Below are 57,671 nucleotides of genomic sequence, written 5' to 3'. Positions count from 1 at the left end.
TGGCCGACCAGCAGCACGTGCTCGCCGTCGGCGTGCGTCGCGGCGATCGTCGGCGTGAACAGGCTCTTCAGGTCGTAGTCGTATTGCTGCGGGCACAGTCCGTATGCGAAGTACGGGCCGACCGTCTGCGAAGGGGTTTGCTTCAGCGTCGTCATGGTTCAGCGCTCCATCGGGGTAGCGTCGCGGCCGCGCAGCACGATGTCGAATTCGTAGCCGAGCGCATAGCCTTCTTCGGTGATGTCCATCGAGAAGCGCGAGATCAGGCGATCGCGCGCGGCCTCGGGCGTGCCCTGGAAGATCGGGTCGTACGCGAGCAGCGGGTCGCCGGGGAAGTACATCTGCGTGACGAGACGCGAGCCGAAGTAATCGCCGAACAGCGAGAAGTGGATGTGATTCGGGCGCCACGCGTTCGGATGGTTGCCCCACGGATACGCGCCGGGCTTGATCGTCAGGAAGCGGTAGCGGCCTTCGTTGTCGGTCAGGCAGCGGCCCGCGCCGAGAAAGTTCGGGTCGAGCGGCGCGTCGTGCTGGTCGACCTTGTGCACGTAGCGGCCGGCCGCGTTCGCCTGCCACACCTCGACGAGCGTGTTGCGCACGGGCTTGCCGCCTTCGTCGAGCACGCGGCCCGTGACGACCATGCGCTCGCCGAGCGGCTCGCCGTTCTTCACGGCGTTCTTCGTCAGGTCGTGGTCGAGTGCGCCGAGATCTTCGGCGCCGTAGACGGGCGCGTACTGGTCGCGCAGCTTGTCCTTCAGCGGGATCAGCGGGCGCGTCGGGCCGCGTTTCACGGACGAGCGGTACTCGGGGTGGACATAGGCCGGATGCGACGGCCAGTCGCGCGGCGTGAGGATCGTGGGGGAATCCATCGGGCGTCTCCTGATAGGTATTTCGCGAAGTGGATGGCAGGACTTTAGCCAATCCGGAAAGTTATGCAAAATGACCTTTTTTCGCGAGACGCATAACCGTTCGTTATGTCAGTCGAGCCAATGAAAAATCCGCCGGACAGGATGCCTGTCCGGCGGATGAAAGCGATCGGGCTTCGCGTCGTCGGTGACGACCCCGTGCACGGCCCTCCAGCCAGCCCGTCGCTATTTTTTGTCTTTTGTTCTTGTTGTTATCCGGCCTCCCCGAGCCTGCCCGTCGTTATTGGCGGCCGGGATCGAACACGATCCCGTCGAATTCGAGCGACAGCGTGCCGCTGCGCAGCAGTGCGGCCAGCGTCGCGGCCCGATCGGCGCCGAGCACATCGCTCACGTACTGCGCGCAGAACCCGCGCCGCACCCGCAGGTTGAAGCGGTTGCCGAGCAATGCGTCGATCCGCTGTTCGGCCGTCGCGTGCGACCGGCGCTGCTCGTCGGCGGTCGATGCCGCGACGCGGCGCGCCAGCGCGATGCGTCCGCCGTCGGCATGGGCGACGAAGCGCGACAGCGGCGTGAGCTTCGTCCACGCAAACGCGGGCTCGGCGATCACGGGTTCGTCGCCCGACGTATCGACGACGATGCCGAAACGATTGGCCCATGCGCCCGTCGTGCCTGCCGCGTTGCGCGGCGAGCCGGCCGGCACACGGATGAACACGAGATCGCCGACATGCGCGCCGGCGGCCAGCGTGCGGACGGTGGCGAGCGGCATCGTGCGATCCGTGTCGCGTGCATCGCGCGGTGCGGTGTGATGCGGTTCGTAAGCGGCGGTTTCGGTTCGGGTGGCCATTTCGGCTCCGTCGTTGCGTGACAGGACGGAGCGGATTATGCAGACAAGTATCCAAAAGTGTTCGTCTGCATGCGCAGGTAGCCTAATATCCGACCTTGAGCATCGTTTTTCGATACCAAAATGACCGAAACCGCCCAACTCATCGAAACGCTGAAGCGCCAGTTGAAGGCGCAGGGAATGACCTACCGCGACGTCGCGCGTGCGCTCGACGTTTCCGAGACGAGCGTGAAGCGGCTGTTCGCGAGCGGCCGCTTCACGCTGGAGCGCGTCGCGGAGATCGCGCAGTTGCTCGGCTATACGCTGGCCGAGCTCGTGCAGGAGGCATCGGCGTCGGCGCCGAGGCTGCACGTGCTGACCGAGCAGCAGGAGGCGCTGCTCGTGTCGGACGAGAAGCTGCTGCTCGTCGCCGTCTGCGCGATCAACTACTGGACCGTGCAGGACATCGTGACGGCCTATCGCGTGACGAAGGCCGAGTGCGTGAAATACCTGTTGATGCTCGACCGGATGAACGTCGTCGCGCTGCTGCCGGGCGACCGGATTCGCGTGCGCGTCGCGCGCGATTTCGACTGGCTGCCGGGCGGGCCGATCCGCCGGTATTTCCATGCGCACGCGCTCGGGGATTTCCTCGACAGCCGCTTCGACGGCGCGGGCGAGACGATGACGTTCTCGCAAGGGATGCTGACGGAAGCGGCCGCCGCGGAACTCGAACTGGAATTGCGCCGGCTGCGCAGCAAGGCGGCCGCGCTGCATGCGGAATCGTCGTCCGCACCGCTCGGGCAGAAGCACGGGACGGGCTTGCTGATCGCGAAGCGGGTCTGGGAGCCGACTGGTTTCCACGCGCTGCGGCGTAGCGCATGACGTTTCACCGAATGCTTGGGCTTATCCGGAAAGTTATGCAAAATGGCATTTCATCGTCATTCGCATAACCACCCGTTATGAATAACCGTATCGCCGACGGCCGCGTCAAGTTTCGGCACCTGCAGTGCTTTCTCGCGGTCGCGCAGCTGGGCGGCGTGCAGAAGGCGGCCGAAAGCCTGTCGATCACGCAGCCGGCCGTGTCGAAGACGATCGCCGAACTGGAAGCGATCCTCGGCGTGAAGCTGTTCGAGCGCGGGCGGCAGGGCGCGCAGCCGACCCGCGAAGCGCAGTTGTTCATGCCGCACGCGAATGCGTGCGTGCTGGCGCTGCGGCAGGGCGTCGGGCTGCTCGCGCGCGAGGGCGGGGCCGCCGCCGCGACGCTGGAAATCGGCATGCTGCCGACTGTGGCGGCATCGCTCGCGCCCGCGTTGATGAAGGCGCTGGCCGAGCGCTGGCCGCGCGTCGTCGTGCGGATCGCGACGGCCGCGAACGCCGATCTGCTCGAGCGCCTGAAGTCCGGTGCGATCGAATGCGCGATCGGGCGACTGTCGGAGCCGGAGCGGATGATCGGGCTCGCGTTCGAGCAGTTGTACAACGAGCCGCTCGTCGCGGTCGTGCGCGCCGGGCACCCGCTGCTGTCGAGCGCGGCGCCGGCCACCGAGCTCGCGCGCTATCCGGTCGTGCTGCCGCCGTACGGCACGCTGATCCGGCAGTCCGCCGAGCAACTGCTCGGCGCATGCGGCGCGCCGCCGCTGGATTCGTTCATCGAGGTGCTGTCGGTATCGGTCGCGCGCGCGCTGGCGCTCGAGAACGACGCGGTGTGGTTCGTGCCGCTCTATGCGGCCGAATACGATCTGTCGGCCGGTGCGCTGGCGCGCCTGCCGCTGCCGTCCGCGGGTACCGACGAGCCGGTTGGGCTCATTCTGCGCACCGATGCGCAGCCGTCGCCGGTCGCACGGACGCTGATCGATGCCGTGCGCGACATCGCGCGGTCGCGGTTCGGCGACAAGCGCCCGCACCGGACGCCGCGCGCCGCACGCAAGCCGGTTCGCGGCGATCGCTGATCCTTCGGGCCGCGCGACAAGCCCGGCTCAATCCCTTTCCCCGCTTCCGGATCGGCCATCCGGCCAGTAGCCGCCCTCGTGGTGCTTGGCATATCGTATCGTTTTTGGTACGATCGGTGACAAGACGATGGCGAGACAGCAGATCCAGGTCACGCTCGGCGTGCGGTTCTTTCGCACGGCCCGAGGCAACGAGCCGGTGCGCGAATGGCTCAAGGCGCTCGGGCAAGTGGAGCGAAGGGTGATCGGCGAAGAGATCAAAACCGTTCAATTCGGCTGGCCGCTCGGCATGCCGCTGGTTCGGAAGATGGCGAAGGATCTCTGGGAGATCAGAATCGTGCTGCCCACGCGCAGCGCTCGCATCCTGTTCACGGTCGTCGGCGACACGATGGTCCTGCTGCACGGGTTCATCAAGAAGTCGCCGGCCACGCCGCCGGACGATCTCGACGTTACCGTCGCGCGCCTGAAAGCGCTGACGCACGCCATCTGAATTTCCCGGTTGCGCCGCAACCCACCGTCTCCGACGGTCAGGCAGCCGGCAACGCCATGCACTGGAGTACGACATGACGACCACGAACAACCCGCATATCGGCAGCGACTTCGATGCCTTCCTCGAAGAGGACGGCAATCTCGAAGCGGCCACCGCCACCGCGATCAAGCGCGTGATCGCGTGGCAGATCGGGCAGGAAATGAAGGCGCAGCACATCACGAAAACCGCGATGGCCGCGCGGATGAAAACCAGCCGTGCCGCGCTCAACCGGCTGCTCGACGAAACCGACACGAGCCTCACGCTGGCGACGCTCGCGAGCGCGGCCGCCGCACTCGGCAAACGGCTCAGCTTCGAGCTGGTGCCGGCCTGACCTGCGTGACGAAACGGCGCGCGGTCGGTTTGCGGCGGCCGTTCGCGTGATGTGCGCAGCGAATCGGCCGGTGATCCGGCCTGCGATTCACCGGCGCGTCGCTGTGAGCGGGCAGGCGTCAGCCCATGCGCATACGGCGGGTCAATTGCGCGGCCCGGTCACCTGCAGATAAAGCAGCGCGCCACCCGCGAGCAGCAGCGGGCACAGCAAATACCAGCCCGTCGTCAGGAACAGCCCGGCGACCGCAACCAGCGAAATCCACGCACAGCGGTAAGCGATGCAGCCGCGCGGCAGCAACTTCAGCGCGGCGGCCGCACCGAGCCCATACACCATCACGAAACACCCGGACGTCACGAGCACGAGCGGTTTCGGCCCGACGTCCGAGATCGTCGTCGCGGCCAGCGCGGCTGCCGCGAGCACGGCGATCACGCCGAGGCTGCGGCGCGGGACGCCGCCGACCTGGCTGCCTTGCGCGAGCCACGCGGGCAATGCGCCGTCGCGCCCGAGCGCCGCGCCGAGCTTGGCCGCGCCCGCGAAATACGCGTTCATCGTGCCGAGCGTGAGCAGCAGCGCGGCCGCGGCCGCGAGCACCTGTGCGTGACCGCCGATGCCGCCCGCGATCAGTTCGGCGAGCGGTGCCCCCGATGCGCCTGCAGACGGCCCGAGCACCGTCACGCTCGCGGCGGCGACCGACAGATACAGGAACCCGACGACCACGACCGCGATGCCGGCCGAGCGCGGCATGTCGTGCGCGGGCCGGCGGAATTCGGCCGCGAGATGCGTGATCGCTTCCCAGCCGGCGAAGCTCCACACGAGCAGCGCGGCAGCCTGGCCGACCGCGAGCCAGCCGTGCGGCGCGAACGGCTGCAGGTTCGCGGTGCGCGCATGCGGCGCGGACGCCAGCACCGCGGCGAGCAGCAGCGCGACGAGCAGCGCCGACAGCACGAGCTGCATGCGGCCCGATACGGTGACGCCGAATGCATTCGCGGCCGACACGGCTGCGATCAGCGCGGCAGCCGTGACGATGACCGTCGTGTGCCCGCCGCCCATGACGGCCGCGACGTACGCGCCGCCGAACATCGCGGCGGCCGGTGCGCCGGCCGGCACCGCGAAATAGAAGCACCAGCCGACGATCGCCGCCGCCTTCGGCCCGAATGCGCGCCGTGCGTAGGTCGACACGCCGCCCGCGTCGGGATAACGTGCGCCGAGTGCGGCGAAGGTGGCCGCGAGCGGCCCGGACAGCACGACGAGCGCAGCCCACGCAAGCAGCGACGCCGGGCCGGCGACCTCGGCGGCCAGCGCAGGCAACGCGATCACGCCGGTGCCGAGCACCGCGCCGATATACAGCGCGGCACCCTGGAAAATGGTCAGCGAGCCCGCGTGATGAGCGGCGGGCGAGTCGGCATGCGCAGGCATGAGCGGCAGTCTCCGAAAGTCTTGTTGTGTGTGGGCGCGGGAGCCCGCGCGGTCAATCGCACGATGCTACTCGAACGATGGCGACAGCGCGGCCCGGCGATCAGTAGTCGGTACTGCGCCGTCTGTCAGCCGATGTCAGCAGTGGCGCGCGAGCCGCAGGCGCGCATCCTCGCGCGCAGCGGGCGACAGTTCGGGCGCGTAGTGGAATGAACCCGACACGAGCGATGCGACGGGCACGCCGTCGCGGAACAGCACGCGATTGCCGGCCAGCGCCGGCACCTTGTCGCCGGGCAGCAGCGTGCCTGCGAGATTCAACGGGTCGGCGCCCGTCACGCATATGTACTGCCCGTCACCGGGTTGCCGCCGCAGTTCGCGCAGAATCGGAATCGCCTCGGGCAGCGCGAACTGCTCGCCCGCGAGCCCGGCGACGAAACGTCCGCCGCGAACCTCGCCGCGCGCTTCGAGGCGCTGCAGCACGCGCACGAGTTCGCGCCAGCTCGGCAGCCAATCGGCCTCGCGTTCGAGCAGCCGCCAGAACACGACGCCGTAGCGGCGCAGCAGCGTCCACGCGATGTGTTCGAGCGCGTCGGGATCGGTCGCGGCCGGGCCGCGTTTAGGCGTCGGCGCATCGTCCGGCGGCGCGAGACGCTGCACGAGCGCCCAGCGGCCCGCATCGTCCATCCCGCCTATCAGCGCACCGCCGCGCCGCGTGCGCGGCGCATAGGTCGCGCTGCGCTTGACGGCCGGCTTCAGCAGCGCGCGCAGTCCCGCGTAGCTGTCCGCATTCACGAGGCCGGCCGACACGAGCTCGCCGAGTGCCTGTTCGAGTTCGACGGGCAGCATGTGCAGGTCGTCGAGCAACGCATCGAAGAACATCGCGCCGTGTGCGGCGAGCGCGTCGCGCACCTGCGTGGCCCGCGCGGACAGCGCCGGTTGCGCGTCGGGGTCGCGCAGTGCCTGCCATGCAGCGAGGTGGCGGCGCGGCAGCAGCACGATCGGCGTCGTCTTCACGGGCGTGCCGGCCGTGCGCGCCGGCGCGCCGATGCGGGTCCACACGAGCTTGCCCGAGCGGCACAGCTCGTCGAGGCCGCCCGCCATGTAGTCGGTGAGCCGCGCGGGCAGCAGTGCGTCTTCCCACGCGCTTGCCGCGGCTTCGTAGCCTTCGAGTTGTTCGACCACGGCCGCGAGCGCGTCGCGGCCAGTGCCGCGCGTGTCCGGCGTCAGGTGTTGCCAATGGAACAGGAAGCGCATGAAGTCGGCGCGCTCGACCGGTTCGATCTCGCGGCGCAGCCGCTTCACCGTATAGCGATGAATGCGCGCGAGCAGATGGCGTTCGCACCATTCGTCCGTCGTCGCGCCCGGCGTGAACCGGCCGCGCATCACATAGCCTTCGCGCTCCAGCGCCGCGAGCGCCGTCGCGATCGACGCCGGCGGCAGGCCGAGCGGTGTCGCGATCGCGTCGAGCGCAAGCGGCCCGAAGCCGGTGAGCCGTGCACGGACCACGTCGACGAGTGCGGCATCGGCTTCCCATGGTTGTGCGCAGGCGGTCGGCACCTTGAGCGCCGGTGTCACGCGTGCGTCGGGATGCAGCGTGCGCAGGCACACGAGCCGTTCGACCGGCACCCACAGCGCGGCGCCGCCCGGCGCGACGAGTTTGGTTGCACGGCGGCGCTCCGCGAGTTCCGCGAGCCGGTCGGCCCAGCCTTCGTGTGCCTGTGCTTCGCTGTCGGCGATGCATGCGAGCGTGAGCAGCGCATCGTGCATTTCGTCGGCGTCGCGCACGAGCGGCCATGCTTCGTCGCGTACCGCATCGATCGCGTCGGCGTCGAGTGCGCCGAGATCGTCGGCCGATTCGGGATCGCTCCAGCGGCGCGACTGCACGGCCTGCGTGCGGCGCTCCTCGAGTGGCGCATCGTCGAGGAACGCGTAGGGTTTCGCGTTCAGGATCTCGGCCGCGAGCGGCGACGGCGCGGGCAGGTCGCGCGCGACGAGCTCGATCGCGCCGCTTTCGATCCGGCGCAGCAGCGCGAGCCAGCCGTCGGTGTCCATCGCGTCGTGCAGGCAATCGTCGAGCGTCTGGTCGACGAGCGGGTGATGCGGTATCTCGCGTTCGCCGACGATGTTCTCGAGGCACGCGACCTGATCCGGGAACACGGTCGCGAGCAGATCCTCGCTCTTCATCCGCTGCAGTTGCGGCGCGGTGCGCCGGCCGCCCGTGAAGCGCGGCAGCGCGAGCGCGGTCGTCGCGTTCCAGCGCCAGCGCACGCCGAACATCGGCGCGTCGAGCAGCGCCTGGACCAGCACGTGCTCGGCGCTGGCCGAACGCAGATAGCGCCACACCTCGTCGAGCGCGAAGCTGTGCGCGAGCGACAGCGACAGGATGATCGCGTCGTCGGTCGCGGCAGCCTGCAGCTCGAAGTTGAAACTGCGGCAGAAGCGCTTGCGCAGCGCGAGCCCCCACGCGCGGTTGATGCGGCTGCCGAACGGCGAATGGATCACGAGCTGCGTGCCGCCCGATTCGTCGAAGAAACGCTCGATCACGAGCGTGTCCTGCGTCGGCAGCGCGCCGAGCGCGGCGCGCGTGCGGGCGAGGTAGTCGGCGATCTGGTGCGCGGCGTCGGGCGACAGGTGGAGATCGTCGACGAGCCAGCGCAACGCCGGCGCGAGGCGGCTTTCGGCGGGGGCGATCACGGTGCCTGTTTCGGTTTCCGCGTTGGCTTTCGCGTTGCTCGCGGCTTTACCGCCCGCGCGTTTGCGCTCGCCGGCGTCCGCTTGCCGGTCGCCGTCGGCGAACAACCCGTCGAGCCGTGCACGCAGCCGGCCGACCGCCGCCGACAGCTCGTCGCTGCGCCCCGGCGCCTCGCCGAGCCAGAACGGAATGTTCGGCGACTGGCCCTGCGCGTCCTCGACGCGCACGCGGCCCGTTTCCACGCGAATGATCCGGTACGACTGGTTGCCCAGCTGGAACACGTCGCCGGCCAGGCTCTCGATCGCGAAATCCTCGTTGACGGTGCCGACCTGGATGCCCTGCGGTTCGAGCAGCACCGCGTAGTCGGCCATGTCGGGGATCGTGCCGCCCGAGGTAGTCGCGGTCATCATCGCGTTGCGGCGCCCGCGCACCGTGCCGCCGACCACGTCGCGATGCAGGTATGCGCCGCGCACGCCGCGGCGGCTCGTGAAGCCTTCGGCGAGCATCTTCATCACTTCGTCGAAGCGTTCGCGCGTCAGCCGCGCATACGGCGCCGCGCGCGTGAAGCTCGCATACAGCGCGTCCTCCTGCCATTCCGCGCACGCGACTTCGGCGACGATCTGCTGCGCGAGCACGTCGAGCGGCGCTTCGGGAATTCGCAATGCGTCGAGTTCGCCGCGCTGCACGCAATCGAGCAGCGCCGCGCATTCGACGAGTTCGTCGCGCGACAGCGGGAACAGCCGGCCCTTCGGCACGCCGCCGACGTGGTGCCCCGAGCGGCCGACGCGCTGCAGGAACGGTGCGATGCCGCGCGGCGAGCCGACCTGGCAGACGAGATCGACATCGCCGATGTCGATGCCGAGTTCGAGCGATGCGGTGGCGACGAGCAGTTTCAGTTCGCCGCGCTTCAGGCGCTGCTCGGCATCGAAGCGGTGCTCCTTCGCGAGACTGCCGTGATGCGCGGCGATCGCTTCCTTGCCGAGCCGGTCGGCGAGATGGCGCGCCATGCGCTCGGCGGTGCGCCGCGTGTTGACGAACACCAGCGTCGTGCGATGTGCGGCCGCGAGCCCCGCGATCCGGTCGTATACCTGTTCCCACACGTCGGTCGCCATCACGGGTTCGAGCGGCACGTTCGGCAGTTCGAGCGCGAGGTCGCGCTCGCGCGTGTGGCCGGTGTCGACGATCGTGCAGTCGCGCGGCGCATCGGCCGGGCCGCCGACCAGGAAGCGCGCGACCGCGTCGATCGGCTTTTGCGTCGCCGACAGCCCGATGCGCGGCAGCGCATGGCCGGCCAGCGCATCGAGACGTTCGAGCGACAGCGCGAGATGGCTGCCGCGCTTGGACGATGCGAGCGCGTGGATTTCGTCGACGATGACCGAGCGCACGTTCGACAGCATCTGCCGCCCCGACGTGGACGACAGCAGTACGTACAGCGACTCGGGCGTCGTGACGAGGATATGCGGCGCGCGCTTGCGCAGCGCGGCGCGTTCGGCCTGCGTCGTGTCGCCGGTGCGCACGGCGGTGCGGATCGCCGGCACCGGCAGGCCGAGTTGCGCGAGCGATTCCGCGATGCCGGCGAGCGGCGCGTCGAGGTTCACGTGGATGTCGTTCGACAGCGCCTTCAGCGGCGACACGTAGACGACGAGTGTCGCATCGGGAAGCGTGCCGTCGTGCGACAACGCATCGCGTACCAGATCGTCGAGCGCGCACAGGAACGCGGTGAGCGTCTTGCCGGAGCCGGTCGGCGCGGCGACGAGCGTCGAGCGGCCGGCCTTGATGTGCGGCCATGCGAGCGCCTGCGCGCCGGTCGGCGCGGCGAACGTGCGCCGGAACCACGCGGCGACGGCCGGGTGGAACACGTCGAGCGCACTGGCGGCAGGGCGGGTAGCGGTGACGTCCATCGGAGCGTTGAAATGGGGTGCGAGCGCGCGGACGGATCGCGCGCGAATCGAATCGCCAGTGTGCCAGACGTCGCGCGTGCGTGCCGGGCATCGCGTGCCGCTCGGGCTAGCGTGCCGACGATTCGGATCGAGATGGGGGCCTGCGCCGCACTTTCAATGGACGTAAAGTTGCGTGTGTGCCGGCACGCCGATATCGCGCCGAAGCGACACTTCAAGCGACTACACGCGATGCAGCCAGCCGAGCCAGTGTTCGAGCAGCGGTGCGCGCGTCCACAGCGATTGCGCGAGCCACAGCGTGCCGCCCCATGCGGCGGCCACCACGATCAGGTCGCAATGTCCGCTGTTCCACAGGTTGAGCGAATGGCGCCGCCAGATCCACGGCACGCCGAGCGGGTTCGGCCAGTCGGCGAGCAGGTGCATCACGCCGCCACACGCGAAGCCGAACAGCGGCGCGGCCCACAGCGGATGCGGATGATGGGTGAGCCCGTGCCACCCGAGCGCGAGCAGCGCGATCCAGCCGATGCCCCAGTGCGTGACGGTGCGGTGCGTGATCCACAGCCGCCGCTTGCGGGTCCACCATGCGACTTCGAGCCAGTCGGGCGCGGTGCCGCCCGCGACGCCCATGGCGAACGCGGCGAGCATGCCCGCGTGCCACGGGCCCGTTGTGCCGGTCTGCGCGACGAGGACGGCGGCGGCGACGCCGGCCGCGAAGCCGGACGCATGATGCGCATTGTGTGATGCCATAGGGAATGAGACGAAGAAACGTGAAGCGGCGCGTGAACGAAAGAAAATGATGCGGCGCGAAAGCGGGGCGCTATCTTCTCAGATCGGGCTGGGCAACGGGCGGCTCGTCCGCGGATTTTTTTGTATGCATGTGTTGCATGCAGCGCAGTTCGCAACTTTCCGTTTTGTGCATTGCGTGATGACGCGTACCGCATGCAATTCCGACCGGTTCGTATGCATGCTGCTGCTCTGCCGCGTGACCTGACGCACCCGATCGATGGGCTTTCGCGCCGCGTCGCGCGTTCGACCCTTTTTGTCCCCCTATACTACGAAACCGGCATATGGCCGTCGGCGCGCCAGCGGCTATAAGCGGACAGGGGCTTTTCCTGCCTGAAGGAGATCCACATGGGGGACATGCAATGATTACGCTGAATCGCTTCAAATCATCCGCGGTCGTGCTCGCGACGGTGGCCGGCATCGGTTTCCTGCCGAACGCGCCCGTCTATGCGAAAGGTCCGCAACCGGCGGTGCTGACGAGCTCGGCGGTCGCGGTGGCCGACAAGTACAGCGCGGATGCCGCGGAGCGGATCTTCAAGGAAGGCGGCAACGCGATCGACGCGGCCGTCGCGATCGCATTCACGCTCGCCGTCACGTACCCCGAGGCCGGCAACATCGGCGGCGGCGGCTTCATGACGATCTACAAGGACGGCAAGCCGTACTTCATCGACTACCGCGAGCGCGCGCCGCTCGCCGCGACGAAGGACATGTACCTCGACAAGGACGGTAACGTCGTCAAGGGCATGAGCCTGTACGGCCCGCGCGCGGTCGGCGTGCCGGGCACGGTCGCGGGCATGTGGGAAGCGCAGAAGCGCTTCGGCAAGCTGAAGTGGAAGCAGGTGCTCGCGCCGGCGATCCACTATGCGCGCGACGGCTTCGTCGTCGACGAGCAGCTCGCGCAGCGCGGCGTCGACGCGTCGAAGGAGTTCGGTGGCAAGACCAACTTCGACAAGTACTTCTCCGGGTTGAAGGCCGGCGTGAACTTCAAGCAGCCCGATCTCGCCGACGTGCTTATGCGAATCTCGAACGACGGCGCGGAAGGTTTCTACAAGGGCAAGACGGCCGAGCTGATCGCGGCTTCGATGAAGACCGGCGACGGCAACGGGCTGATCACCACCGAGGATCTCGCGCAATACCGCGCGGTGTGGCGCCAGCCGGTGCAGGCGAAGTGGAACGGCTACGACGTGATCACTGCGCCGCCCCCGAGTTCGGGCGGCATCGGCCTCGTGCAGCTGCTGAAGATGAAGGCCGACCTCAAGCAGGATTTCGAGGGCGTGAAGCTCAACTCGCCGCAGTACATCCACCTCGTCGCGGAAATCGAGAAGCGCGTGTTCGCCGATCGCGCGCAGTATCTCGGCGACCCCGACTTCTACAAGGTACCGATCGCGCAACTGACCGACGACGCGTACATCGCGAAGCGCGCGGGCGAGGTCAACCCGAAGGAGCCGTCGGACACGAAGAGCGTGCAGCCGGGCCTCGGCACGACGATGCCGGAGAAGGCCGAAACGACGCACTTCTCGGTCGTCGACAAGTGGGGCAACGCGGTGTCGAACACGTACACGATCAACGGCTATTTCGGCTCGGGCGTGATCGCCGACGGCACGGGCATCGTGCTGAACGACGAGATGGACGACTTCTCCGCGAAGCCGGGCGTCGCGAACATGTTTGGCGTGGTCGGCAGCGACGCGAACGCGATCGAACCGAAGAAGCGCCCGCTGTCGTCGATGTCGCCGACGATCATGACCAGGAACGGCAAGGTGTCGCTCGTGATCGGCACGCCGGGCGGCTCGCGTATCTTCACGTCGATCTTCCAGGTGATCAACAACATCTACGACTTCAGGATGCCGTTGAAGGAAGCCGTCGGCGCGATGCGCTTCCATCACCAGCTGCTGCCGCCGAACACGATCTTCTGGGAGCCGTACCACCCGATCGAAGGCGAACTCGCGAAGCAGATCGAGGCGCGTGGCTACACGTTGAAGGGGCAGGACTTCAGCGGCGACATCCAGGTGATCAAGATCGACGGCAAGACGCCGGAGGCGATGGCCGACCCGCGCGGGCGCGGGGTGACGCGGATCATCCACTGACGTGAAGCGATGCGTGCGCGTTCGCGACAGCGGGTGCGCATGCCGTTGCGCGGCCGGGTGTCGGGCCCGGTCGCGCAACGCACTCAGCCGGTGGTCCGGATGAATCCGGAGATTCGCGCCGCGATGGCTGCGGGCGCATCCTCGAAACAGTATCCGGTCGGGGGGTACGGTCGTGCCGCCGTCGCCCGGCTGACGCGCGGTGATCGCACCTGCGTTACCGCATCGCGCCAGATCCGACGGGCACGGCAGGCGTTTTTCATCAAATTGACGCGCGACACTGAGATAATGGCCAAGTTAGGCTGCGTCAATGATGGAAGGAGGCCCCATGGGCGATAACGATACCCGCACCGAGACCGACAACCTCACCGATATGGAATCGATCGAGACGCGTCAGCGCCGCTTCGAGGAAGACCTCGTCGATGCTTACGACGAAGAGCTCGAGATGGAGCTTGACGACCGCCGCTTCGACAACGGCGAGGACCTGCTGTTCTCGCTGGAGCGTCGCGAGGCGCGCAAGGAGTATTTCCGCGAGCTGTTCCGGCTGCAGGGCGAACTCGTGAAGCTGCAGGACTGGGTCATGACCACCGGGCACCGGCTCGTCGTCATTTTCGAAGGTCGCGATGCGGCGGGCAAGGGCGGCGTGATCAAGCGCATCACGCAGCGCCTGAACCCGCGCGTCTGCCGGGTCGCCGCGTTGCCCGCGCCGAACAACCGCGAACGCACGCAATGGTACTTCCAGCGCTACGTCGCGCATCTGCCGGCCGGCGGCGAGATCGTGCTGTTCGACCGCAGCTGGTACAACCGGGCGGGCGTCGAGCGCGTGATGAATTTCTGTACCGATGACGAGTACGAGGAGTTTTTCCGTTCGGTGCCCGAGTTCGAGAAGATGCTCGTGCGCAGCGGGATCCAGATCGTCAAGTACTGGTTCTCGATCACGGATCACGAGCAGGAGGTGCGCTTCCAGGCCCGGATCCAGGATCCGCTGAAGCAGTGGAAGCTGAGCCCGATGGACCTCGAAAGCCGCCGCCGCTGGGAGGCCTATACGGCCGCGAAGGAAGAGATGCTGCAGCGCACGCATATTCCCGAGGCGCCGTGGTGGGTCGTGCAGGCGGTCGACAAGAAGCGCGCGCGGCTGAACTGCATCCACCACTTGCTGGGCCAGGTGCCGTATCACGACGTGCCGCGCCCGACGATCGATCTGCCGCAGCGCGAGCATCACGAGGATTACATCCGCCGGCCGGTGCCGGACAACATGATCGTGCCGGATATTTACTGAGCGGCTGCGCGGGTTTGGGCGGCGGCGAGGGTCGAGCCGCGCAAGGCGGCGCGCGTTACTCCCGGATCAGGAAGGCGGCCCGGTCGCGCCCGGCAATCCATGCGGGTGCGCGGCCGCGCCCGCTCCACGTTGCGCCCGTCACCGGGTCGCGATACTTCACGCCGACGGTGAACAGCTTCGCACGGTCGCTGTAACCGTGACCGAAGATTTCACGTGCGGTCAGCGCGTAGCTCGTGACGAGTTCGCGCACCTGCTCCAGCACCACATTGCGTTCGCGGCACCGTGCCGCCTTGATGCGCTGATCGAGTTCTGCAAGCTGGGCTTGCAGTTTTTGGATTTGCTGCATGCGTCCATTATCCCGTGGCTGATTTGATTATTGGCGACGCGTGACGAGCTGCATGGCAGCACGCCCGGCCATGGCGTGCTGCCTTGGCCGGAGGCGCATCTCACGCAGCGTGCTCCGGCCTGCCGGCAGGGCAGTTGCGGAGCGTGTCGCCGGGAACCCGGTGAGATTAGGACTCGGCGCGCCGTTTTTCTATCGGACGTATCTGAATTTTCGGCTAAATTTGCATGAGGCCGTGATGGCGAGGCGGGAGGAGGCGCGTCAGTTCGTTACAGATCTGGAAACCCCGACCGCCCCTGCGTCAGGTCGAACAGCTCGGTTCTCGCATCGGCCTCGGCGGTCTCCGGCAGCTTGATCACGAGCTTCACCGTCATCCCGTACGCGCTGTCCACCAGTTCATACCCGGCCTGTTCGATCCAGCGGCGCACACGCGCTTCCTCGGGATAGCCGATCTCGATCGCGAGTCGCGTCTGGTGGATGCGTTCGACGCGCTCGGCATCGAGCAGCGCCGATGCGATCGCATCCGTGTACGCGCGCACCAGCCCGCCCGCGCCGAGCTTCACGCCGCCGTAGTAGCGCACGACCGCGCCGAGCACGCCGTCGAGATCGTGATGGCGCAGCACTTCGAGGATCGGCCGGCCCGCGGTGCCCGACGGCTCGCCGTCATCCGACATGCCCGACTGGCCACCCGCCAGCAACGCCCAGCAAACGTGGGTGGCGGTCGGATGCTCGTTGCGCAGGCGCTGCAGCACCTGCATCGCGGCGTCGCGGTCGTCGACGGGAATCGCGTGCGCGATGAAGCGGCTCTTGCGGATCTCGAGTTCCCGGGTAGTGGCAGTGGCGAGCGTATAACTCATCGAAGGGAGGGTGTGCGGTCCTGCATCGGGTTCAGCAGTCAATTTTGAGGTGCGGCTGAAATGGCGGGCGTCGGCGGACCGTCAAACGGCCGGCGGATACTCGGTGTGCCCCGCATTTTATCTCACCGTGCAATTTGCTTTCCGGCCTATGCCCGGCCCAACCGGCGCGTGGGCGCGTTGCTTATCACGAACAATATTGGGTGAGGCGAAATTTTGGCCGATTGACCAATCATATTAAATGCCCCGGATTCGCTGCCGTCCGATGTTGATTTTTTGTAACACGTCTGTTACAGTTCCGCCCCACCGGAATGCCGGTGATTAAGTAATGCTGATTGATAATCCGGCTGCTGCGTTGTCCGGCGATTTTCCTTTGTTTTCCCGATGGGCATGCCGCGCTGTCTGTGCGTTTCGGCGAAAATAGCAATCGGCCGTCGGACACCCGATGATGCGGAATACGAAAAACCCCAAAGAAAACAAGTCTAATCGAGAATAATAATGGCTGATTTGCATTGGACCATGCCGATCGCCAGATGGACGTCGATTTCGACCGCGGGGGTGCCGGGCGTCGAAGCCCTCGATCCGATGGTGCGTCGCCGATTGAGCCGATTGTCGCGGCTCGCGCTGCAGGCCGCTTGCGACTGTGCGGACGTGACGGGTGCCTTGCGCGTGGTATTTGCGTCACGCCACGGCGAACTGGCGCGCACGACAACCATTCTCGATGCTATTCAGGCCGGCGAGCCCGTTTCCCCGACGGCCTTCAGCCTGTCGGTACTCAACGCGGTCACGGGCATCTTCGGTATCGCCCGTCGCGACCGATCGCCTGCGACGGCAGTCGCTGCCGGGCACGAAACCCTCGGCTATGCGCTGCTCGAGGCATTTTGCCAATACGAAACCTCTTCCGTGTCGCCGGTGCTGCTCGTTCATGCGCATGAGCCGGCCGACACTGTCTACGGCGATGTCGGGGACGATTCGCAAAGCGGGGGAATCGCGATCCTGGTCGACGCGACTGCGCCGGCCGGCTACTTGACCTGCGACGTCGCGATCGACTGCGCAAACGATTCGCCGGCGGCTGGCAGTGTGGAGGCCGATACGCAGAGCGCGGCGGTCCGGCATTGCCTGGCCGAACGTGTCGCCACGACATGGCGCGGCGGCGACGCGTACTGGCGCTGGAGCTGGCATGATCGCGCGGCTTGATTTCGGCTGGCGGCTCTTCGCGACCGGCGCCAGCCTGGCCTTCTTCGTGCTGTGCGGATCGGTTTTCTCGCTGCTCGCCGCCGCTGCCGGGGCGCTGTGGCCGCATCGACGCTCGCGTCAGCGAGTCGTAACGTTTGTCATCCATTACTTCTTTCGTCTGCTGGTCGCATTGCTGCAACGCATCGGCGTGATGCGGCTGGAAGTGTCCGGCGTATCGCGCCTTGGCGAAGGCGGTCCGGCAATCGTCGTCGCCAATCATCCGACCTGGCTCGACGTGATGGTGCTGTTGTCGTTGACGCCGAAAGCATGCTGCGTGGTCAAGCGCGGGCACTGGGGCAATCCATGCTTCTGGGGTATCGTCCGGGCGGCCGAATACGTGAGCAACGCCGATGCCGTCGAATTGGTCGAGTCCGGCGCGCGGCAACTGGCGGCCGGCTACACGATGATCATCTTTCCCGAGGGCACGCGCAGCCCCGGCGGCGACCGTCTGCACGCGTTTTCGCGTGGCTTCGCGCACATGGCGCTGCAGTCGCGCGCCCGGATTCTGCCGGTCCTGATCGATTGCGATCCACCGGTATTCACCAAGACGCTGCGCTGGTATCACGTGCCGTCGCGCGCGTTCCGCATGCGGATCGACGTGCTCGATCCGATGGATACGGATGGCTTGACTGGCGGCGCCGTGTCGCCGTCGATCGCAGCCCGCACTATCGCGCACGAAGTGGAAACGCACATTACCCAACACCTGTTTCGGCATGGATACTTTAAAACTGCAAATTAAGCAGCTTCTGATCGAGATGCTCGATCTCAACGACATGACCATCGACGATATCGGTGACGACGTGCCGCTTTTCTCGACCGACGGAATCGGACTGGATTCGGTCGACGCGCTGGAAGTCGGGATCATGCTGCGCAAAAAATTTCAACTGTCGATCGCGGCGAACGACGAGCACGCGAAGGCGCATTTTCGTTCGATCAATACGCTGGCCGCGTTCATCGTGAGTCAGCAGGCGCATCACGCGCCGCAGGAAGCCGTGCCGGCAAAAGGGGTGTGACACGTGACCGACGCAGAAATCCTTGAGCGCATCCGCGCCATCTTTCACGAGAACTTCGCGATCGAACCGGAGCGCGTGACTGCCGATACGCATCTGTTCGACGAACTCGATCTCGACAGCATCGATGCAGTCGATCTCGCCATCAAGCTTCAGGAAATGACGGGCCAGCGCATCAAGCCGGAAGAGTTCAAGTCGGTGCGAACCGTCGGCGACGTGATTGCCGCGGTTCACGCGTTGCTTGCACGCGCCGGATGACATCGGTTGCGCATATGCGAGTGACCGGCACTGTCCGGCCGCGTTGGGTCGGTGTTGCAGCGCGAGTGGCGCTGGCGCTCGCGTATCCGCTCGTCATCCTGTTCGCGTGGCAGATGCTGACGCCGCGCTATGTCGGCTGCCTGCTGTTCGTGCTGCTGTGGGTGCAGCGCACGATCGGGAAAGGGGCGTTCGCGATGGCGCTCAAACGGCTCACTGCGCACGACTGGTGCGTGGCAGCTGCATTGACCGTCCTGTCGCTCGCGATCGCCGTGACGGACAGCGAGCGCCTTCTCCGTTTCTATCCGGCGTGCGTGAGCGCCGGCCTGCTGGTTGCATTCGGCGCGACGCTGCAGCGCGGCCCGACGATGATCGAGAAATTCGCGCGGCTGAGGTATCCCGAGCCGAGCCAGACGATCGTTCGCTATACGCGGCGTGTCACGCAGATCTGGTGTGCGTTCTTCATCGTGAATGGCGGGTTTTCCATCTATACGGCGCTGTACTGGAGTCGGTCTGCGTGGGCGCTCTATAACGGCGCGATCGTCTACGTGCTGATCGGAGCGTTGCTCGCCGGCGAATGGCTCTGGCGCCGCGTGTTCATAACGGCACGCTCCGGCGCGGGAGACGTCGCATGATGGCGTTGCGCGACCTTCTGCGCGCCGACGCGGACGTGGCCACGATCGTCTGCCGCGACGGTGACGCATATTTCACGCTGGCCGACTTGCGCGCCCGTACGGAAGCGATCGCGCGAACGATCGAAGCCGCCGGTGCGCGTCGCGTCGCGGTCTGTGTCGACGATCCATACGATTTCGCGTGCGCGTTCTTCGCCGCGATGGCGGCGGCGAACGAAACGGTGATTCCGGCCAGTGCGGCTCCCGGTTACTTGCACGAACTCGCGCACGCGTACGATCTGCTGCTCGACGCGGCGGCGCTGGCGGAATGCGCGCGCGAGTGCGTGGGGGGCATCGAGGCCGCTGGGCGCGCGATCGCACCGGACGCGGCGATCACGCTCTACACATCGGGCAGCAGCGGCGCCGCGAAACCGGTGCGCAAGTCGCTGGCCCAGTTCGATGCGGAGGTGCGGACGCTGCAACGCGAATGGGGCGGGCAGGTCGGCGCGGCGGTCGCGCTGTCGAGCGTTCCGCATCACCATATCTACGGACTGCTGTTCAGGATCCTGTGGCCGTTGGCGGTCGGACGCGCGTTCGACCGCGCGTCGGTGCTCGAACCGCAGCAACTGCAGCAGCGGCTTGCGGCATACGACGACGCCATCGTCATATCGACCCCGTCGCAATTGATGCGCTGGCCGGCATTGCAGGGTTTTCCGATGCAGGATCCCGCGCCGCGCCTGTTCTTCTCGTCGGGCGGCCCGTTGCCTGAGGAAACGGCGTTGGTTTATTCGGCGGCCTTCGGCGCCGCGCCGTTCGAGATATTCGGCAGCACCGAGACGGGCGGCATCGCGTGGCGCCGTCAGGATCTGACGAGCGCGTGGCAGCCGATGGCGGGAATCGATGTGCGTCGCGACGACGACGGCGCGCTGCTCGTGCGCTCCGCGCATCTCGGTCACGACGACTGGCATCGCACCGACGATACCGCACGCTTCGATCGGCAGGGACGTTTCGAATTGACGGGGCGTCGCGATCGCGTGGTGAAGCTCGATGGCAAGCGCGTGTCGCTGCCCGAACTCGAAACGCGGATTCTCCAGCATCCGTATATCGGACAGGCCGCGGCGACGGTTGTCGAAGGCACATCGCGCGCGCACATTGGCGTGGTCGCGGTATTGACCGACACCGGCCGCCAGATATTGAAGACCGACGGCCGCGTGGCACTCGCCGCGGCGTTGCGGCACGACCTCGGCGAGTATTTCGACGCAGCCGCGTTGCCGCGCCACTGGCGGTTCCGCCGCACGATGCCGTTCGATGCGCGCGGCAAGCTGCCGGCGTCGGCGCTCGCGGCCGCGTTCGCACCGACGGCGGCGGGTTTTGAACTGCTGGCCGAGTGGCGCGACGCCGACAGCCTGCATTACGAACTGCGCGTGCCGGCGGCGCTCGCGCATTTCGACGGTCATTTCCCCGGCATGCCGATTCTCCCCGGCGTCGTGCAGATCGATTGGGCCGCCCGGCTTGCCGGCCGCGCGTTCGATACAGCGCTCGCGGTCCGCTCGATCGATCATCTGAAGTTCAAGGCGCCGGTTCCGCCGGGCGCCGTGCTCGCATTGCGCCTCGCGCACGATCCGGCACGCGGATGCGTGCGCTTTGCGTTCCGGCGCGGCGCGCGCGAATGCACGTCGGGTACGCTCGTTTACGGCGAGGCGATGCAATGACCGGCGTCTGTATCGTCATCCCGATCTACAACCATCGCGACGCGATCGGCGATACGCTCGCGCGGCTTGCCGTGCACGGGCTGCCGATCATCGTGGTCGACGATGGCAGCGACGGGCCGACGCAGCAGACACTGGCCGGGCTGGCCGTGCGGTATGCGGACTGCATGACCTTGCTGCGGCTGCCGGTGAATGGCGGCAAAGGGGCGGCGGTGATGGCCGGATTGCGCGCGGCGCGCGACCGCGGTTACCGGCATGCGATCCAGATCGACGCCGACGGTCAGCATGACGCGGCCGATGTGCCGAAGTTCGTCGCGGCCGCGCAAGCGGAACCGGACGCGGTCGTGCTCGGCCGTCCATGTTTCGATGCAAGCGTGCCGAAAGCGCGCCTGTACGGCCGCTATCTGACGCACGTGTGGGTCTGGATCGAGACGCTGTCGCTGGATATTCCCGACGCGATGTGCGGATTCCGCCTCTATCCGGTCGATGCGGTCTGCGCACTGATCGACGCGGTGCCGATGCCGAAGCGGATGGCGTTCGACAGCGAGGTGCTGGTACGGCTTCACTGGCGCGGCCTGACGTTCCGGACGATTCCGACGCGTGTCGTCTATCCGGAAGACGGCGTGTCGCATTTCGATGTATTGCGCGACAACGTGCGCATCAGCGCGAGCCATACGCGACTGGCGCTGGGCATGCTGGCACGCGCACCGTGGTTGATCGCGCGTCGGCTGTGCCGGCGACGCGGCGCGCCGGGCGCGGGCCGGGCGCAGTCGTGGTGGCGCATGCCGGAACGCGGCAGCCGCGTCGGGATGGCGCTGCTGGCGTTGAGCTGCCGCTGGATCGGCACGCGCATCACGTCGATGTGGCTGTATCCGATCGTCGGCTACTTCGTGCTGACCAACCGCGCCGCGCGCGTCGCTTCGAACGCCTATTTCACGCGCCTGTGCGGGGCGGGCGGCGTGGGCGCGGCACCGCGTCCGGGCTGGCGCACCGCGTATCGGCACATGCTCGCGTTCGCGCAATCGGGCTTCGACAAGTTCGTCGCGTGGTCCGGCCGGCTCGATGAATTCGACGTGTGCTTCGACGACGCGTCGGCGTTCGATGCACTGGCCGCCAGCGGGCGCGGCGCGCTCGTGATCGGCGCGCATCTCGGCAATCTGGAGATGACGCGGGCACTTGCATTGCGCGACGCGCATACGAAAGTGACAGCGGTGGTCTATACGGAGCACGCGCAGCGCTTCAACGAGATATTGGCGAAGACGAGCCGGGATTTCGGCAAGCAACTCGTCCAGGTGACGGATTTCGGGCCGGACACGGCGCTCATGATGCAGTCGCGCATCGATGCGGGCGAACTGCTCGTGATCGTCGGCGATCGCGTGCCGCCGCACGATGCGGGCAAGACGGTCGATGCGTGCTTTCTCGATGCCGCCGCGCCGTTTGCACAGGGGCCGTACATCCTTGCGCACGCGCTCGAATGCCCGGTTTACCTGTTCTTCTGTCTGAAAGAGGGGCGAGGTTACCGGCTCTACTTCGAACCGTTCGCCGAACGCATCGAGCTGCCGCGCCGCGACCGCTCGGGACACGTGGCCGCATGGGCGCAGCGCTATGCCGAACGGCTCGAGCATTACTGCCGCAAGGCTCCCTACCAATGGTTCAATTTCTTCGATTTCTGGGCGCGGCCCGATGGAGGTCCGCATGGCTGAACATAACGTGACCGACGAATTGCACGCGCCCGCCGCGGCGCGGTCCGAAACGGCCCATGCGCCGGTCGTGATCGGCGCGCGGCATTTGACCATCGAGGATGTCGTTGCGATCGCCCGCGCCGGCGCACCGGTAAAGCTGAATGCGGATATCGGCTGGCGCGAGCGCATCGAGCGCGGCGCGGCGCGGCTGCGCGACTACCTTGCCGGTGGCGGAATCCTGTATGGCGTGACCACCGGATACGGCGACGCGTGTGTTGTCGACGTGCCGCCGGCGCTCGTCGAGGCGCTGCCGCTGCAGTTGACGCGTTATCACGGATGCGGGATGGGCGACTGGTTCGATGCGCAGCAGACGCTGGCGATCGTCGCCGCGCGGCTCAATTCGCTCGCGTTCGGCTATTCAGGTGTGCGATTCATGTTGCTCGAACGACTGGCCGACCTCGTGAATCATCGGATCCTGCCGCGGATTCCGTCCGAAGGTTCCGTCGGCGCGAGCGGCGACCTGACGCCGTTGTCCTATGTCGCGGCCGCGCTGGCCGGCGAGCGCACCGTCCTGTTCGACGGCGCCGAATGCGAGGCGCGCGATGTCTGGAGCACGATCGGCCACGCGCCGCTGCAACTGGCGCCGAAGGAGGGCCTCGCGCTGATGAACGGCACGGCGGTGATGACGGGGCTCGCTTGCCTCGCATTCGCGCGCGCCGACAACCTGACGCGCATCGCCGCGCGCCTGACCGCGCTGACGACCGTCGCGCTCGACGGTCGCGCCGCGCACTTCGACGCGCGGCTGTTCGACGCGAAGCCGCATGCCGGGCAGGCCGAGGCGGCGGCCTGGATTCGCGCGGACCTGGCCGGTCGCGACGACACGCCGGGGCACCGTCTGCAGGATCGCTATTCGGTGCGCTGCGCGCCGCATGTGATTGGCGTGACGCGCGATGCGCTGACGTGGGTGCGTCGCGATGTCGAGAACGAGTTGAACAGCGCCAACGACAACCCGTTGATCGATCCTGACGACGGCAGCGTGCTGCACGGGGGAAATTTCTACGGCGGTCACATCGCGTTCGCGATGGACGCGCTGAAAACGGCGGTGGCCAATCTCGCGGATCTGATGGACCGCCAGCTCGCGCTGCTCGTCGACGACAAGTTCAGCAACGGCCTGCCGCGCAACCTGACGGGCGCAACGGGCGATCGCGCGGCCATCAATCACGGCTTCAAGGCGGTGCAGATCTCCGCATCCGCATGGACCGCGGAAGCGCTGAAGCACACGATGCCGGCGAGCGTGTTCTCGCGCTCCACGGAGTCGCACAACCAGGACAAGGTGAGCATGGGCACGATCGCGGCGCGCGATTGCCTGCGCGTGCTCGCGCTGACTGAGCAGGTTGCCGCGGCGCATGTGCTCGCGACCGTGCAGGCCGTGCGGCTGCGCCAGCGGGATGCCGCCGGAACGCACCTGTCGCCCGCGCTGCGCGCGTTCGTCGACGACGTGGGCAGCCGTTCGCCGCTGGTGGTGGAGGATCGGCCGCTGGAAGCCGAGCTGCGCGCGTTGACTGCCCGGCTCGCCGCCTGCGACCCGATCGGTGCATCGTCTTGCAGGGAGGCCGCATGAGTGCGCCGGGAGCGCCGCTGACGGCGACGGCCCGTGTCGAAGTCCCGTTTCACGACGTCGACGCGATGAACGTCTGCTGGCACGGCCACTATCTGAAGTATTTCGAAAGCGGGCGCGCGGCGTTGCTGCGGATGATCGGCTACGACTACCCGGCGATGCTGGCGTCGGGTTACATGTGGCCGGTTGTCGAGGCGCACCTGAAGTACGTGCGGCCGGCGACCTACGGCCAGCAGCTCGACGTGTGCACAACGCTGCTCGAATTCGAGAACCGGCTGCGGATCGGCTACGAAATCGTCGATGCCGGGTCGGGCGAGCGCCTGACGAAAGGGTACACGGTCCAGCTGGCCATCGACGCCGCGACGCGGGAGTTGCAGTTCGTTTCGCCGGCAGCGTTGATCGAACGGGTGCAAGCGCGATGACGACGAACCGTGGCTACCGGGGATTTCTCGCGGCGCTCGGCGCATGCGCGACGTTCGTTGCGGGTATTGCGCACGCGGCTCCGGCCGCGTCGACAGCGCCGGCTGCGGCGCGGCCCGAGAACACCGCGCTCGTGTCCGACATCGCGGCGAGGCTGGCGCGAGTCGGCGCAATCCGCGCCGATTTTCGGCAGACCCAGACGCTCGCGGCGATGAAGCAGCCGCTCGTCAGCACGGGCTCGATGCTGTTCGATCGAGCGTCGGGTGTCGTGTGGCGGATCCAGACGCCGTACCAGGCGACCTACGTGATTACCGATGGCGGCGTGCGCGAAGTCGGGGCCGATGGCAGGCTTGTCGCGCCGAGCGGCAACGGCCGCGGCGTCGCACAGGTGTCGCGGATGATGCGAGACATGCTCGGCGGCGATCTGTCGGCGCTGTACGCGCAATTCGACGTCGAAGCGAGCGGCACGCGCGAACGCTGGCGGATGCTCCTTCGACCTAACCAGCCGCAGCTCGCGCAGGCGGTCCGCACGATCGAGATGGGCGGCGGCACGTATCTCGGCCGGCTCGACATGACGTTCGCGAACGGTAACGTAACCACGCTCGAATTCACGCGGGCGACGCCGGTGGACGGTCCCGCGCCGGCCGAGCGCGCGTGGTTGGGGACGCGCTGATGAGCGAGACGCGCGACGCGATCGACGTCCCGGCCAGGCTTGCCCGGCGCCGGCTGCGCTGCGCCGCGTGGGCCCTGGTCGCACTCGTCGTCGTGCTTTACTGCATCTGGCGTTTCATGGGGCCGTCGCCGTTGCAGACGAACCTGCTGGCGCTGCTGCCCGCGACCGAGGCGAATCCGGTGGCCGAGAAGGCGGTCGAGACGATCGGCAACATGCTCGGCGGCCGCACCGTTTATCTGGTGACCGACCGCGACGCTGCGCGCGCGAAAGCCGCCGCAAAGCAGTTCGGTGCCCGGCTCGCGCATAGCGGTGCGTTTCGCTCGGTGACGGTCGAGGTGCCCCCGTTCGACGTGTCGCAGATCGCGGCGACCTATCTGCCGGCCCGCTTCGGATTGCTGACCGAGGCGGATCGCGCGTCGCTCGAACGACGCGACGCAGCGCTTGCCGACCGGCTGGCCCGGAGACTTTACGGGCCGCCGGCCGACGGCCTGCCGACCGCCGTCGCGGACGATCCGTTCGGCTGGCTCCAGCACTGGCTCGCGGGCCTGCCGCTGGCAACGTCGAATCTCGCGCTCGAGGACGGGATGCTCGTGTCGCACCGCGACGGTGTCACGGGGGTGCTCGTGATGACGTCGCTTGCCGGTTCGGCATACGAATCGAAAGTCCAGCGGGCGGTGCGTGACGCGACCGCCGATGCGGAGCGCTCGATCGGCACGGATTATCCGGGCGCGCGAATCGATCGTGCCGGCGCGGTGTTTTACGCGGAAGCCGCGCGCGCAAGCGCGGAGCGCGACGTGCACGTGATCGGCGCAGTGTCGCTCATCGGAATCGCCTTGCTGCTGACGAGCGTGTTCCGCACGCCGCGCCTGCTGGTGCTGGCGTTTGCATCCACGGCGTTCGGCATCGCCTGCGCACTCGCGGCGACGCTGCTCGTGTTCGGCAAGCTGCATCTGCTGACACTCGTGTTCGGCGTGAGCCTGATCGGCGAAGCGGTCGATTATTCGATCCAGTATTTCGTCGTTCATCTATCCGCCGGAAAGCAGTGGGACGCGCGACAGGGCGCGGCTGCCGTGCGACCTGCGCTCGCGGTCGCGCTCGCGACGAGCCTGCTCGGCTACGCGATCCTGATGTGGGTGCCGTTTCCGGCACTGAAGCAGATCGCCTGCTTCGCGATGGTCGGCATTGCGGCCGCGTTCGCGGCCGTGACGGGGTTTCTGCCGCTGATGCTCACACAGGCGCCGAAGCGAACGCCCGCACGCGTGTTTGCGTGTGCCGCGCGCGTGCTGGCAGGTTGGCGATCCGTGCTGGGCGGGCGGCGTGCGATGGCGGCCGCGGCGCTGCTCGCGCTCGTCGCGGTGCCGGGCTGGATCGCGCTGCGTAGCGACGACGACATCCAGTTGCTGATCCAGCGCGATCCGGACCTGGTGCGCCAGGAGGGCGAAATTCGCGCGGCGGTCGGCCTCGAGAACACGGCCAGATTCTTCGTGGTCCAGGGCGCGACACCGGAAGACGTGCTCGAACGATCGGCCTCGCTCGTCGCGTCGCTGGCGCCGCTGCATGTCGGCCGGGTCCAGTCGATCGCGGCATTCGTGCCGTCGGCGAGGCAGCAGGCGCGCAATCGCGCGGTGTTGGCCGAACGCGTGTTCGCGGATCCGGCGGCGTTGCGCGCGACGCTCGAACAAGCAGGATTCCGCGACGATGTCGCGCATGCGTGGATCGACGCGTTCGCTCGCGACGCGCGGGCATCGTTGTCGGTCGATACGTGGCTGGCCGCGCAATGGTCGGCGCCGTTCCGCCATCTGTGGCTCGGCAAGGTCGGCGAGCGCGATCCCGTGTATGCGGCGATTGCGATTCCCGAACGGGCCGACGCGACGGACGTCGCGTCGTTCGAAACGATCGCGCGCGGCCTGCCGGGCGTGACGTGGGTCGACAAGGCCGCGAGCGTGTCGAGGCTGTTCGGTGCGTACCGCATCGACAGCGGCTTGTGGCTCGCCGGCGCGCTCGTCGTGGTCGCCGGCCTGCTGGCGTGGCGTTATGGCGTGCGCGGCGGTCTTGCGACGACGCTGCCGGTCGTGCTGGCGATCGGCCTGACGCTGGCTGTGTTCGGCTATGCGAACGTGCCGCTTACGCTGTTCAACTGGCTTGCGCTGATGCTGGTGCTCGGCGTGGGCGCGAATTATGCAGTATTCCTGCGCGAAGGGTGTATGCGGGACGCGGCCGATCTCGGCGCCGTCTGGACCGGCGTGCTGCTGTCCGCCGCGACGACGCTGCTGTCGTTCGGCATGCTGGGCGTGAGTGCGATGCCGGCATTGCGCAGCTTCGGCACGACGCTCGCGTTGGGCATCGTGTTTTCGGTACTGTTCGCGCCGCTCGCGACACCGTCCCATACGGAGAATCGCGCATGAACCTGACACAGGCGCCCGTCTATCTGTCGGCACTCGGCATGGTCAATGCGCTCGGCGGGTACGTCGACGAGATCGCCGATGCACTTCGCACCGGCGTGTCGGCAGGCATGGGCCCGCACGCGGCAGAACCCTCCCGTGGCTGGGTCGGGCAGGTGTGCTCGCCGCTCGATATCGCGCCGCCCGCGCAGCTGACGCATTTCGACTGCCGCAACAATCGCCTGCTGCTGGCAGCGCTCGCGCAGATCGCTCCTGCCGTCGATGCGGTGGTGGCGCGTTACGGGCCGCGCCGGATCGGCGTCGTGATCGGCACCAGCACGTCCGGCATTCGCGCGGCCGAGGACGCGTTCGCGCAGCGAGCGGCGACCGGCGCGATGCCGCCCGGATTCGATTACCGGCAGATGGAGATCGGGACCGCCGCACCGTTCGTGCGGGCGGCGCTGGCTCTGGCGGGGCCGGCCTATACGGTGTCGACCGCCTGCACGTCGAGCGCGAAGGCGTTCGCGGCGGCGCGTCGCCTGCTGCGCCTGAACCTGTGCGATGCGGTGATCGTCGGCGGCGCGGATACGCTGTGCGAGATGACGTTGCAGGGCTTTGCGTCGCTCGAATCGGTCAGCCCGACGCGGACCAATCCGATGAGCCGTAACCGATGCGGGATCAATATCGGCGAAGGCGCGGCCGTGTTCGTGATGAGCCGCGACGAAGCCGCGGTGCGGCTTGCCGGTGTCGGTGAATCGAGCGACGCGCATCACATCTCGGCACCGGACCCGGCCGGACTCGGCGCCGAGGACGCGCTGCGCGCGGCGCTCGCCGACGCGGGCGTGCCACCGTCCGCGATCGGCTACGTGAACCTGCATGCGACGGCAACGCGCCTGAACGACGAGATGGAAGCGCGCGTGACCGCGCGGGTGTTTCCCGCCGGCGTACCCGCGAGCGGAACGAAGCCGCTCACGGGGCACCTGCTCGGCGCGGCGGGCGCGACCGAACTCGCATTCGGCTGGTTGACGCTCGCCCGCGGGTTGTCGCTGCCGGCGCACGTTTGGGACGGCGAGGCCGATCCGGCGTTGCCGGCGCTGGATCTCGTGCAAACGGAACGCCGGCTGGCCGGCGATGCATCGGGACAGTATGTGATGAGCAATTCGTTCGCTTTCGGCGGCAGCAATGCCAGCCTGATCCTGGGGAACTGACATGCAGACCGGTTCGCTGACCGAAACGTTGCACGACGGTGCGGAGATCGCCGTTTGCGACGTGCTCGACGTGCTGCCGCATCGCGGCACGATGTTGCTGCTCGACGCGATCGAACGCTGTTCGGAAACGGCGATCGAGGTGGCCGCGAGCGTGCGCGACGATGCCTGGTACGCCGGCGACGACGGTGCGATGCCGGCGTGGATCGGTATCGAGCTGATGGCGCAGGCGATTGCCGCGCACGTCGGGTTGCTCGCACGGCATGCGGGCGGGCGAGCGAAACCGGGCGTGCTGCTCGGTGCGAACCGTTACACCGCGCACCGGGCCGCGTTCGACGCCGGCGCGGCATTGCGGATCACCGCGCGCGAATTGCTGCGCGGTGACGAAGGGCATGGCGCCTACGAATGCGCGATCCATGCAGGCGATCGGTGCTGCGCGGAGGCGATCGTCAAGGTGTACCAGCCGGACGATTTTCAGTCTTTTATCGAAGGGAGTTTCAACTCATGACTCGGCGAGTACTCGTGACCGGCGCGAGCCGCGGTATCGGCCGGGCCGTTGCCATGCGCCTCGCGTCGGACGGCTTCTCCGTGACGGTTCACTGCCGCAGCGGTCGCGATCAGGCGGAAGCCGTCGCGGCCGCGATCCGGGAGCAGGGCGGCACGGCGGGCGTGCTGCAGTTCGACGTGCGCGACCGCACGGCCTGTCGGCAGCAGCTCGAGACTGACGTGGAAGCGAACGGCGCGTACTACGGCATCGTGTGCAGCGCCGGCGTCACGCGCGACGGCGCGTTTCCCGCGCTGACGGACGAGGACTGGGACGTCGTGATCGAGACCGGGCTGGACGGGTTCTACAACGTCGTCCATCCACTGACGATGCCGATGGTGCGGTTGCGCGCCGGGGGACGCATCGTGACGATCGCGTCGGTATCGGGCGTCATCGGCAATCGCGGACAAGTCAACTACAGCGCGGCGAAGGCCGGGTTGATCGGCGCGACCAAGGCGCTCGCGGTCGAACTGGCGTCGCGACGCATCACGGTCAATTGCGTTGCACCCGGCCTCGTCGACACCGGCATGCTCGATGACGTACCGCTCGAGCACGCGCTGCAGACCGTGCCGATGGGACGTGTCGGACAGCCCGACGAAGTGGCGGCGGTGGTTGGATTCCTGATGTCCGATGCGGCGACCTATGTGACGCGGCAAGTGATCGGCGTCAACGGCGGGATGGTGTGATGAAGCGAGTCGTCGTGACGGGAATGGGCGGCGTGACCGCTTTCGGCGAAACGTGGCCGGAAATCGAGGCGCGCCTGCGCGGTGCGCGCAACGCGGTGCGGCGCATGCAGGAGTGGGACTGCTACGAGTCGCTGCATACGCGGCTCGCGTGTCCGCTGCCAGGCTTTGTGGCGCCGGCATGGTACCCGCGCAAGAAGACCCGGTCGATGGGGCCGGTGTCGCTGTATGCGGTGCGGGCGAGCGAACTCGCGCTTGCCGATGCCGGGCTCGCTGACGATCCGTCGATCAAGGACGGCCGGATGGGCGTCGCTTACGGCTCGTCGTCGGGCTCGGTCGAGCCGATCCGCGCGTTCGGCACGATGCTCGAGACCGGCTCGATGCGCGACGTGACGTCGAACAGCTACGTGCAGATGATGCCGCATACGACGGCCGTCAACGTCAGCCTGTTCTGGGATCTGAAGGGCCGCATCGTGCCGGCGTCGTCGGCGTGCGCGTCCGGCAGCCAGGCGATCGGTTACGCATACGAGGCGATCGCGGCCGGCAAGCAGGCACTGATGCTCGCCGGCGGGGCCGAAGAGTTGTCGGGGCCGGCCGTCGCGGTGTTCGACACGCTGTATGCCACCAGTACGCGCAACGATGCCGCCGCACTGACGCCGCGGCCGTTCGACGTCGGCCGCGACGGTCTGGTCGTCGGGGAAGGGGCCGCGACGCTGGTGCTCGAGGAATACGAACATGCGCTCGCGCGTGGCGCGACGATCCATGCCGAGATCGTCGGCTTCGGCTGCAATTCGGACGGCGGACACATTACGCAGCCGACCGCCGAAACGATGGCGATCGCGATGCGGCTTGCGCTGCGCGACGCGTCTCTCGATCCGGCGGCGATTGCGTACGTGAATGCACACGGCACGTCGACCGATCGCGGCGATGTCGCCGAGAGTCATGCGACGGCATCGGTGTTCGGCGAAAACATGCCGATCAGTTCGCTGAAGAGCTATGTCGGTCATACGCTCGGCGCGTGCGGCGCGCTCGAGGCGTGGTGGACGATCGAGATGATGAAGCGCAACTGGTACGTGCCGACGCTCAACCTCGATAACGTCGATCCGGCTTGCGCTTCGCTCGACTACATCGTCGACGGCGCGCGCGCGATCGACGCGGAGTTCGCGATGAGCAACAACTTCGCCTTCGGTGGGATCAACACGTCGTTGATCTTCCGCAGGGGCGTCGCGTGAGCACAACCGGTTACGCGCCGGCGCGCGTCGTCGTCACGGGGCTCGGCATCGTGTCGTGTCTGGGCAATTCGCTCGACGACGTGTCGGCCGCGTTGCGTGCCGGCCGCTCCGCCATCCGTCGCGTCGACGGCTGGCGTGCACGTGGTTTCCGCAGCCAGGTCGCGGGCGTCGCCAGTGTCGATGCGGCTGCGCCGTTCGCGCGCAAGCACGAGCGCTTCATGGGCGATACCGCCCGCTTCGGCGCGCATGCCGCCGCCGCGGCACTGCGCGATGCCGGACTCGATCCCGCGACGCTGCGCTCGCCGCGCGCCGGCGCGATCATCGGCTCGGGCATCGGCTCGATGGCCGACTACGACGACGCGATGGCGATCGCGGCGCAGCGCGGGATCGACAAGACCCCGCCCTATATCGTCCCGCGTGCGATGAGCAGCACGGCGTCGGCGTGCGTCGCGCAGTTGTTCGGCATCGAGGGCGTGTCCTATTCGCCGTCTTCCGCGTGCACGAGCGGTGCGCTGGCGATCGGGCATGCGATGCAGTTGATCCGGTCGGGCTGCCAGGACATCGTGCTCGCGGGCGGCAGCGAGGCGCTCCACGACAACATGACGCTGATGTTCGACGCGATGGGCGCGTTGTCGGCCGGTTACAACGACACGCCGGCGCAGGCGTCGCGGCCGTACGCGTGCGGCCGTGACGGCTTCGTGATCGCTTCGGGGGCCGGCATCCTCGTGCTCGAGTCGCTCGACCACGCACGCTCGCGCGGCGCGCGAATCTACGCGGAACTGACCGGGTTCGGCCAGGGCACGGATGGCGCGGGCATGGCTACGCCGCACGCAGCGGGGATCGCGCGTGCGATCCGCATGGCGATCGAAGGCGGCGGACGACTGCCCGATTATGTGAACACGCACGCGCCGTCGACATCGCTTGGCGATATCGAGGAGCTGAAGGCGCTTGCCGATGTGTTCGGCGGCAACGTGCCGCCGTTTTCGTCGACGAAAGGAATGACCGGTCATCCGCTCGGCGCGAGCGGGGCGCACGAGGCGCTCTACACGATCCTGATGATGCGCGACGGCTTCGTTGCCGGCACCGCGGTCGAGGGCGAGCCCGATCCGGCGCTCGGACGGATGCCGCTGGTGCGCGAAGCACGCACCGCGCGGATCGAGCGCGCGCTGTCGATCTCGTTCGGGTTCGGCGGGAGCTGCGCAAGTGTGTTGTTGGATGCCTGGAAAGGCGATTGAAGTGAACCTACTGAGCTGAGAGGACAAGAACAATGAAGCAGAAAGCACATCTGGCCGGCATGCTGATCGCGGCGACGTTGTTGACGGGCTGCGGCACCGTGGTTCGTTCGCTGCCGCTGCCCGCGTCGGCGACGGCACAGGATGCGTCGGGTGTCAGCCTGTATTTCGGAGCGCAACCTCATCCGGCAGTGAAGACGAGCATCGGCCCGCGTTCGGAGTCGGTGCGCGTGCGGCGTGCGACCGAAGCGGAACAGCCGACGTGCGAACAGGCGTTGAGCACGGCGCTGGACCGTCTGCGCGAATATGCGAAGAATCATGGCGGGAACGCGGTCATCAACGTGACGACGCGCTTTCACGACAAGCGTTCCGATTCGACGACCGAGTACACCTGCGGCGTGAGCGGCAGCGCCGGCGCGATCGCGGTGTCCGGCGACGTCGTGCTGCTCGACAAGCAATGACACGGAGGATGGCATGAAGTACCGGATTGCATTCGCGCTGCTCTTCGCCACGTTGGCGATGTCACAGGCTCATGCGCGCGATTCTGTCGGCAACTATCCGATCGAGAGCGCGCTGACGAGCGAGGGCGACACGCTCGGCGGCGATGTCGCGCTCTATTTCGGCGATCAGTCGCACCCGAAGATCGTCAAGTCATACGGCACCTTCGCGACCAACAAGAAGACCAACGCGTTCGGCAAGAGCGACGAGGCCGCGTGCCAGCATGTGTTCCTGTCGGCGGCGCTCGAGCTTCAGGCGCGAGCACGGAAGGAGGGCGGCAACGCTGTCGTCGGGATCAAGAGCAACTACCGTAACGTGTTGCGCAGCAGTACGACCGACTTTACCTGCGGTGCGGGCGCATTCGTGGCTGGCGTGGCGCTGACGGGCGAGGTCGTGACGCTGAAGCACTGACGCGCGGCGGGCGAGCCTGAACGAGGGCCGCCCGACGGCGGGCCCCGTTCAGACCGGCTTGCGTGCGGCGACGTTGACGAGCGTCTCGCGACGCTTGCCGGGCTTCGGGCTGTGCAGGCCGATGCGTTCGAGCAGGCCGAAGTCATTCGCGCGGCTCCACCACAGATACGGAAACGACACGTTTCGGGCGTCGAACGCGAAGCCGGTTTCACGCAGCATCGCGAGATAGCCGTCCGCGCTTTTCTGAACCTGCATAGGATGTCGAAACAACAGCCGGATGACCCACGACTTGATATAGGCATCGGTCGACTCGGCGAACAGCAGTACGCCGCCCGGCTTCAGCACCCGATGGAACTCGGCCAGCGCACGTTCCTGTTCGACGAGATGGTGGAAGGTCTGGTGGCAGAAAACGACGTCGACGCTTGCGTCGGCGAGCGGAATGCTTGCGCAATCGGCATGCCGCAATTCGACGAGGGTGCCGCAGTGCCGGGCTGCTTCCGACGCGTGCGCAAGCGATTCGTCGTGGCAGTCGATCCCGACGATCTTGCCGGGAGCGAACGCGTCGTTCAGCAAGCGAAACGACTTGCCTTGTCCGCAGCCGGCATCGAGGATGACGGGCGACTTCGGCAACGGCGCCGCGACGAGCCGCTTCAGATCGTTGATGGCCACGCGAAGCACATGATGTTCCCAGGTGTGCGTGCGAAGAAACCAGATGCCGAAGGCGGTTTCGGGAACGTAAGTGGACGTGCGCGTGCGATAAGCTGTCATGTGCCTCTCGTTGGTACTTTTGTTGAACGGTTATTGTAGTTTGCATCGCCGAATTGCGGCGCAAAGAATCAACCTGCCCGATGAACCGGGATGGAAGGCAAGCATGAATGAAATGAAATCGGAATCGGTCGACGTTGCGATCATCGGCGCGGGACCTGCCGGCGCGGTTGCAGCGGGGCTGTTGCGCAAGGCCGGACGGTCGGTGCTGGTGCTCGAGCGCCAGCACTTTCCGCGCTTCTCGATCGGCGAAAGCCTGCTGCCGCAGAGCATGGATTATCTCGACGAGGCCGGCATGCTGCAGGCGGTCGTCGAGGCAGGGTTCCAGTTCAAGAACGGCGCGTACTTCGTGCATCGCGACCGGATGTCGTCGTTCGATTTTCGCGAGAAGTTTACGGAAGGATGGGGGACCGCGTATCAGGTCGAGCGCGCCACGTTCGACGACGTGCTGATTCGCTGCGCGGCTCGGCAAGGTGCAGACGTCCGATTCGGTCACACGGTGCGCGCGTTTGTGCCGGGCGATCGCCCGATGCTCGATGTTGTGGACGAAGCCGGGAGCGATTACCGCGTGCACGCGTCGTTCGTGCTCGATGCAAGCGGATTCGGCAGGGTGCTGCCGCGCCTGCTCGATCTCGAGGCGCCGACGCGGCTGCCAATGCGCGCGGCGATCTTCTCGCACGTCGAGGATCGCTTGCCCGCGGGATCGACCGATCGCGACAAGATCTGCATCGCGGTGCACCCCGAGCGGCGCGACGTGTGGTTCTGGATGATTCCGCTAACGAACGGACGCTCGTCGGTCGGTTGCGTGGCGGAGGCCGCTTTCCTCGACGTGCCGGACACGCGTCGCGAAGAACTGCTGCGCGAGTTGCTGCAGACCGAACCCACGCTGGCGCGCCTCGTCGGCAGCAAGCCGTTCGTGATGCCGGTGCGGCACATTGGCGGCTACGCGTCGAACGTCGAGCGCCTTCACGGCCCCGGTTACGCGTTGCTCGGCAATGCGGGCGAGTTTCTGGACCCGATCTTCTCGTCGGGCGTGACGATCGCGCTGCGGTCGTCCCATCTGGCGGTCGCAGCGCTCGAGCGCCACCTGTGCGGCGAGACGGTCGACTGGCAGCGCGACTACGGCACGCCGCTGCGCAAGGGAATCGATACGTTCCGCGCATTCGTCGAACGCTGGTATTCCGGCGATCTGCAGGACATCGTCTTCCATGACGACAAGGCGCCGGAAGTCAAGCGGATGATCTGCTCGATCCTGGCCGGCTATGCATGGGACGAGTCGAATCCGTTCGTGCGCGAGCCGGCGCGTGGTCTCGATGTGCTTGCCGAAATCTGTCGCTCGGCCCGGCCGGCGCAGCGCGCCGGTTGAGCGGTTCCGGTGAAGATCGTCAGCAGATGAGCAAATGCGGGGGCGCCGCGCACGTCATGTGCGGCGCCCCCGTCGGTTCATCGCCGCTCAGTTGCCCTGCAGCCGGATATCGCGCGACGACGCGCCGACATACACCGTCCCGCCCGGCACGACGCGCCAGCCGTTGCGCGACGTATCCCACACGCTCTGCATCCGCGGCGACACCGTGACGCGAACATGCCGCGCCTCGCCCGGATTCAGCCGGATCTTCTCCCAGCCGACCAGCCGCTTCGGCGGTTCGTCCTTGTACGGCACGCCGAGATAGACCTGCGGCGTTTCCGCGCCGGCGACGCGTCCGTCGTTGCGCACGGTGAACGCGACGCTCAGCGAGCCGTCCCATTGCCGCGACACCGACAGCCCCGAATACGCGAAGTGCGTATACGACAGCCCGTAGCCGAATTCGAACATCGGCTTGATGTTGCGCGCGTCATACCAGCGATAGCCCATGTTCAGCTTCTCCGCGTAGACGGGATCGTTGTCGAACGCGCCGTTTTGCCCCCACGTCGGCGAATCCTGGTCGCGCGCCGGGAACGTGACGGGCAGCTTGCCGGACGGATTGACGGCGCCGAACAGCACGTTCGCGATCGCCTTGCCGCCGGCTTCGCCCGGATACCACGCCTCGACGATCGCGGACACCCGGTCCTTCCACGGCATCAGCACCGGATTGCCGCTCTGGACGACGACGATCGTATGCGGATTCGCGCGCGCGACGGCTTCGACGAGCGCATCCTGGTTCGACGGGTTCGCGAGGCTCAGGCTTTGCAGTTCGCCGAAATCCTCGCCGGCCGGCTGCGCGACCACGACGATCGCGACGTCCGAGCGGCCCGCGAGCGCGGCGGCCTGGTCGATCTCCTGCTGCGTGTACGCGCGGAACGGCGACTGCTGGTCGCTGTTGCCCGCGTACGTGACCTGCGCGGCCGGCGCGAGCGCGCGGATCGCCGCGACGATCGGCACGTCGACCTTCAGCCACGGATTACGCCACCAGCTGCACCCCGTCGACGATCCGAACGTCAGGCCGCCGCAGCCCGCGAACGAACCCGTCACCGGGTCGCGCGTGTTGCCCGAGCCGCCGCCCGACAGCACGGCCGCATCGGCATGGCCGCCGATCACGGCGATATGCGACAGTGCAGACGCGGCAAGCGGCAACTGGTTGCCGTCGTTCTTCAGCAATACGATCGATTGCTCGGAGGCCGCCTGCGCGAACCGGTTCGCGGCCGCGAAATCGATCGTGCCGCCGCCCTTGGCCGGATCGTCCATCACGCCGACGCGGATCATCACGGCGAGCTTGCGGCGCACCATGTCGTCGAGGCGCGCGGTCGACACCGAGCCGTTCGCAATCGCCTGCTTGACTGCCGCCGGCGTCAGGTACACGCTCGGCCCGACGTCTTCTTCCTCGTCGAGCCCGGCGTTGATCGCGGCGGCGGTGCTGTGCGTCGCGCCCCAGTCGGACTGCACCTGGCCCTGGAAGCCCCATTCGTTCTTCAGCACGTCGTTCAGCAGGTGATTGTTCTCGCACGCATACGTGCCGTTCAGGCGGTTGTAGCTGCACATCACGCTGCCTGGCCGCCCGCGCTTCGCGGCGATCTCGAACGGCAGCAGGTACAGCTCGCGCAGCGTGCGTTCGTCGATCTGCGTGTTGCCGCCCATCCGGCCGTGCTCCTGTTCGTTGCCGGCGTAGTGCTTGATGGTCGCGATGACTTTCTGCCGCTGCGTCGCGAGCGTGCGTTCGGCGAGCAGGTCGCCGGCGAGCAGCGGATCCTCGCCGAGATACTCGAACAGGCGGCCGCCGCGCGGTTCGCGCGCGAGATTGGTGCCGCCGGCGAGGCCCATGCCGAACCCTTGCGCGCGCAACTGGATCGCGACCTGCTTGCCGAAGTCGTACGACAGGCGGCGATCCCAGCTCGCGGCGACGGCGATCGTCGCGGGGAACGTCGTGCTGGCCTGCGACGTGCTGCCGGAACCGGTCGCCGAGTCGACCATGTTGAGATCGGGAATGCCGAGCCGCGGCACGCCCTGGATGTAGCCGGCGCCGCCGCCCGGCACCTTGGACATTTCGTATTGCGAATGAATGAACTGAATTTTTTCGTCGAGCGTCATCTTGCGCACGAGCAGGTCGGCGCGCCGTTGCGCGGCGGACGACGCGAACGCGTCGGTGGCGTCGCCCTGCGAGTTGAAATCGGCGTTGCCCGCGTAGGCGGTGGTGCAGAGGGTCGCTGCCAGCACGACGGCCGGCCAGAGTTTGTCCCGCATGTTGCTCTCCATGATCGTATTGCTCGTTGTTCGGATGATGTCTGGAGCTGCGCACGCCCGGTGGATTCGCACCGGACGCATTCGGCTGGCGATGCAGGGTGGTTGCGCGTCGGCATGCCAGGCCAGGCGGGGAATCGTTACGGCCGGTTGGGCTCGACCGGTCAACGCGGGCGGCGACGCACTGGCCGTCCGACGCTGCCGAATCGGATGTAGCGACTCTCAGCAGCGACTAATGGTATGAATGTAGTTCGACTACAGCATCGGTGTTTCTACCGATACGTACGATCTTTATTCGGTATGGTCGCGCGACGCGACGAAAAGACGGTCATCGTTCCCGATTGCGGCGGTGCGGCGGGGTAAGAAGTACTCGTCCGAGGAAAAATCGTCGTCCATCGTGATGTCGTTGAACTGCCGTCCCTTCGTGTCGGATCGATACGCAGCCAGTGCGTGGAGCAGCGCCGGAATCCCTGTCGCGTTTCTGTCGTATCGGGAGCGCGAGGATTTTTCGGAACCGCCTGCCTGCTTCGGTTATTCCGCGCACCTTTCGTTGAGAAATCTGCCCCTATTCTGAGACTGTTCGTGCGTTCAGATGCGAGTACGCGCGCATCGAGGGTGGTCGACAAGGTCGCGAAACGATGTATGCGAAATTGGGTGATCGCCGAGAATCCCGCAATTCAACGTCAATTTTTTGCGTCGCAATGGATTGCGATCGCAGGAGTGCTCAAATGACAGCAGAGTTTCCGGCTACATATATCGTTGGTACGGCGACGGGCCTGACCGCAAGAACGCTTCTCCAGGAATTGGTCGATTTGCCGATGAGTGTGAGGCGGTTCGGAGTGGTGGGTGACGGCGTGACCGATGATACGGCGGCACTCCAGGTAGCGCTCAATGCCGGGATCCCGTTGTATTTTCCGCCGGGAACTTACCTGTACAGCAATACGCTGACTGCAACGGCCTCGATCATCGGGGCCGGGTGGGACTCGATCCTGCAGTGCACGACGCCGCAAGGCCAGAATTCGGTGATTTACTGGAGGAATGTCAGCAATTTCAAGGTGCGGAATCTGCAATTCTTTTCGAAGAATTCGACTGCGTATTATCCGGACGAGAACGCTGGTTCACTCAACATGCTGGGTTGCAGCCAGTTTGAAATTTCGGGGTGCAAGTTCAATAACTCGGCCGGTGGCGGCGCGATAATGCGCAGTTGCGTCAACGGCAGGGTGTTCGGCAATACCCTGCTCAATATCTGGCATGACGGCATTCACGTCACCAAGGCAAGCTCGGACATCACCGTCACGAACAATGAAGTGATCAACGGCGGCGATGACGCGTTTGCCGTGGTTGGCTATTTCAACGAGGGCGTCCGTCCTCAACGCATTACGATTGCAAATAACCGGGTTGTCGGAACCAAATATGCACGCGGCATAGCGATTGTAGGTGCTCAAGACATCACGGTGACCGACAACCAGATCTACAATCCGATGGGTGCCGGTGTTTATGTCGCGTCAGAGTTGACGAGCGTTTACCAGTCGTACGGTAACGATAACGTGACGGTCGCCAATAATGTTCTGGATACGTGCGGGGTTCAATCCAACATCGGTGCAATAGTCAATTCGCCAAATGGCCCGATCGGCTATGCGGCATTGGCCGTGACCGCGACGGCCGGATTCAATAATTCGAATATCACGATCGTCAACAACACGATCAAGAACGCGGCGGGAACGCCGATCGGACTGTGGCAGCCGGCCGGAAGCAACATCCACGTCAATATTTCGCAGAACACGATCAGCAATGCATGGGATCCGAACAACAAGAACGGATTCCCGTTGACGGCGATCAGTGCGACGTCGGCGTCTCGGACGCTGAACTTTGCCAATACCCCTGGCGTTGCCGTCGGCATGACGGCCTGGTATTTCAACGGGTCGACAAGCGTATCGATCGGCACGGTCGTATCGGCCGGTGTATCGACGGTAACGCTGAGCCAGAATGCGACCGTACCGAGTGGCGGGACCGTGATTTTTTCCGGCGTTGGCCTGTTCGGGGCGACGATTGCGACGGCGGCTTCGGCCGCGAGCGGCGCCACGTCGCTGACGTTCGCCACGACGACAGGCGTGACCTACACCGATACCTACGGCTTCGGCTCGCCGGGTAACGAAACGACAGGCGTGTCGATCGGGCAGAGCGTCAGCGGTACCAACATCGCGGCCGGAACCTTCGTGACCGGCCTGACGGCAAATTCGGTGACGCTCAGCAAGGCGACGACCGGCACCGTGGCGAGCGGTGCTTCCATCGTCTTTACCCCGATGGTCTGCATGACGTCTCAAACGATCGCGACCTCGGCCGCATCGGCGGCGGGAACCAACACGCTGACGTTTACGCCGTATCCGTCGGCACGCGGCTGTGCGGTGGGGCAAGGCGTATCCGGAACGAACATTCCGGTCGGCACTTATGTGACGTCGGTTTCCGGTAACGGAAATGGCCCGACCGTCACGCTGTCCAATAATTTCACGGGCAGCGGAATTGCCAGTGGCGCGTCGATTACGTTCACCGGGACCGGCGGACTGAGCGCCGTTTCCGGAATCGCCCTGTACAACACCCGAGGGTGCATCGTCTCGAAGAATCAGTTGTCCGGCATCTCGAAGGACGGGATCTACGTGGACGGATCCTGCACGTCGTTCACGGAGATCAGCGGCAATGCCGGGGAAAATATCGGCTGCTGCAACGGGTTCGCTCGCTTCATCACGGTCGGGACGCTCACGGCCGGGGCGTCGCTCAAACTGCGGGGAAACTATCTGGCCCAGCCGGCCAACTATCCTCGCGCAATCGACTCGCTGATCTCGTCGAACTCATGGGCCTACACGTCGTGGAGCGAAGACAATATCGCTCAAAACGGCTTTGTCGGCTTCGGTGTGCAACTGACGCCGGTTGCACAAACGGTGAGTACTTCGCCGTGGACGTTCGCGAACAGCTATCCGAGTGCGGTCAGCATGTCGATCGCCGGCGGTACGGTGTCGTCAATCAGCGTGTCGAGAAACGGGCAGCAGGCGTATGCAACCGGGTTGACGAACGGGATGGTCGATCTCAAGCCGGGCGACGCGATGACCGTCACCTATAGTGCCGCGCCCACCGTCACGATGATTCCGAGACTGGGACAGTAGTGCGGGAATCGAACGCGGCGTGCAGGGCGGGTCGGCGCGACCACATGTTTGGGTGAAGATAGGTTTTTGGTGGGGTTGCTCACATACACGCCGCCCCGGACGGTGTCCAATCAGGTATTCCCGCATGAGCGGCTTCGTCGGAGCATGATCGGCGCGGTGATGCTGGTGCGGGCTGTCCAGTGTTGTAACGGGTGTCGTTCCAGACGACGATGCAAAGTGTTCGTGCTCGACGAGGTGTCACGCCCGGCGACGCTGATGTTGACCGACGGGCGCATGAACCGGTGCGAAGCGCTCGCCGAGCAGATCGTGCTCGAGCGTCACGACGTCGTATTCGTCGATGCGTCATCGCTTGTGCGCTGGAGCCGCGTCGTGAACCTGCCGATTCCGTCTGCGGCGCCGGGTACGCTGACTGCCCGTGCCGTTACTCCGTGAAACCCGCCTTCGAATGTCGTATTCGCGGCTCTTTCCGCGCTTGTCGAACCAGGGCAGCACGAATTCATCATCCCTGCCTGACCGGTGCGATGCAAGATGTGCTGCATTGGAAATGTAATGTGACGTACGGATTACGTCAGCATTGAATGGTCTACTTTCTGTATGCATCGGGGGCGGGGGCGTCTGCCCGGTGCATCGAGGTCATCCGATGTGCAAGACCGTGAGATTGGGAATGCGAACAAGAGCATTCTCGAAACCGCTCTCCATCTCGAAGGACCCGCGGATCGGGGTGGTCTGCGGCGGATGCTCGCGTGTCGTACGTCCACCTCACTTTATTCATCTGGGCAATGATCGACCGCTTGTCCCTTGGACCGAGGCAAGCATGCATGGAAATCCGGCCCGTCAGACACTTAAAACAAGGACCAAACCATGACACCCATCCAGTTCGATGGATGCGTTGGGTGGCTTCACGAGGGGAATCGACCACATGGCGTTGTCATCTGCGAACCGCTCGGCCATGAGGCGCTTTGGCTTCACAAACTTGTGCGTTCAATTGCCGAGCATCTTGCCGACCGCGGCTTCCCGGTGCTGCGCTTTCACTATCCGGCGAGCGGCGATTCGCTTGGAGACGAACGGGATTCCGAACGCTTCGACCACATGCTCGAGAGCGTCCGGCATGCTGTTCGGACGCTGTACGAAAACGCCGAGGTGGACAGCCTGACACTCGTCGGCGTGCGCGCTGGTGCGGCATTGGCATTTCTCGCCACCGATGGCATACCCGGACTCACAAGTTTCATCGCACTTGCACCCGTTGTGCGTGGTCGCAGTTATGTGCGAGAGCTTTCGCTCGTGGCGCAACGCTGGCTCGACAACGCGCCACCGACTGTGCGGGATGCGGTTCGCAACGATAGGTCATTCAACGTACTCGGCCATGCGTATCCCGACGATCTCGTCGGCGCGCTCCGGCGCATCGACCTGTGCGAAGCTGCCGGCCACATGCGTACGTTGCCTGCGCGCGCGTTGCTCGTCGATGTATCGTATGGCGACAGTCCTGCGTTATTGGACGCACTGCAGGCGCGCGGTGTCGCGGCGAGCATCCAGGCGTGTTCGGACTGGGCGGCCGCCATGCGCGAACCGCACTGGTCGAGGCTGCCCGATGCGCTGCTCGATACGATCGCGAACTGGCTCGACGACCGTTCTGAAGCAACCGTTTGCGCCTCGGCACGGCGCTCCGTGTCCGGCTTCGAGTTGGCTGGAAACGGCAGCGTCGAACGGATGATTTGCGTGGGACCGCAGCAACTGGTTGGCGTGCTGTGCGAACCGGCCGGCGACTCGATCCGCGCCGCGGCACCCACGCTGCTGATGGCCAATACTGCCGCTAATCCGCGTACCGCCGACGGACGCCTTGCAGTTCGCCTGGCCCGATCGCTTGCGGCGGTCGGTATCCGCAGCCTGCGCATTGATTCGAGCGGCATTGGAGACAGCAGCCGTCGCGCACGCGACGACCAGTCCGACATTCCGTATTCGGACCAGACGATTGCCGATTTGGTATCGGCCGCGCATTGGCTGAAAGAGGCCGGTCACCACAAGGTCGTTACATTCGGGATCTGTTCCGGGGCATACGCATCGCTGCATGCGGCCGCACGTGGATCGCTCGCCGGTGTGATTACGGTCAATCTCCCGGTTTTTATCTGGCCGCGTGGCGAGACGCTCTCGAATGTAGTCAATAACCAGACCAATTCGATGCGCGGCTATATCGCATCGTTGCGCAGCGTCGACAAGTGGTGCCGTCTGCTGCTCGAAGGTCGCGATCTGCGTCCGGTAGTGCGCGCATTTGCCCGCTTCGTCACGGATTGCATGACCGTGCCGGTCATGCGCCTCATGGAGCGTGTCGGCCGGGTGGCGGGCAAGGACACACCACGGGGGTTACTGCGCGACATGTCCGCGCGCGGCATTCAGGCTCACTTCATTTACGGTACGTTCGATCCCGGCATCGATGTCGTAGTCCGGCATTTCGGCCCCGTGTCAGGTGCGTTCTCACACTTGCAGAATGTATCGATCGACACGCAGGACGCACTCGATCATTCACTGCACGGCAATGTCGCCGCGCAATACGTCATCGACCGCTGCGTTGAGTTGCTTTCCGGCTGGCATGCGCCGGCAGAGCCTGCCGCGACCCGGAAAGCGAACGCGGGAGCGAAACGTGTGACCCCGTAGCCTTCCCGCAAGCGCCGAACCGGAACGAACGCGGCGTGGGCCGACGTGTCGGGGACGGCTGAATGACGGGCAGGTTGCCGGAAAGCGGGGCGCAACATGCCCCGGTTTGCCGGGCGGCCTGTCATCGACCGTCCAAAAGTAATCGTGCGAACAGAACCTCGATTCGCGACACGATATCGTGGCGGCATCCAATTCTCGCGTCGCCCGTTTTCGATGGTGTCGGCGCCATGAGGCCGTTCAGGAATGTTGATGCTACGAAATTGCCATGGATGTCGAAGAATGAGCAAACACTATGCGCTGCAGGCAACGCGCCATAACGGTTCGTTGTGATGCGTGTGCTCGTCATCAACGACTTCGTTCGCAAGGGTGGTGCCGAGGAGGTGTACCGGGTATCCGTCGACGTGCTTCGCGCCCGCAACGACGTTGTAGTCGAAACCTTCGATGAGCACACACTGCCCGATTCCGAAGGCGGTCGGCGCGCACGAGCGTGGTCACCTGCCGCTGCACGTGCGCTCGTCACGCTGCTCGATCGGTTTCGCCCGCAACGGATCCTCGTACACAATTACCACAACCTGCTGTCGAGTGCGATTCTGCCCGTGCTCGCCCGCTACAAGCGGCACTCGGGATGTGGTTTATACATGACCGCGCACGATTACCATCTGTTGTTTTACAACCCGAGCCTGCTGGTCTATTCCCGCGGACGCGCGCAACCGTTGTCACTCGACCAACTGCATCGCGGAACGCGTTTCGCTCTCAACGCCAGCCCGCGCGGCTTTCTTCACGACGTCGCGAAAAAGTTGCATTGGCATGCCGTCAATGCGATTTTCGACCCGCTTGGCCTGTTTGACGAGATTCTCTGTCCGAGTCCGTTCATGCGTGACCTCATTGCACGGTGTGGTCGAACGCCCGCCACACTTCTGCCGAACCCGATTGACTCGACGCTGGTTCCCTGTCCGCCCAAACCTGCCCGAGGCGATCGACTCGATCTCGCTTTCGTCGGTCGTGTGGAAGCGGACAAGGGCCTCGCTCAGTTTCTCGCGCTCATGAACGAATCCGCCGGCGATGCGATTGCGTCGCTTACGGTCTACGGCGACGGGTCGGAGCGGAGCGACCTGGAGAAACATTACACGACGCTCGTCGAGTCGGGGAGGCTGCGTTTCGCCGGGCGCCTCGATCATGCAACGTTATTCGCCGCGCTTCCAACGCACGATGCCCTCGTGTTGCCGTCGATCTGGGTGGAAAATGCCCCTCTCGTGATCGTCGAGGCGGCGATGCTCGGCCTGCCGGCGCTTGTGCACGACATCGGAAGCCTGTCGACCTTTGGCGACGAGATCGGCAACAAGATTCGCTACCGGAGTACGTCCGAAGGCTTCGCGCGCGCACTTACCGAACTGCGCGCGCACCTCGACAGCGAAAATCGTCACTACGACTGGTCGCGTTACTCGGTCGAATGCTACGCGTCGTCGCTGTATGCCGTACTCGGCATTGGCACGGATGTACCGCGCACGTGGGCACATTGACAGTCGGCACACTGTTCACACTCAGCCCAGAAGGCATGATGACCGCCGTTCGAAAAAACCTGGTCTTGTTGTTTGCACTGCAAATCTCGACGTACGTCGTGCCGCTCGTTACGTTGCCTCTCCTGACGCGCGTGCTCGGCCCCCAACAGTACGGACGGTTGTCGTTCGTGCTTGCGGTTACAACGTATTTCATCAATCTGGCGAATTACAGCTTCGACCTGACTGCAACGCCGCGTGTCGCACTCGCGAACGGCAGGGAGGAGCGATCCCGCATTTTCTGGGCAACGGTTTGCGCCCAATGGGCGATCACTGTCGCCGGCTTTGCCGTACTTGTCGCTCTGACCATGCTCATCCCGCATTTCGCGGCGGAACGCGCGGCCCTGCTGATCGGGTTCGGGATGGCGATCGGTGCCGCGCTTACGCCGGGCTGGTACTTTCAGGGGATCCAGAAGTTGAGCGTCTACAGTGTCACGGTGGTTGTGTACCGTGCATTCAGTGTCGTCGCCTTCTTCATGTGGGTGCGCACGCCGGACGATCTCCTGAACGCGGTTGCCATCAACGCGGCGGTTCCATTGCTTTGCGGGGTGACGTTGCTTGCGTACCTGATCTTTCGTCGTGAGATCGAAAGCGTCCGCATACGGTTTGCCGACATCGCCGCCGCCCTGAAAGGCGGCTCGCAGGTATTCCTCGCATCGACGTCAATCTCGTTCTACGCATCGACCAATACCGTCCTGCTGAGTATCGTCTCGGGCAGTGTCGCCGCCGGCTATTTTGCCGCGGGTGACAAGTTGATCCGGGCCGCAGTCGGTCTGCTGCAACCGCTGAGGGCTGCAACCTATCCGCACGTCACCTATCTGATGCATCACGCGCGTGACGACGCGTTTGCGTTCTTGCGAAAGCTGATCGTGGTGCAGGGCGCGTTGGTGCTGGCAATGTCGGCAACGATCTACGCATGCGCGCCGATGGTCGTTCGGATCCTGTACGGCAGCTCGTTTGCGCCGACGATCGGCGTGCTGCGTTGCCTGGCGCTGGTGCCGTTCATGGCATGTATGACGGATCTGTTCGGTGTTCAAACTATGCTGGTGATTGGCATGAAGCGCGCCTTCAGCATCATCCTGATCTCATCCGGTGTGTTGAACGTGACATTGCTGCCGCCGCTTGCCATGCTGTTCGCAGAGCGCGGCGCGGCTATCGCGGTGTTGATCGCCGAAACGGCAGTAGCTGTCGCGCTCGCCTATGTACTCTGTCGTGAACGGGTCGGTCTGATCAAGCTGTCGGCGCGTTCGGGTTGATGCGATTCGCACGCTGTCTGCGCGAGGCCGAGAACCGGGACGAACCGGTGAGGGATCTCCGAAAGCGCCACAACATCGCAAAACAGACGTTCTATCGCTGGCGCAACAAGTTCGACGGCATGGATGTGGCCGACGCTCGCCGGCTCAAGAATCTCGAGTCGGAGAACGAGCGGCTCGAGCGCCTGATTGCCGAGCAGATGCTGGCTGCGAGACACCGCAATTGGTCCGGTCTTCGTCGCGCCTGGCAGTCCGTGGCAAAACGGGTTTGTCGAGAGCCCTACTGGCAAGCTGCGTGACGAATTGCTGAACCTGGAATGGTTCCGAAGCCGTGCTGAGGCCAAGGTGCTCATCGAACGTCGGCGGCGGTTCCACAGCGAGCGCCGCCCCCAATGGCGCACATCGTTATCGACCTCCCGCCGTGGTCCGTCCCATATGCCGATTACTTGGTGACGAGCGCGCCGGTCAACCCCGCGCTGATCGCCGGCAGCAGCAGGTTCAGCACGCGGCTCGCGCGGACCAGCCCGGTGTTGTCGACATAGACGACGTCCTTCGACGCGAGCGGGAACTGATTCGCGAGCAGCATCGAAACAGGCGACTCCAAATCGAGGTGATAGATGACGGGTTCGCTGTCGGCGGCCTTGCGCAGCACGAATACCTGTTTGGCATTCGACGTCTGCTGGTTGAGCTGGCCGGCCTCCGAAAGCGCTTCACTCAGCGTGAGCGAGCCGTCGCGTAGCGGTGGCACGGCCTGCGGCTTGTTTACTTCGCCCATTACGTAGACGGGATTTTCGTCGCGAGCGCCTACGTGCAGCAGGTCGCCCGACTGCAGCATGATAGCGGCGGGGCTCTTGCCCGTTTTCATCATCTGCGCGACATTCACCGGATAGATCGTTCCATTGCGCGTGATGGTCACGCGGCTCTGATCCGCGGTCGGTGCAAAGCCACCGGCGCGATTGACCGCTTCGACCAGTGTCATCGGAATGTCGTTGACCGCCTGCGAACCGGGCGCGCGCACTTCGCCGTCTATATATATCTGCCCGGCGCGGAAAGATGCCACGCGAACGGTCACTTGCGGTTTGACAAACACCTTTTTGAGTTCGGCATCGAGTTCCCGCTGGACTTGTGCCGCAGTCTTCCCGGCGGCGTGGATCGGTCGAGTCACGTATGGAAACTGCACGTTACCGTCGCTATCGATAACGAAGCCAGGCGCCGCGTCGGACGACTTCGTGTTCTGCGTGGGCTGGCCGACAGCGGCAGCGAACTCCGGGTGATCCCATACCGTGATTTGCAATACGTCGCCCGGGCCAAGCTTGTAGCCATTCGGTTTGCCGAGCAGATTGCTCGGGATCGGCAACGCGGTTCGGCCTATCTGCTCCGCGCGAATCTGGTTGATCAGAGTCAGATCGATCTGCTTGAGCGGAACCTTCATGTCACTGGTCACGTCGCCGTTGTCGGCGGTCGTGACCGGTAATGCAGCGGGTTCTGCCATGTGCTGGCCGGGCGCAAATGCGCACGCGGAAAGCAGAGTGGAAATCGCCAGGGAGACCGCAGCGCACACTCGACGCACTGCATGTTTGTTCTTGCTCGGCACCAACGTGTCGAATAGCTGGTGGTTGTTCATGTCGTCATTCAGCATAGTTAAACAGGAAATATTTACGCGAAGTACCTTGACGTTCGCCATTGACCGGACCACCGCGGAGCGACATCACAAACGTTCGTTCGTGTTCGTGACATGATTGATTCCCTCCCGACGATCTTGCCGATTGCTCTCGTGCAACATCGGAATGCACTCCAGAATCAACGAAAACAACGATGCCGCGTGGAATGCTCGCCTGCGATCCATGTCTGGCTGTCATCGGTTCGGCTTGCCGTTTCGATCACCCGACCATCAAACGTCTTGACGTCATCGCATGCTGCCTGGAATTCCGGCCGACCCATGATCCGGGGGGAGGCGGAAAACCGGACAACCGTCGTCTGAAGCAGCCCGATCGCATGCGAGACGTGTGCAAGGCCGAGACTCGTTCCTGCATGGCTCACGTTGTACGACCCAGGGAAGGGGCGTGCGCATTAATGGACGGTTTCATAAAGACCGGAAGGGACTGTTAGCCTTGTCGGCGAGCTGTTAACGTTGATGTTCCGAGCGATGCGAGTCGAGGGGACGGGTCAAACAGTCATCGACGACGAATTGTGGACACGGATCGAACCGTTACTGCCGATGCGGTGTCCTTTGGACTGCGGCATGAACATACCGATCCATATCCAATGCAGGATCGGTGGCCGATCTGTCACAAGGCTGTCCTGTTCTATCTGCCGGCCTGCAGCCCGAAGCTCAACAAGATCGAGATAGCGTCGAGGCGATTCCAATATCGACGGCGAGGTTTCATCACCTGGACCACGGAAACCATCGATGCGGGTCCCGCCGACGCGCCGACCTGCCGACCAGGCCGGCATCGAATTTAAAACCAATTTCTTGTGAATATTTGCCGTGCCTTTGCGTACCGGAGCGTTTCATCTTTATATCCTCGCATCAATGATCCCGTGCCGTCTTGCTTGAAAAGAATTGTAAAAACGGCGGCGCAACACTGGATGAGCGATATGACATGGCGCGTCCACGTCATGTGTCTGACTTCGTCATCACGCCGCCGTATTGCCATAATCCACTCGCTAGCGAAACGGCACTCCTAACATAGCACGAGACGGGTTGGCAACCCAGTGATTCGATCCACCAGTGGCGCTTAATGTAAGCCATCGCACGTAGCACGCCGTGCGTTTATCGCATAGTGGTTCCGGTAACCAGAATCATTTGTTCGCAGGCTCACAGGGCAAGGGTTCGGTGGTGCGTTTTTGGGCGTGCCGCGGTTGTATACAGAGCAGGTGCCAGGGTGATGTGTCCCGGCACGAATAGTGCGGCATGCGTGACCAAAGTGACCAAACGCACGCACTGCGACAAGAAGCCTGTCAGGGCGGAAATTTTGGAGCTTGTGCATGGCATTGGATAGGCCTTCATCGAATGGGTATCGCGACGGAGCAGGAAGTGCTTCTCGCGATACATTTAGGCTTACGCTGGCCGAATTTCTGGAAAATGTGTTTGATCATCGACACGTCTTTCTTGCTGTTTTCCTGGGGTGTCTGCTGTTGGCGTTTATATATGCCATCGCAGCAACGCCGATGTATTCCGTTGACACGTTGATACGGGTTCAGGAAAACAAGCATAGTGCGCTGGGTTCGCTTTCGGAGATTTCAAATGCACTGGACATCGAAAACTCGGCGGTAGTCGGCGAAATCGATATCGCTCGCTCGCGCACGGTTGTCACCCAGGCGATCGAGGCGACCGTCGCGCAGGCTGATATTTCGGTCAGCAACCGGATTCCGCTTGTCGGCGCCTTGCTTGCTTCGATTTTGTCAAAAGACGCGGATGGTCTCGTCGTCCCGTTGTTCGATACGCCGTTCTGGGCATGGGGCGGTGAAAGAATCGAATTCAGGAAATTCGACGTTCCGGATGCTCAGATCGGCAAGAAGCTGGAGTTTGATTATCTCGAAGGCAACCGGTTCGTGTTGAAGGACAGTAACGGCCAGGAGGTGTTGACGGGGGTAATCGGCAAACCAAGCGCGGGTAACGGCTATCTGGTGGATGTATCGAGGATCGTGGCGCGCGTCGGTACGGAGTTTCGCGTGCGGCGTGTCCCCACGCCCGTGCGGCTTGACGCGATCCTGGAGAAATTGAGCGGGGCGGAAACGAAACGCCAGTCGGGCATCATGCAGTTGAGTCTCGAGGACCCCGATCCCGTGTTTGCTGCACGACTACTCAACGCCATCGCTGCGGCCTATCTGGACGCCAATGCAAGACGACGCTCCGAGGACGCCGAGCACAGTCTGGCGTTTCTCGAGACGCAATTACCGGCGGTGAAGGCGCGGCTGGAGCAGGCGGAGCAGGCGCTGAACGCGTTTCGTAACGCGCAAGGATCGATCGATTCGCAAGGCGATGTGAAACTGCTGATCGATCAGCTGGCGCTTGTCGAAAAGTCGCGGCTCGAAGCCAAGCTCGAATATCAGGACTTGTCGTCCAAGTATGTTGCCGGACAACCTCAGATCGCCGCCGTAGCCAACAAGCTGAAGACGCTCGATCAGCAGTCGGCCGAATTGAAAAGCAAAGTTGCGCACTTGCCGTCGCAGCAGCAGACCTATTTGCGCTTGGCGCGCGAAGTCGAGGTCAACAATCAGCTATATGTCGGTTTGCTGAACAACACGCAGCAGTTGCAGATTGCGAAAGCGGGCACGGTTGGCAATGCGTCCATCATCGACAAGGCTGACGTCAGCAACAAGCCGATTCGGCCGAAGCGTATGCTCGTGATCGTGCTCGGTGCGGCGATCGGACTGATACTGGGCGTTGCTGCGGCACAAGGCAGGGCGTTGCTTTTTCAGTACATTCGCGATCCGAAGCATCTGGAAGCGATGGCCGGCGTTCCGCTGCTTTGCGTTGTTCCGGCCTCGCCGCATCAGATCGAGGCTGACATGAGCAACAGGTCAGCGTTCGTCGCCGTGAGGGAGCACCCTGATACGCCGCTGGCCGAAGCGCTGGAAAATCTGACCTTGTTGTTGCGTTACAGGATGACCGCGGAGCGCGGCAAATCAAGGACCGTTCTGGTCACGTCTCCCGAGCCGGGGCAGGGCAAGTCGATGGTCTCCGCCAATCTTGCTCACCTGTTCTCGGAAAGTGGCTTCAAGACCTTGCTTGTGCGTGCCGATGTGAGCGAATCGAGCATTGAGCGATGCTTGTCGGTGAAATACGAGAAGGGTTTGTCGGATGTGTTGAACGGCTCACTCGATCTCGAGAGGGCGATTTGTCGCATCCGTGAAAATTTTGACGTACTGCCTGCCGGAAAACATGTCAAGCCGGCGCGGAATCTGTACGGAACCGAAAGACTGGAGGCGCTGATCACCTCACTGCGAGGCGAATACGACATGATCGTCGTGGATGCGCCATTGGCACGTCCGGTAGCAAGCGTCGCTATGTTGTCGAGGTTCGCTGACGTCACGTTGATGGTGGCCCGGCAAGGTTCGGTCAGCTACGCCGGCGTGGTGGAAGCGATCGAGAACTTGAACAAGGTTGGAGTGGATGTGGATGGCCTTGTTTTCAATGGATTTGAGCCTTCACCGTTTCGTTACGGCTATTACTCGAACGCGAGTCGACATGTGAAAGAAACCCGGAGGCAGGCAGATCCGGGCGATGTTGTATCCGATACGTTTTTGTTTAGGGCATGGGAGCGAGTAAGAAAGGAGCTGCTCAGAAACGTCGTGTGATATTGATTGGCGCGGAGCGTTACGGATGAGCAATTTGGCTGTAGTGGAAAGCAAACGTCAAGTCGATAGCGCGACGAATCTTATCGCGCGCGGTCAGCTCGCAGGTGCATGGTGCAGGTGCGTGACGGATGGAACGAATTTCGGGTTGCGGCATGATCGATAGGACGACGCGAGTGATCGGGTCCAACGGAGGTTCCATATCCGCAACCGGCATGATGGTATCGACGCTATTCACACTTGCGTTGCTGTTCAATGCGGTGATGCCGGCGCTCGGAATGAAGGAATCGAGCGCCTTGTGCACATTGCTATTGGCGACCTTGGGACTCGTCGGTCTGGTCAAATCTCGTCCCGTGTTTGCAGTGTCGATGCTCTACGTGCTGGCGATCGGAATGACCGCATTCCTTGCAGGTGTGGGGTTGGAGGCCGGCGGGTATCTTACGGAAGTCGACGTATCCGGTGAAGCGACCGGCGCGTTTAGCCGGCTCCTTTCGTTCTATCTGATCTTTGTCGTCTGTGCGCTCGTTGCCTTTGGGAGGTTTTTGGACGAACGCCCGGCGCATGAGTCGATCAGGGCACGGATAACGTTGCAACCGATAAGCATTGTGACGGGGTTCGGGCTCGCAGCAACGATTATCGCTATTGGTGTGATCGCGGGTCTGACGTCAGGATTCTCGTTATTTTCCGGCATCAATAGGTACGCGCTGCGTAATGATGCCTCGAACGGGATGATGTTCAACCTGTTCCTGAACAACCAGGCCTTCATGGGTTTTTTGCTGGGCACCATCGCCACCAGTTCCGATAAACGCATCCGGGGAGCAGCGATCTTAACGATGGCTGTCGACCTGGCGCTTAATGTGATGCATGGCGAACAGTTCATGGCGGTGCTACACATCGGACTGTGCTCGCTGGCTCCGTTTATTGCGATTCATGCGATAAACGGCAAGCCAGTTGTTCGTTATCTGGGTATCGGTGCGGGATTGGCGCTATTGCTTGGTGCCGTTTCCATTGTCTACTCCTACAGGGGGCAGGGGCTTGAAGTAGCCGATATGCTCTCTTCGCGCTTCCTGCTACAGGCTCAACCGTGGTACGTGGTGGACAGCGATGCACATCTGTTCACGGCGCCGACGCTGGGTGGCGAGGGCGCATTTTGGCGTTTCGTGAACTCTCTCGGTTCCTGGACAATGCCAACCTTTTTCGACGGTACCGAACCGAGTGGCTTGCGCGACTTGATGAAGTCGTATACCGAGCCCAACGTGCTCAGAGCCTACATGTTCGACGACGTAACCTTCACGATGGGAAACATGGCAGTGCCCGTATATTGGTTTGGTTATGCCGGGGGGGCGCTCTTTGTTGCGATGACCGGCGTGGTGTACGGTGCGCTGGGTGCGCTGCAGATTCTGGTTGCGATGCGTGGTGGGGTCGTGATGCTATGGCTGATGGCGAAGGTCTTTTCATATGCAACCTTCGCCGTTCAGCAAGGTGAGTATTGGATGATGTTCGGTTCGCGGACAGATTTTTATGCATTGCTCGCGCTCGCTTGGTGGTATTGGGTCGATGCGAAAAAATCAAACCTGAATTGAAGCCGGCGAGGCAATATTGAATTATCTCGTCGAGCTTGCGTTTTCGTCGTTGGCAGGTGTGGGCTATGAAATAAATTATCGAAACACGCACGATCATCGCGAGCGATCACTTGTTTGAGAACACGAGAAGCGCTCCTCTGTTCCGTAAATTTGCGCTTGCGGGGTGATGTGGTTTGATTGGTTTTATTGAAATCGCGATGTGATTGTGAGAAGGGTGATTGTCATGGTTGCATTTTTGATCGAATATTTTTGATTGGCCTTGGGTTTCAAACATTTCAGTCATGTCGAAGGCAAAGAGTTCGGAGCGGTTTCACCATATCGATGCCATGCGCGCCGTTGCGGTGATACTCGTCATATGGACGCACTATGCTGAACGGTTCGTTCCCCTTGCAGGCTCCCAGTATGTGCTTGACACACTGCAACGCTCCGTGAATTTCGGGAGAATCGGTGTGGTAATTTTCTTCGCAATTAGCGGAATGCTGATTCCTACCAGTCTGCACGGTGAGATTGGTGCGGGGGCAAAGCGGTTCCTCATTCGGAGATTCTTTCGACTATATCCTGCATATTGGTTGGCTCTTCCTGCTGGATATTTTGTTCATTGGTACTTGTTCGATAAAGAAATGGACATTCATGGCTTTCTGGCAAATGTGACCATGATTCCGGTTGCATTTGGTGAAAGCCTGATCTTGCCGCATGGCTGGACGCTGGAGACGGAGCTGTACTTCTACGGATTGTGTCTGATTTTGTTCTGGTGCGGTGCACTTCATCGGATGCTACATTTGTGTCTTGTCACTATCGGGTTATGCGGACTGTTTGTGCTAACTCTCGAATTGAAACTCTTTCCGGCCGATCTTCTTAGCCAGTACAAGACCATGCCGTATCATCTTGGAATCATGTTTTGGGGCGCCTGCTTTCGCCAGGCGTACGAGACTCCTTCTCAATTGGCACGTATTGGATGGGCAAGAAGCGGTGCGCTGTCCAATATATCTATAACGTACAGATCTGCGCTAGCCTATGTGACGATACCGGTTGTCGGTGTTGCGCTTGTTGGGGCCATCAGTGATTGGCGACATCACAACATGTTTCACCTGCCGATTTCGCTCGCTTACATGATTGGTATTGCGACATTCGCGATACTGGCAACCTTGCTGAAGCTTCGTATCCGCATGCTTTCATGGCTTGGCAAGATCAGTTACTCGGTCTACCTGTTGCACAGTCTTCCGCTTTTCGTGACATTCTGGTTGTGTCAGCGCTTTCATATCGTTGGATGGCCTCTCGGTCTTTACATGATCGTACCTATCGTGCCTTTGATTCCATTGTCATGGGCCGGCTATCGATTGTGTGAAGCTCCATTTGTGAAGCTTGCGCGTACGCTCACTTCGCGTCGAGGAAGTGGTGTGTTGGCGTCTGGTGATGCGAATGGTTGATCCGTTTGCCGGAGTTCCCGGGATTTCGTGGAGAGGGGCAATGTCGCTTCCCGAGCATGCGGCGGTTCGAGCGCGTGTATTGCGCGTGCGCCGGGTTGTTCCAGGGAAATGATTCGATATGCTGAGATCACGGTATCCGTCTCGCGTATGCACCGTGATCGCCGGCATGATCATGGCTGGCGGGTTATCGTGGCCGGGGTTCGCCGTGGCTGTTGCCGGGGCGCCCGAACCGGGTGCGCTTCATGCGTACGTACCGGATGCGTTCGTTCATCCTGCCTCGGACGCAGCCGATCAGGCGGATGAGCTGCAACGCGCGCTGGACGCGCTGCAGTCGGGCCAGCGGCTGGTGTTCGCGCCAGGGCGGTATGTCGTCGGCCGTTCGCTGGTCGTGCGGCAGCCGCATGTCGTGCTGTCGGGTTTCGGCGCGACGCTGATTGCGACCGTCCCCGGCGACCAGACGATCGAGATGCGGGGCGACGGTACGACGCTCGTTGGATTTCAGATCATGGGGACCGGCACGACGCGTCTCGCGACACCGGAGTCGACCAAGGTCGAGGTGACGGGGCACGACGTGCAAGTGCTCGACAACGTCATCGACGGCGGCGCCAGCGCGGGCATATTCGTGTTTGGTGGAGCGGATGTCGCGATTGTCGGCAACAAGGTGCTGTCGACCCTCGCGGACGGCATTCACATGACGCGCGGCGCGCGCAATGTGCTGGTCAAGGGCAATGTCGTGCGCGGTACCGGCGACGATATGATTGCCGTGGTGAGCTACCGGGACGACGACGTGCTGAGCCGCAACGTGCTGATCACCGGCAACTCGCTGGACGGCAACACGTGGGGGCGCGGGATCACGGTGGTCGGCGGCGCGGACGTGACGATCTCGAACAACGTCGTGCGCGACGTGCAGGTGAGCGCGGGCATTCTCGTCGCGCAGGAGGACAGCTTCCGGACCTACGGCGCGTCCGGCGTGCTGGTCGAGAACAACGAGATCTCGGATATCCAGACCGCCACCGCGCGCACCGATCCGCGCCCGCTGACGCAGCAGGCCGCGATCGACGTCAGTACATGGTCGGGCTCGGTGACGCGCGTGGTCGTGGTCGGCAACCGCGTTTCGCGCGCGCGGTTCGCCGGCATTCGCGTATGGGGAAACGTGTCGCAATACCGGATCGCGGATAACCGGTTGTCCGCGATCGGCGGGATGCCGGTGCAGGTGGGCGGTGGCGGAGGAGGCTGTGCCGCGGGCCACCCGAATGCAGGAGGATCGAAGGTGGGGCAGTGCGGGGCGGCGGTCGTACAGCCGCTCGCGACAGGCGTGGCGGTGGGCGCGGACACGTCGCAGTTGCCGCGCGTGCGCAAATCGCTGAGGCAGGCACGCTGGTCGCAGCGCGGCATCGATTGACGACACCATGTGCGCGCCGGCGTGCACGGCCTGCACTTACCGCGCTTACCGCGCTTACCGCACGACGTCTCCTTCGACGGCCCGCTCATGCGGTTCCCGCGAAGCGGGCGGCACCGCACGTGTTTCCGGCAGCGCGTCGACGACCGCGCGCCCATACTGATCCTCGAAGCGCACGATATCGTCTTCGCCGAGATAGTTGCCCGATTGCACCTCGATGATCTCGAGCGGAATCCGGCCGGGATTCTCGAGGCGATGCACCTCGCCGACGGCGATGTACGTCGATTCGTTCTCGCTGAGCAGGAACGTCTCGGTGCCGCGCGTCACCTTCGCGATGCCGCGCACGACGATCCAGTGTTCGGCGCGGTGATAGTGCATCTGCAGCGACAGCCGCTTGCCCGGTTCGACGACGATCCGCTTCACCTGGAACCGTTCGCCGAGATCGATCGAATCGTAGTGCCCCCACGGACGCTGAACCTTGCGGTGCTCGCTCGCCTGCGGACGCCGGTCGCTCTTCAGGCGCGCGACGATGTTCTTCACGCGCTGCACGTCGTGCTTGTTTGCGACCAGCACCGCATCGGGCGTTTCGATCACGACGACGTCCTTCATCCCGACGCATGCGATGAGCCGCCCCTCCGAGCGCACGAAGCTGTCCTGCGTGTCCTCGAACACGATCGGCCCGCGCGCGACGTTGCCCTGATCGTCCTTCGGCATGATTTCCCAGATCGCATCCCATGTGCCGACGTCCGACCAGCCGGCCGCGAGCGGCACCACGATCCCTTCGATGCCGAGCTCGCTGCTTTCGGCGAGGCGCTCCATGACCGCGTAGTCGATCGAGTCGGACGGGCAGGCGTCGAACGCCGCCGCGTCGATCCGGAAGAACGGATCCTCGGCGACGCCCGCGCGCCACGCCGCTTCGCAGGCTGCATGGATCGCGGGCGCCAGTGTGCGGATCGCCTTTAGCCAGACCGACGCGCGCGTGACGAAAATCCCGCTGTTCCACCAGTAGTCGCCCGACTGCAGGTAGCGTTCGGCGAGCGTCGCGTCGGGTTTCTCGACGAAGCGCCCGATGGAATAGCCGCCTTGTCCGCCGTGGCGGCCGGTGCGCGGCTCGCCGACCTGGATATAGCCGTAGCCCGTTTCCGCGCGGCGCGGCAGCACGCCGAGCGTGACGATCGCGCCTTCCTGCGCGTAACGCGCCGCGCGAGCGATGGTGTCCTGGAATGCGCCGACATCGGCGATCACGTGATCGGCCGGCATCACCGCGAGCACGGGATCGTCCGCGAGCGCGCTCGCGTCGAGCGCGGCGAGCGTGAGCGCCGGTGCCGTGTTGCGAGCGGCCGGCTCGAGCAGGATGCGCGCCGGCGCCGCACGGTCGACCACTTGCGCGGCACTCATGATGCGATGCTGTTCGCCGCACACCAGCAGCAGCGTGTCGCCGAGCGACGCGTTCGTGATGCCGTTCAGGCGGCGCGCCGTCGCCGACAGCGGCGATTCGTTCGAGGTCAGCTCGATCAGTTGCTTCGGATACTGCTCGCGCGACAGCGGCCAGAGGCGCGTGCCCGAGCCGCCGGCAAGGATGACCGGCAGGATGCGCGGAAGGCCGGGTTCGGGAACCGGGCGGAGGGTGCGGGTCATCGATTGGCTCCGGTATCGGCGGGCAGCCGGTTGTGCGCGCGGCCGTCGGCGAGCACGTCTT

General features: G+C 64.6%; 47 protein-coding genes and 2 pseudogenes (2 of these 49 cut by a window edge). 35 read left to right on the top strand and 14 right to left on the bottom strand.

Going from position 1 to position 57,671, the window contains the following annotated elements:
* The 3 genes from pcaG to AC3WLY_RS13140 all read right to left on the bottom strand — a co-directional run.
* Positions 1-155 carry the start of a protocatechuate 3,4-dioxygenase subunit alpha gene (pcaG, locus tag AC3WLY_RS13150; protein ID WP_492308242.1) on the bottom strand. The gene continues 439 nt to the left of window position 1, outside the view, so only the first 155 of its 594 coding nucleotides appear in the window; its start codon is at positions 153-155; the stop codon falls past the left edge of the window.
* Between the two features lie 3 nt (positions 156-158).
* Positions 159-866, bottom strand: a complete 708-nt coding sequence (gene pcaH / locus AC3WLY_RS13145; protein WP_072436602.1) for a protocatechuate 3,4-dioxygenase subunit beta — start codon at positions 864-866, stop codon at positions 159-161.
* A gap of 277 nt (positions 867-1,143) precedes the next feature.
* Positions 1,144-1,707: a YiiX/YebB-like N1pC/P60 family cysteine hydrolase gene (locus AC3WLY_RS13140; RefSeq protein WP_492308243.1), complete on the bottom strand. Its 564-nt coding sequence runs from the start codon at positions 1,705-1,707 to the stop codon at positions 1,144-1,146.
* Between the two features lie 120 nt (positions 1,708-1,827).
* On the opposite strand from AC3WLY_RS13140, the gene AC3WLY_RS13135 reads away from it, so the two are divergent.
* The 4 genes from AC3WLY_RS13135 to AC3WLY_RS13120 all read left to right on the top strand — a co-directional run bounded on the left by AC3WLY_RS13135 (position 1,828) and on the right by AC3WLY_RS13120 (position 4,486).
* Complete coding sequence (locus AC3WLY_RS13135) at positions 1,828-2,565, top strand: helix-turn-helix domain-containing protein (protein ID WP_175958933.1); 738 nt, start codon at positions 1,828-1,830, stop codon at positions 2,563-2,565.
* 77 nt (positions 2,566-2,642) lie between these two features.
* Positions 2,643-3,629 (top strand): pca operon transcription factor PcaQ, encoded by a 987-nt coding sequence (pcaQ, locus tag AC3WLY_RS13130; protein WP_175958934.1) that lies wholly within the window; start codon positions 2,643-2,645, stop codon positions 3,627-3,629.
* Between the two features lie 127 nt (positions 3,630-3,756).
* Positions 3,757-4,116, top strand: a complete 360-nt coding sequence (locus AC3WLY_RS13125) for a type II toxin-antitoxin system RelE/ParE family toxin (protein ID WP_006751193.1) — start codon at positions 3,757-3,759, stop codon at positions 4,114-4,116.
* Positions 4,117-4,189: 73 nt separating this feature from the next.
* A complete protein-coding gene (locus AC3WLY_RS13120; protein WP_175958935.1) occupies positions 4,190-4,486 on the top strand; it encodes an XRE family transcriptional regulator in 297 nt (98 codons plus the stop codon).
* Between the two features lie 141 nt (positions 4,487-4,627).
* Here AC3WLY_RS13120 and AC3WLY_RS13115 read toward each other — a convergent pair whose 3' ends face one another.
* The 3 genes from AC3WLY_RS13115 to AC3WLY_RS13105 all read right to left on the bottom strand — a co-directional run bounded on the left by AC3WLY_RS13115 (position 4,628) and on the right by AC3WLY_RS13105 (position 11,236).
* Entirely contained in the window at positions 4,628-5,902 is a 1,275-nt protein-coding gene (locus AC3WLY_RS13115; protein WP_310142736.1) for an amino acid permease, read from the bottom strand.
* 135 nt (positions 5,903-6,037) lie between these two features.
* Positions 6,038-10,492, bottom strand: a complete 4,455-nt coding sequence (locus AC3WLY_RS13110; protein ID WP_492308244.1) for a DEAD/DEAH box helicase — start codon at positions 10,490-10,492, stop codon at positions 6,038-6,040.
* Between the two features lie 219 nt (positions 10,493-10,711).
* Positions 10,712-11,236, bottom strand: coding sequence for a metal-dependent hydrolase (locus tag AC3WLY_RS13105; RefSeq protein ID WP_072436609.1), 525 nt, complete (start codon positions 11,234-11,236; stop codon positions 10,712-10,714).
* Between the two features lie 398 nt (positions 11,237-11,634).
* Here AC3WLY_RS13105 and ggt point away from each other — a divergent pair, with 398 nt between their 5' ends.
* Both ggt and ppk2 read left to right on the top strand, forming a co-directional pair.
* Positions 11,635-13,356, top strand: a complete 1,722-nt coding sequence (gene ggt / locus AC3WLY_RS13100) for a gamma-glutamyltransferase (protein ID WP_492308245.1) — start codon at positions 11,635-11,637, stop codon at positions 13,354-13,356.
* A gap of 325 nt (positions 13,357-13,681) precedes the next feature.
* Positions 13,682-14,632 carry a polyphosphate kinase 2 gene (ppk2, locus tag AC3WLY_RS13095; RefSeq protein WP_175958940.1) on the top strand — a complete coding sequence of 317 codons (951 nt, stop codon included), beginning with the start codon at positions 13,682-13,684 and terminating at the stop codon, positions 14,630-14,632.
* A 55-nt stretch (positions 14,633-14,687) separates the two neighbouring features.
* Here the strand turns inward: ppk2 and AC3WLY_RS13090 are convergent, their stop codons facing one another.
* Both AC3WLY_RS13090 and AC3WLY_RS13085 read right to left on the bottom strand, forming a co-directional pair.
* Positions 14,688-14,978, bottom strand: a complete 291-nt coding sequence (locus AC3WLY_RS13090) for an H-NS histone family protein (RefSeq protein WP_175958941.1) — start codon at positions 14,976-14,978, stop codon at positions 14,688-14,690.
* Between the two features lie 266 nt (positions 14,979-15,244).
* Positions 15,245-15,832 (bottom strand): IMPACT family protein, encoded by a 588-nt coding sequence (locus AC3WLY_RS13085; RefSeq protein ID WP_175958942.1) that lies wholly within the window; start codon positions 15,830-15,832, stop codon positions 15,245-15,247.
* Positions 15,833-16,327: 495 nt separating this feature from the next.
* On the opposite strand from AC3WLY_RS13085, the gene AC3WLY_RS13080 reads away from it, so the two are divergent.
* The 18 genes from AC3WLY_RS13080 to AC3WLY_RS12995 are packed head-to-tail and all read left to right on the top strand — an operon-like array spanning position 16,328 to position 33,229.
* Complete coding sequence (locus AC3WLY_RS13080; protein ID WP_492308246.1) at positions 16,328-17,026, top strand: beta-ketoacyl synthase chain length factor; 699 nt, start codon at positions 16,328-16,330, stop codon at positions 17,024-17,026.
* Positions 17,010-17,804, top strand: a complete 795-nt coding sequence (locus tag AC3WLY_RS13075; protein ID WP_425130717.1) for a lysophospholipid acyltransferase family protein — start codon at positions 17,010-17,012, stop codon at positions 17,802-17,804. The genes AC3WLY_RS13080 and AC3WLY_RS13075 overlap by 17 nt, the downstream gene beginning before the upstream one ends.
* Positions 17,779-18,078: a phosphopantetheine-binding protein gene (locus AC3WLY_RS13070; protein ID WP_034179729.1), complete on the top strand. Its 300-nt coding sequence runs from the start codon at positions 17,779-17,781 to the stop codon at positions 18,076-18,078. The genes AC3WLY_RS13075 and AC3WLY_RS13070 overlap by 26 nt, the downstream gene beginning before the upstream one ends.
* A gap of 3 nt (positions 18,079-18,081) precedes the next feature.
* A complete protein-coding gene (locus AC3WLY_RS13065) occupies positions 18,082-18,333 on the top strand; it encodes an acyl carrier protein (protein ID WP_034179728.1) in 252 nt (83 codons plus the stop codon).
* Complete coding sequence (locus AC3WLY_RS13060) at positions 18,330-18,965, top strand: COG4648 family protein (RefSeq protein ID WP_492308247.1); 636 nt, start codon at positions 18,330-18,332, stop codon at positions 18,963-18,965. Before AC3WLY_RS13065 ends, AC3WLY_RS13060 begins: the two co-directional genes overlap by 4 nt.
* Complete coding sequence (locus tag AC3WLY_RS13055; protein WP_492308248.1) at positions 18,962-20,653, top strand: ApeI family dehydratase; 1,692 nt, start codon at positions 18,962-18,964, stop codon at positions 20,651-20,653. The genes AC3WLY_RS13060 and AC3WLY_RS13055 overlap by 4 nt, the downstream gene beginning before the upstream one ends.
* A complete protein-coding gene (locus AC3WLY_RS13050) occupies positions 20,650-22,353 on the top strand; it encodes a glycosyltransferase family 2 protein (RefSeq protein ID WP_492308249.1) in 1,704 nt (567 codons plus the stop codon). Before AC3WLY_RS13055 ends, AC3WLY_RS13050 begins: the two co-directional genes overlap by 4 nt.
* Complete coding sequence (locus AC3WLY_RS13045; RefSeq protein WP_175958948.1) at positions 22,346-23,953, top strand: HAL/PAL/TAL family ammonia-lyase; 1,608 nt, start codon at positions 22,346-22,348, stop codon at positions 23,951-23,953. The genes AC3WLY_RS13050 and AC3WLY_RS13045 overlap by 8 nt, the downstream gene beginning before the upstream one ends.
* Positions 23,950-24,372, top strand: coding sequence for an acyl-CoA thioesterase (locus AC3WLY_RS13040; RefSeq protein ID WP_492308250.1), 423 nt, complete (start codon positions 23,950-23,952; stop codon positions 24,370-24,372). The genes AC3WLY_RS13045 and AC3WLY_RS13040 overlap by 4 nt, the downstream gene beginning before the upstream one ends.
* Positions 24,369-25,043, top strand: a complete 675-nt coding sequence (locus tag AC3WLY_RS13035; protein WP_310142711.1) for a LolA family protein — start codon at positions 24,369-24,371, stop codon at positions 25,041-25,043. Before AC3WLY_RS13040 ends, AC3WLY_RS13035 begins: the two co-directional genes overlap by 4 nt.
* Positions 25,043-27,448 (top strand): MMPL family transporter, encoded by a 2,406-nt coding sequence (locus tag AC3WLY_RS13030; protein WP_492308251.1) that lies wholly within the window; start codon positions 25,043-25,045, stop codon positions 27,446-27,448. The genes AC3WLY_RS13035 and AC3WLY_RS13030 overlap by 1 nt, the downstream gene beginning before the upstream one ends.
* On the top strand, positions 27,445-28,632 hold the full coding sequence (locus AC3WLY_RS13025) for a beta-ketoacyl-[acyl-carrier-protein] synthase family protein (RefSeq protein ID WP_492308252.1): 1,188 nt from the start codon (positions 27,445-27,447) through the stop codon (positions 28,630-28,632). Before AC3WLY_RS13030 ends, AC3WLY_RS13025 begins: the two co-directional genes overlap by 4 nt.
* A gap of 1 nt (position 28,633) precedes the next feature.
* Positions 28,634-29,137, top strand: a complete 504-nt coding sequence (locus AC3WLY_RS13020) for a hotdog family protein (protein ID WP_175958953.1) — start codon at positions 28,634-28,636, stop codon at positions 29,135-29,137.
* Positions 29,134-29,859 (top strand): 3-ketoacyl-ACP reductase FabG2, encoded by a 726-nt coding sequence (locus AC3WLY_RS13015; protein ID WP_175958954.1) that lies wholly within the window; start codon positions 29,134-29,136, stop codon positions 29,857-29,859. Before AC3WLY_RS13020 ends, AC3WLY_RS13015 begins: the two co-directional genes overlap by 4 nt.
* Positions 29,859-31,088 carry a beta-ketoacyl-ACP synthase gene (locus tag AC3WLY_RS13010; RefSeq protein ID WP_175958955.1) on the top strand — a complete coding sequence of 410 codons (1,230 nt, stop codon included), beginning with the start codon at positions 29,859-29,861 and terminating at the stop codon, positions 31,086-31,088. Before AC3WLY_RS13015 ends, AC3WLY_RS13010 begins: the two co-directional genes overlap by 1 nt.
* A complete protein-coding gene (locus AC3WLY_RS13005; protein WP_425130711.1) occupies positions 31,085-32,323 on the top strand; it encodes a beta-ketoacyl-[acyl-carrier-protein] synthase family protein in 1,239 nt (412 codons plus the stop codon). Before AC3WLY_RS13010 ends, AC3WLY_RS13005 begins: the two co-directional genes overlap by 4 nt.
* A gap of 32 nt (positions 32,324-32,355) precedes the next feature.
* Positions 32,356-32,781 (top strand): YbjQ family protein, encoded by a 426-nt coding sequence (locus AC3WLY_RS13000; RefSeq protein WP_175958957.1) that lies wholly within the window; start codon positions 32,356-32,358, stop codon positions 32,779-32,781.
* A 13-nt stretch (positions 32,782-32,794) separates the two neighbouring features.
* Entirely contained in the window at positions 32,795-33,229 is a 435-nt protein-coding gene (locus tag AC3WLY_RS12995) for an excinuclease ABC subunit A (RefSeq protein WP_175958958.1), read from the top strand.
* A gap of 48 nt (positions 33,230-33,277) precedes the next feature.
* Here AC3WLY_RS12995 and AC3WLY_RS12990 read toward each other — a convergent pair whose 3' ends face one another.
* Positions 33,278-33,997 carry a class I SAM-dependent methyltransferase gene (locus AC3WLY_RS12990; protein ID WP_492308253.1) on the bottom strand — a complete coding sequence of 240 codons (720 nt, stop codon included), beginning with the start codon at positions 33,995-33,997 and terminating at the stop codon, positions 33,278-33,280.
* Between the two features lie 103 nt (positions 33,998-34,100).
* Between AC3WLY_RS12990 and AC3WLY_RS12985 the strand changes: the two genes are divergently transcribed.
* A complete protein-coding gene (locus AC3WLY_RS12985) occupies positions 34,101-35,360 on the top strand; it encodes an NAD(P)/FAD-dependent oxidoreductase (RefSeq protein WP_175959209.1) in 1,260 nt (419 codons plus the stop codon).
* An 87-nt stretch (positions 35,361-35,447) separates the two neighbouring features.
* Here AC3WLY_RS12985 and AC3WLY_RS12980 read toward each other — a convergent pair whose 3' ends face one another.
* Positions 35,448-37,649, bottom strand: coding sequence for a glycoside hydrolase family 3 C-terminal domain-containing protein (locus AC3WLY_RS12980; RefSeq protein ID WP_175958959.1), 2,202 nt, complete (start codon positions 37,647-37,649; stop codon positions 35,448-35,450).
* Between the two features lie 725 nt (positions 37,650-38,374).
* On the opposite strand from AC3WLY_RS12980, the gene AC3WLY_RS12975 reads away from it, so the two are divergent.
* The 6 genes and pseudogenes from AC3WLY_RS12975 to AC3WLY_RS12950 all read left to right on the top strand — a co-directional run.
* On the top strand, positions 38,375-40,804 hold the full coding sequence (locus tag AC3WLY_RS12975; protein ID WP_492308254.1) for a glycosyl hydrolase family 28-related protein: 2,430 nt from the start codon (positions 38,375-38,377) through the stop codon (positions 40,802-40,804).
* 195 nt (positions 40,805-40,999) lie between these two features.
* Positions 41,000-41,236 (top strand): annotated as a pseudogene (locus tag AC3WLY_RS12970) (polysaccharide biosynthesis/export family protein); the annotation flags it as partial.
* Between the two features lie 429 nt (positions 41,237-41,665).
* Positions 41,666-43,453 (top strand): serine aminopeptidase domain-containing protein, encoded by a 1,788-nt coding sequence (locus AC3WLY_RS12965; RefSeq protein WP_492308255.1) that lies wholly within the window; start codon positions 41,666-41,668, stop codon positions 43,451-43,453.
* 329 nt (positions 43,454-43,782) lie between these two features.
* Complete coding sequence (locus AC3WLY_RS12960; protein ID WP_425130706.1) at positions 43,783-44,973, top strand: glycosyltransferase family 4 protein; 1,191 nt, start codon at positions 43,783-43,785, stop codon at positions 44,971-44,973.
* A gap of 38 nt (positions 44,974-45,011) precedes the next feature.
* Entirely contained in the window at positions 45,012-46,265 is a 1,254-nt protein-coding gene (locus AC3WLY_RS12955) for an oligosaccharide flippase family protein (protein WP_175959210.1), read from the top strand.
* A pseudogene (locus AC3WLY_RS12950) lies at positions 46,265-46,692 on the top strand (integrase core domain-containing protein); the annotation flags it as partial. The gene AC3WLY_RS12955 and the pseudogene AC3WLY_RS12950, both read left to right, overlap by 1 nt.
* 12 nt (positions 46,693-46,704) lie before the next feature.
* On the opposite strand, the gene AC3WLY_RS12945 reads toward AC3WLY_RS12950, so the two are convergent.
* Both AC3WLY_RS12945 and AC3WLY_RS12940 read right to left on the bottom strand, forming a co-directional pair.
* Positions 46,705-47,886, bottom strand: a complete 1,182-nt coding sequence (locus tag AC3WLY_RS12945) for a polysaccharide biosynthesis/export family protein (protein ID WP_492308256.1) — start codon at positions 47,884-47,886, stop codon at positions 46,705-46,707.
* A 542-nt stretch (positions 47,887-48,428) separates the two neighbouring features.
* Positions 48,429-48,716 (bottom strand): hypothetical protein, encoded by a 288-nt coding sequence (locus AC3WLY_RS12940; RefSeq protein WP_492308257.1) that lies wholly within the window; start codon positions 48,714-48,716, stop codon positions 48,429-48,431.
* A gap of 534 nt (positions 48,717-49,250) precedes the next feature.
* On the opposite strand from AC3WLY_RS12940, the gene AC3WLY_RS12935 reads away from it, so the two are divergent.
* The 4 genes from AC3WLY_RS12935 (at position 49,251) to AC3WLY_RS12920 (ending at position 55,975) form a co-directional block, all read left to right on the top strand.
* A complete protein-coding gene (locus tag AC3WLY_RS12935; RefSeq protein ID WP_492308258.1) occupies positions 49,251-51,566 on the top strand; it encodes a GNVR domain-containing protein in 2,316 nt (771 codons plus the stop codon).
* Between the two features lie 128 nt (positions 51,567-51,694).
* Positions 51,695-53,146 (top strand): DUF6418 domain-containing protein, encoded by a 1,452-nt coding sequence (locus AC3WLY_RS12930; protein ID WP_492308259.1) that lies wholly within the window; start codon positions 51,695-51,697, stop codon positions 53,144-53,146.
* Positions 53,147-53,427: 281 nt separating this feature from the next.
* Positions 53,428-54,573, top strand: a complete 1,146-nt coding sequence (locus AC3WLY_RS12925) for an acyltransferase family protein (protein WP_492308260.1) — start codon at positions 53,428-53,430, stop codon at positions 54,571-54,573.
* 118 nt (positions 54,574-54,691) lie between these two features.
* Positions 54,692-55,975, top strand: coding sequence for a right-handed parallel beta-helix repeat-containing protein (locus AC3WLY_RS12920; protein ID WP_492308261.1), 1,284 nt, complete (start codon positions 54,692-54,694; stop codon positions 55,973-55,975).
* A 54-nt stretch (positions 55,976-56,029) separates the two neighbouring features.
* On the opposite strand, the gene AC3WLY_RS12915 is transcribed toward AC3WLY_RS12920, so the two are convergent.
* Positions 56,030-57,610 carry a mannose-1-phosphate guanylyltransferase/mannose-6-phosphate isomerase gene (locus AC3WLY_RS12915; RefSeq protein ID WP_492308262.1) on the bottom strand — a complete coding sequence of 527 codons (1,581 nt, stop codon included), beginning with the start codon at positions 57,608-57,610 and terminating at the stop codon, positions 56,030-56,032.
* Positions 57,607-57,671: the final stretch of a GNAT family N-acetyltransferase gene (locus AC3WLY_RS12910; protein WP_492308263.1), read on the bottom strand. 598 nt of this gene lie beyond the right edge of the window; the window shows 65 of its 663 coding nt (coding positions 599-663); its start codon lies off the right edge, out of view — the gene reads right to left on this strand; its stop codon occupies positions 57,607-57,609. Before AC3WLY_RS12910 ends, AC3WLY_RS12915 begins: the two co-directional genes overlap by 4 nt.

The sequence above is a fragment of the Burkholderia sp. FW306-1C-G01B genome (assembly GCF_058781685.1).
This window is presented reverse-complemented; position numbering and strand designations above follow the sequence as displayed.

What these genes read in the sequence shown, in the direction of transcription:
- AC3WLY_RS13010 (WP_175958955.1), top strand. Translation starts at nt 29,859, where the DNA reads ATGAAGCGAGTCGTCGTGACGGGAATGGGCGGCGTGACCGCTTTCGGC.
- AC3WLY_RS12940 (WP_492308257.1), bottom strand. Translation starts at nt 48,716, where the DNA reads ATGCCGGCCTGGTCGGCAGGTCGGCGCGTCGGCGGGACCCGCATCGAT.
- AC3WLY_RS13075 (WP_425130717.1), top strand. Translation starts at nt 17,010, where the DNA reads ATGATCGCGCGGCTTGATTTCGGCTGGCGGCTCTTCGCGACCGGCGCC.
- AC3WLY_RS12965 (WP_492308255.1), top strand. Translation starts at nt 41,666, where the DNA reads ATGACACCCATCCAGTTCGATGGATGCGTTGGGTGGCTTCACGAGGGG.
- AC3WLY_RS13055 (WP_492308248.1), top strand. Translation starts at nt 18,962, where the DNA reads ATGATGGCGTTGCGCGACCTTCTGCGCGCCGACGCGGACGTGGCCACG.
- AC3WLY_RS13135 (WP_175958933.1), top strand. Translation starts at nt 1,828, where the DNA reads ATGACCGAAACCGCCCAACTCATCGAAACGCTGAAGCGCCAGTTGAAG.
- ggt (WP_492308245.1), top strand. Translation starts at nt 11,635, where the DNA reads ATGATTACGCTGAATCGCTTCAAATCATCCGCGGTCGTGCTCGCGACG.
- AC3WLY_RS13045 (WP_175958948.1), top strand. Translation starts at nt 22,346, where the DNA reads ATGGCTGAACATAACGTGACCGACGAATTGCACGCGCCCGCCGCGGCG.
- AC3WLY_RS13140 (WP_492308243.1), bottom strand. Translation starts at nt 1,707, where the DNA reads ATGGCCACCCGAACCGAAACCGCCGCTTACGAACCGCATCACACCGCA.
- AC3WLY_RS13110 (WP_492308244.1), bottom strand. Translation starts at nt 10,492, where the DNA reads ATGGACGTCACCGCTACCCGCCCTGCCGCCAGTGCGCTCGACGTGTTC.
- AC3WLY_RS12955 (WP_175959210.1), top strand. Translation starts at nt 45,012, where the DNA reads ATGACCGCCGTTCGAAAAAACCTGGTCTTGTTGTTTGCACTGCAAATC.
- AC3WLY_RS13060 (WP_492308247.1), top strand. Translation starts at nt 18,330, where the DNA reads ATGACATCGGTTGCGCATATGCGAGTGACCGGCACTGTCCGGCCGCGT.
- AC3WLY_RS13085 (WP_175958942.1), bottom strand. Translation starts at nt 15,832, where the DNA reads ATGAGTTATACGCTCGCCACTGCCACTACCCGGGAACTCGAGATCCGC.
- AC3WLY_RS12975 (WP_492308254.1), top strand. Translation starts at nt 38,375, where the DNA reads ATGACAGCAGAGTTTCCGGCTACATATATCGTTGGTACGGCGACGGGC.
- AC3WLY_RS13050 (WP_492308249.1), top strand. Translation starts at nt 20,650, where the DNA reads ATGACCGGCGTCTGTATCGTCATCCCGATCTACAACCATCGCGACGCG.
- AC3WLY_RS12985 (WP_175959209.1), top strand. Translation starts at nt 34,101, where the DNA reads ATGAATGAAATGAAATCGGAATCGGTCGACGTTGCGATCATCGGCGCG.
- AC3WLY_RS13025 (WP_492308252.1), top strand. Translation starts at nt 27,445, where the DNA reads ATGAACCTGACACAGGCGCCCGTCTATCTGTCGGCACTCGGCATGGTC.
- AC3WLY_RS12990 (WP_492308253.1), bottom strand. Translation starts at nt 33,997, where the DNA reads ATGACAGCTTATCGCACGCGCACGTCCACTTACGTTCCCGAAACCGCC.
- AC3WLY_RS13030 (WP_492308251.1), top strand. Translation starts at nt 25,043, where the DNA reads ATGAGCGAGACGCGCGACGCGATCGACGTCCCGGCCAGGCTTGCCCGG.
- ppk2 (WP_175958940.1), top strand. Translation starts at nt 13,682, where the DNA reads ATGGGCGATAACGATACCCGCACCGAGACCGACAACCTCACCGATATG.
- AC3WLY_RS12995 (WP_175958958.1), top strand. Translation starts at nt 32,795, where the DNA reads ATGAAGTACCGGATTGCATTCGCGCTGCTCTTCGCCACGTTGGCGATG.
- AC3WLY_RS12945 (WP_492308256.1), bottom strand. Translation starts at nt 47,886, where the DNA reads ATGAACAACCACCAGCTATTCGACACGTTGGTGCCGAGCAAGAACAAA.
- AC3WLY_RS12920 (WP_492308261.1), top strand. Translation starts at nt 54,692, where the DNA reads ATGCTGAGATCACGGTATCCGTCTCGCGTATGCACCGTGATCGCCGGC.
- AC3WLY_RS13070 (WP_034179729.1), top strand. Translation starts at nt 17,779, where the DNA reads ATGGATACTTTAAAACTGCAAATTAAGCAGCTTCTGATCGAGATGCTC.
- AC3WLY_RS13015 (WP_175958954.1), top strand. Translation starts at nt 29,134, where the DNA reads ATGACTCGGCGAGTACTCGTGACCGGCGCGAGCCGCGGTATCGGCCGG.
- AC3WLY_RS12980 (WP_175958959.1), bottom strand. Translation starts at nt 37,649, where the DNA reads ATGCGGGACAAACTCTGGCCGGCCGTCGTGCTGGCAGCGACCCTCTGC.
- AC3WLY_RS13000 (WP_175958957.1), top strand. Translation starts at nt 32,356, where the DNA reads ATGAAGCAGAAAGCACATCTGGCCGGCATGCTGATCGCGGCGACGTTG.
- AC3WLY_RS12935 (WP_492308258.1), top strand. Translation starts at nt 49,251, where the DNA reads ATGGCATTGGATAGGCCTTCATCGAATGGGTATCGCGACGGAGCAGGA.
- AC3WLY_RS13125 (WP_006751193.1), top strand. Translation starts at nt 3,757, where the DNA reads ATGGCGAGACAGCAGATCCAGGTCACGCTCGGCGTGCGGTTCTTTCGC.
- AC3WLY_RS13040 (WP_492308250.1), top strand. Translation starts at nt 23,950, where the DNA reads ATGAGTGCGCCGGGAGCGCCGCTGACGGCGACGGCCCGTGTCGAAGTC.
- pcaQ (WP_175958934.1), top strand. Translation starts at nt 2,643, where the DNA reads ATGAATAACCGTATCGCCGACGGCCGCGTCAAGTTTCGGCACCTGCAG.
- AC3WLY_RS13080 (WP_492308246.1), top strand. Translation starts at nt 16,328, where the DNA reads ATGGCTGATTTGCATTGGACCATGCCGATCGCCAGATGGACGTCGATT.
- AC3WLY_RS13105 (WP_072436609.1), bottom strand. Translation starts at nt 11,236, where the DNA reads ATGGCATCACACAATGCGCATCATGCGTCCGGCTTCGCGGCCGGCGTC.
- AC3WLY_RS13020 (WP_175958953.1), top strand. Translation starts at nt 28,634, where the DNA reads ATGCAGACCGGTTCGCTGACCGAAACGTTGCACGACGGTGCGGAGATC.
- AC3WLY_RS13090 (WP_175958941.1), bottom strand. Translation starts at nt 14,978, where the DNA reads ATGCAGCAAATCCAAAAACTGCAAGCCCAGCTTGCAGAACTCGATCAG.
- AC3WLY_RS12915 (WP_492308262.1), bottom strand. Translation starts at nt 57,610, where the DNA reads ATGACCCGCACCCTCCGCCCGGTTCCCGAACCCGGCCTTCCGCGCATC.
- AC3WLY_RS12930 (WP_492308259.1), top strand. Translation starts at nt 51,695, where the DNA reads ATGGAACGAATTTCGGGTTGCGGCATGATCGATAGGACGACGCGAGTG.
- AC3WLY_RS12960 (WP_425130706.1), top strand. Translation starts at nt 43,783, where the DNA reads ATGCGTGTGCTCGTCATCAACGACTTCGTTCGCAAGGGTGGTGCCGAG.
- AC3WLY_RS13115 (WP_310142736.1), bottom strand. Translation starts at nt 5,902, where the DNA reads ATGCCTGCGCATGCCGACTCGCCCGCCGCTCATCACGCGGGCTCGCTG.
- pcaH (WP_072436602.1), bottom strand. Translation starts at nt 866, where the DNA reads ATGGATTCCCCCACGATCCTCACGCCGCGCGACTGGCCGTCGCATCCG.
- AC3WLY_RS13035 (WP_310142711.1), top strand. Translation starts at nt 24,369, where the DNA reads ATGACGACGAACCGTGGCTACCGGGGATTTCTCGCGGCGCTCGGCGCA.
- AC3WLY_RS13120 (WP_175958935.1), top strand. Translation starts at nt 4,190, where the DNA reads ATGACGACCACGAACAACCCGCATATCGGCAGCGACTTCGATGCCTTC.
- AC3WLY_RS12925 (WP_492308260.1), top strand. Translation starts at nt 53,428, where the DNA reads ATGTCGAAGGCAAAGAGTTCGGAGCGGTTTCACCATATCGATGCCATG.